This window comes from Pseudoalteromonas aquimarina (genome assembly GCF_049257255.1).
Lineage (GTDB): Bacteria > Pseudomonadota > Gammaproteobacteria > Enterobacterales > Alteromonadaceae > Pseudoalteromonas.
Window position 1 is genome coordinate 288,358 of record NZ_JBMMUG010000006.1, and the last position, 57,671, is coordinate 346,028.

The following is a 57,671-nucleotide window of genomic DNA, read 5'->3' on the forward strand; positions in this document are numbered from 1 at the left end:
GCATTTTGCTGGTATCTTACAATTAGAAGTTGCAGAAGAACATTTATCAGCGCTTGAAAGCGCGATTCACGCTATTCCAGATTTAGAAGTTAAAATTGAAGCTGGTAAAGAGCAAGTCACCAACTCAAACCAACTTCTTAATTTTGTTATTACCAGCAACGACAGGCCGGGCATAGTTCAAGAGCTTTCAAGTGTACTTCGCCATAAAGGTGCGTCAATTGTACATTTCACCTCTAAACAACAAAGCGCTCCAAATTGGGGTGTGCCTCTGTTTAATGCTGAAGCTCGTGTTGAGCTGCCTTCTGGGCTTAGTAAAGATGATGTGATAGAAGCACTTGAATCTATTACCTCAGATCTAATCGTCGATATAGAAACTGAAGCTTAAATCAATGCGCTGAGTATCAGCACAAATATTTAAAACAACATAAAAAAGGGAGCTACAGCTCCCTTTTCTTTTGATTTTTTTATTAAATATTTACAAATACTTCGCCAAGTATTTTTTAAAAATAGGATCTTTTTCAGCTAATACACGCTGCTCAGCCAAAATGTCATGCAAAATTTGATTTGAAGTCAACGGATTCGCAAGCACAACGCGAAAAACTACTGTTGGTAAATTATCGTATTGATATGGCGTTAAACGGGTACGAGAAACAAACGAACGACCTGCTTCTCGCTGGCGCTTTTGCATACTTGCTATAAAGCGGTTCAATGCGGCGAAAATATCTAGTTTCGTTTGTTCATCAGCTGTTTTTAGTACCTCTTTAATCTTTTCAGGCACATAACGGTAAGTTAATAAGCAAAGCTCTGGTTCTGTAACCAGCTCAAAATCATCTGTTTGCTTAATAAGTTCTGCAAAGTAGCGTGCTTTTTCCAAGCTTTTATCAATTAACATTTCGTAGCCTTTACGACCAATAATTGATAAACAAGCGTGCACTAGCATCGCCATACCAGGGCGGCTGCCTTCAAGCGTATGCGAACCTAGATCTTTTGAACCTTTACGTAAGATATATTCGGCGTGATGTTCAACTACATTAACAGTGTCAGGTTCTTTGAAAAGCACAATGCCTGCGCCCATTGGCACATACATTTGCTTATGCGCATCAATGGTAATTGAATCTGCTCGCTCACAGCCAGCAAGTAAAGTACGGGCATTATTTGATAATAACGTCGCACCACCCCAAGCGGCATCGATATGGAAATGACAATTAATTTCTTCAGCTAAATCAGCCATTTCATGCAGCGGGTCAATATTGCCTGTTTCAGTTGTGCCAGCAACACCAACAATTGCCATGACCTTAATGCCCTTTTCAGCTAATTCTTTAGCTTTTTCACGCATTTTAGCAACATCAACACGATTATTATGGTCAGTTTCTATCGAGACTATATTGCTGCGGCCAATGCCGAGCACATCAGCTGCTTTACCTAATGAGTAATGCCCACGCTCTGACACTAAAATAGCTAAGCCTTTGTAGCCATAATGCATCATAGCAGCAACTAAACCGTCGCTGTTTATGCCATTAAAGTCACCATCAGGTTTAAGCAGTTTATTACGTGCAACCCAAAGTGCAGAAATATTGGCTACGGTACCACCTGAACAAAATGCACCTAGTGCATTTTTCGCATTGTGCATCCATTTACGGTAGAAAGCATCATCTTTGCCATAAACCATGTGGTGCATCATACCCAATACTTGACGTTCAAGCGGTGTAAAAGCTTTTGATGTTTCAATCTTTACCAGATTTTGGTTTAACCCCACCATCAACTTAGACAGAGGTAAAACAAAATGCGGTAACGCTGAGGTCATATGACCAATAAAGCTCGGAGCAGACGTGTGAACTGAATGGGCAACCAACTTTTCCATCAATTCTTGAGCATGTTCAGAAACGAACCTTGGCTCTTCAGGAATAATGGCTGATTGGAAGTCTTTTTCGATTTCGTGCAATGGTTTTTCTACCGCTGCAATATTTTCGTTAAGAAAACCTGCTAGATTACTCGAGATCTCTTGCTCAATTTTAGCCAAAGTCGAGCCCGGCGCCTCTGGCACCGTAAAAATTCGCATTAAGCTTTCTTCAGACGCTATTGCTGGGCGCACTGCTTGACGTGTTTCATCAACCATACTACTCACTTTACCCAAAAAGTGTTCAAACATATTCATAAAAAAAGGTTGTCAACTCTACTTCAATTACAAGAAAAAGTCTCGTAATTTGCACAATATCTACAACTTCTACTGTAAAAAATCAGCTATATTTACTAATATTGGGTACTAAAAATAACATAACCCTTTGCTCGCTATACAGTAAAGCAGTATTTTTCAGTTGCGGCAAAAATTAGTTAAGGCAAGGATTTGCATGTATTACTCGAATAAAGGAATCCGCTGGATAATATTTGCCAGTTTTCTTTTTTTAGCCAGCCTTTGTGGCTATGTCTATTACATTTACTCCCACACCTACAATGACATTATGAAAGATGTCGATGCGAGGCTTTTAAACGCTGCGCAAAGCGTTAAATTTATCCTTGGCGAAGATTATCATAACAACATCACTGGCCCAGAGCATATCGACCAGAAAAGCTATTTACTCAAAAGTAAGCAGTTATCTGAGTTTGCAATGCAGTTAAAGCTAGAATACGTTTACGCCATGATACTCGAAGGAGATCAAGTTTATTTTTCGGCATCGAGTTATACCAACAACGATATAAAAAACAATAAACTGACCTATTTTTACGATTTATACCCTGAGGCGACTGAGTCAAATAGAAAAGCGTTTTACTCAACAGGCCCCGTTTTTGAGCATAGTGAAGATCAATGGGGACACTTTCGCACCATTTTCTTACCATTCCAATCGGCTGATGGCCGCACCTATTTAACAGGTGCAGATATCACCATCACTGATTTAAATGAGCAGCTTGCTGCCAGTGTGACGCAAGCGATTATCACAGCCTGCTTTTTCTTTTTTATCGCAACCTTAGTGGGTGCGTTTTACATTTACCTTTTAAAACAAAATTTAACACGAGACCCTGCAACTGGCTTTGCAAACCATATCGCGTTGGAGCGAAAAATTCACCAAACGCCACAACTGCATATGCAACTAGCAATTATATTGGTTAGTGATTTAGAAGAAATTATCAGTTTTTATGGCTCGCACATTGGCGATACAGTAATGCATAAATTACTTACGCGATTAGATAAACTTAAAAGTAGTGAATGTTCATTGTATCGTTTATCAAGTAATAAAATTGCCCTCTTAACAACTCATATCAACAACACCGAATGCGTTAAACAAATTGAAAACTTAAATAAAAACACACCGCTTTTATGTGATCCATTTATTTACGTGACACTGTGTGCAGGCATTGCATCAGGCAATAAAACACTCTTAATTGAAAATGCACGCATCGCCGTAGAGCAAGCCAAGCGTTCTCGAGAGCTGGTTGTGTTTTATTCCGATGCGATGAATACCATCAAACATCAATATCAACACAATATAAAAATCGCTAAAGATGTACGTGAAGCCTTCAATACTTCACAGGTGCACGCCTACTTTCAACCTATCGTATCAACAGATGGCAATGAAATACTTATGTATGAAGGGCTTGCCCGCATAAAAATGAATAACACTCTCTATGAGCCAGACTATTTTCTTTCTGTAGTAAATCGAAGCCGCATGGATGGACAACTAACTCGTATTATTTTCCTCGACTGTGTCATGCGTTTTCGCAAGACCGATTTATGTTGGAGTATGAACCTTACCGCCCAAGATATGCTAGACCCAAGCCTTGCAGCCTTTTTTGATGATGAGTTAAAACGCTACCCTACGCCGCAAAACATCACATTTGAGCTAGTAGAAACCGAAGCTGTAGCTAACTTTAATGAAGTTAAAAGCTTTATCACTATGGTTAAACGCCATGGCGCTAAAGTATTTATCGACGACTTTGGAACAGGCTACTCAAATATTTCGAATATTCTTAAACTGGAAGTTGATGGCATTAAAATCGATAGTTCATTGGTATCACAAATAGTGAAAGATGAAGAGGTATTTTTGTTTATACAACACATTGCTAGCTTTGCTAAAAAAGTAGGTTTAACACTGATTGCTGAAGGCGTCGAAAACAAATTAGTCGTAGATAAGTTAGCCCAAGCCGGCATAAATTATGTGCAGGGCTATTATTTTGCTGAGCCAGCTCAAACGCTGGCTCAAGTAGAACAAGGGTTATCAGCTAAAGCGAGTTAAGATCGATTTGCAGCCGGTGGCTTTGTTGGCCACTGGCCCAATATTTACGCTCAAATGGCGTAATTGCAGTGTCGGCACTGTAAGGTGCAACAGAGACATCCACGCCAGCTAAACCTAGTGCAAAGGCAAACTCATCAACATAGGTTTGCCAATTACTTCTCACTTCAAGTTGCCCACCAATTTTCACAATATAAGGAAAGACAGGTGCTCCATGCCAGCGACGCCCTAAATGCTTAGCTTTAGGCCACGGATTTGGGTACAGCAAATAGTGGTGAGTCACTTGCCATTGATGTTCCACCACTAAACGCCAAAAGTCATTTAAATCAGCGCGCACTAACAAGTATTGGCCATTTTCCGTTTGTTTGTACTCAACATCATGTTTTTCTAAGCGATGTGCTGATTTATCAATACCAATTACTAATGCTTCTGGGTGCTTACGCGCTAAGTTAGCGGTACTTTCGCCCACGCCACAACATGAATCGAGAATAATTGGGCCGTTAAAGCTTTTTACCTTTTCGTTAACTTCATCAAAAGCAGCTTGCGTATGTGCAGCAATCGGCTTTTTAAATTCAGTACTTAGATGCTTGCGCACCACTTCTTCTAACTTTTCATTTAGTCCTTGTTGATTCGAACTAATACTTCTTGAATTTGCGTCAGACATATTTCTATCAGTGGCGAATGCCAACCCCTTTATCAATTAAACGGTATGCCATAGCAAATAAAGCGCTAATAAACCCAATAATCACTGCAAATGCCGTTGTGATATCCACATCCGAAACACCTAAAAAGCCGTATCTAAATGCATTTACCATGTAGATAATCGGATTAAATTGTGAAACTCCTTGCCAAAAATCAGGTAACAAGGTGATTGAATAAAACACGCCACCTAAATAAGTTAGCGGCGTTAAAACAAAGGTGGGGATAATACTGATATCATCAAAACTATTAGCGTATACCGCATTAATTAATCCACCTAAAGCGAATACCGCAGCGGTAAGTAAAACAGTAGCAAAAATAACCGCCACATTATGAATTTGAATATCAACAAAAAACAGCGACAAAATAGTCACTATAATGCCAACACATAAGCCGCGCGCCATACCGCCGCCCATGTAACCAAGTACAATAATGTAAGTTGGCACAGGCGAAACGAGTAACTCTTCGATGCTTTTTTGGAATTTTGTTGAGTAAAAACTCGATGCTACATTGGAATAAGAGTTAGTAATCACCGACATCATTATAAGACCCGGTACAATAAACTCCATATAGTTAAAGCCACCCATATCGCCAATGCGCGAGCCTATTAAATTACCAAAAATAACAAAGTATAGTGACATGGTAATTGCTGGCGGCACTAACGTTTGCACCCAAATACGAGTAAAACGAATACACTCTTTAATCCAAATGGTTTTTAATGCGGTAAATTGATTACTCATTATTGCTCGCGCCCCTTTTCCACAATCGCAACAAACAGCTCTTCTAATCGATTCGCCTTATTACGCATACTTAGCACCGTATTGCCTGACGCACTTAATGCGTCAAATACACCATTTAACCCTTGTGATTTTTCCACATCTACTTCGATTGTATGGTCGTCAATCTCACGAGTTGTGTAACCATCAAGAGAAAATGCCGATGTTGGCTGTTTTAAATCAAGAATAAAGGTTTCTTTATCAAGCTTTGCCAACAGTGACTTCATATTGGTGTTTTCAATAATTTGACCTTTATCGATAATCGCAATGTTTTTACACAACATTTCCGCTTCTTCAAGGTAATGAGTAGTGAGGATAATCGTAACGCCTTGCTGGTTTATTTCTTTTAAGAATTCCCACATCGATCGGCGCAGCTCAATATCTACACCGGCGGTGGGTTCATCTAAAATCAGCAGCTGCGGTTTATGCATTAACGCACGTGCTATCATTAAACGACGTTTCATACCACCTGATAAGGTGCGTGCTTGCTTATCTTTTTTATCGGCAAGACCAAGTTGTGCAAGCAATTCATCAGCACGCTTGTGCGCCTCTGCGCGAGGCACGCCATAGTAACCGGCTTGGTTCACTAAGATTTGATTAAGTGTTTCAAACTGACTAAAGTTAAATTCCTGCGGTACTAACCCTAAATTAGTTTTAGCCTTGCCAAGGTCAGTATCAATATCATGACCAAATACTTTTACCGTACCTTTGGTTTTATTTACAAGCGAAGAAATCACGCCAATTGTGGTCGATTTGCCTGCACCATTAGCACCTAACAGCGCAAAAAAGTCACCTTTTTCGACCGTTAAATCAATTCCTTTAACAGCTTGAACACCGTTACTGTAGGTTTTTTCTAAACCAACAATTTCGAGAGCTTTTGTCATTGTGTTTTGCGTTCCAATTTTGGATGGATTAATTAGCAGCCGTAGCCCCAACGTTTAGCCAGCGTATGCTCAATAGAGAGATGATCTAAAATACGCGCCACCATAAAGTTAACCAAATCTTCAATTGAGCTAGGGTTATGATAAAACCCTGGTGCTGCGGGCATAATGGTTACACCTAGTTGCGCCAGCTTATGCATATTTTCAAGATGAATCGCACTCAGCGGTGTTTCGCGCACCACCAGCATTAATTGGCCTTTTTCTTTAATCACTACATCTGCTGCACGCTCTAATAAGTTGTCAGATGCGCCATGACTAATCGCCGATACCGTGCCTGCACTACACGGGCACACAATCATCTTTTTAGGTGCTGCACTACCCGATGCCACAGGGCTAAACCAGTTATCTTTGCCAAATACTTTAAGCTGGTTTGGCTTGGCATTGAATAAGCTAGATAGTTGCTCAGTTGCCTTTTCTTCGTTGCCAGACAGCTTCACATCCGATTCCGTATCAAGCACCACGCGGGCTGCGCTTGATACCAAAACAAATACTTGGTGATTTAACGAAATTAGCGTTTCAATTAGTTTTAAACCATACGGCATGCCTGAAGCACCGCTAAGTGCAACGGTAATGGTTTCATTAAATTCATGGTTTTGCGTCATAAAAAGCCTATTTGTTGGCAAGCGCATCTAAAATACGATTATGAATATTTTCAAAGCCACCGTTACTCATTACCAATATATGGTCGCCTGCAGTTGCTTTTTCAAGTAGCGTTTTAATGATCTCGTCGGTGCTGTTAAAACATAGAGCGCCAACCTTATTGGCAGCGTCTTTGAGTGACCAGCTTAGGTTCTCTGGCTCAAATAAAATCACATCGTCGGCATTTTCGAGTGACGCTAATAATGTATTTTGATGCACGCCCATTTTCATTGTATTGGAACGTGGTTCTAATACGGCAAAAATACGCGCTTGGCCCACTTTTGCTCTAAGCCCAGCTAAAGTCGTTTTAATAGCAGTTGGGTGATGGGCGAAATCATCGTAGAGCTTAATGCCCGCAACATCGCCTTTTAATTCCATACGGCGTTTTGGCGAAATAAACTCAGCCAGCGCCGCAATTGATGTTTCAACAGGAATACCCACATGACGCGCTGCTGCAATCGTCATTAAAGCGTTTTTAACGTTGTGCTCGCCAATTGCTTGCCAGTTCACACGCCCAACGATATCGCCACTAAGCAGTACATCAAACTCACTGCCATCTGCGTTTACAAGTTGGTAATCCCAGTCATTGCCAAGTTGCTCTTGCTCACTCCAGCAGCCTTTTTCTATCACTTGCTGAATATTCACATCATCGCTTGGCCAAATCACTTTACCTTGCCCTGGTACAATGCGTAATAAGTGATGAAACTGTTTTTGAATAGCCGCTAAATTTTCAAAAATGTCAGCGTGATCAAATTCAAGGTTATTGAGAATTAAGGTGCGCGGCAGATAGTGCACAAACTTGCTGCGCTTATCAAAAAATGCGGTGTCATATTCATCTGCTTCTATAACAAAAAACGGTGTTTTACCTATGCGCGCCGACAAGCCAAAGTTTTGTACTACGCCACCAATTAAAAAACTTGGATCAAGACCTGCGTATTCTAATACCCATGCAAGCATACTTGCAGTGGTAGTTTTACCATGGGTGCCCGACACCGCTAGTACCCACGCATCTTGCAGTACATTGTGCTTTAACCATTCTGGGCCCGACGTATAAGGAATACGATTTTCAAGCACATATTCAACGCATGGATTACCACGGCTCATAGCATTGCCAATCACCACAATATCTGGTTGTGGTTTTAACTGAGCAACATCGTAACCTTGAATTAGCTCAATGCCTAGAGACTCAAGTTGAGTACTCATTGGTGGGTAAACGTTTTGATCTGAGCCTGTAACTTTATGGCCCAAGGATTTTGCAATGGCTGCGATGCCCCCCATAAAGGTGCCGCAAATACCTAAAATATGAATATGCATTGTTGTTGATTCTTGTCGTATAAATTCGATATGAGCTTTAAATAGATTAACAGTTCAATAAAAAAGCCCATTAGATTTCGCTAATGGGCTTAGTATGCCATAACTTACTATTTAGGTGTTAAATAGGTGAGCCCGGCGGCATCGGCAGTGGCTTAAAGTGACCTTGCCATTGACCCTCTTCTAACGATTTAAATAAGATATTCGCAAGATATTTCTTAAAGTTATCATTAGAACGCGCAAATTTACGGGCTATAAATTCAATTTGACCAACTAACTCAGCTTGTACCTCTGGGTCGGTTTTATCACTAAGCGCTGCATTTACTAAATGATATGCCGCCACCATTTGAATACGTTGAGATACTTGGTGTGCCATACCTTGTTTTTGGCTATCAAAAAATACCTGCTCACTAAGTTGAAATAACACATTACGCGCACTTAGCTGTTTGCTATCTCGCATCGCTTGGAAATGAAGACGATTTAGACGCTGTGAATTTAGCAATAATGAGAGTGAATGATTTGCAGAAACTTCCGGTAATGCTAACGGATCAAGTGTCAAACCAGTACGGCCGATTAAGCTTTCACGCGTTTTGTATTCTCCGTAAGCTTTTGGTGTAATCACATCAAGCACGTGTTCAGGCACTACTAACTGGTTCGCATCAAGCGTTGTTAATAACGCACTTAGTGCTTCTTTTTGCTTAGCAACATCAACAAGCTTGTTACCTTTAAAAGTATCACCACTACGTAATTCATACTCGTAATCAATGCCTGCAATCAATTTAACCACAGCTTCCGTTTGGTAACGATGAAATAAATAAAGTGGAATAAACACTTCTTCTAGCTGTGATAGCGCCGTACCGTTTTTAATATTGTGAAGGCCAAACTTCGCCATCGCTTTTTCGCGAATAGAAAGCACTCGGTGTAGCTCTTGGCTAGGATTTTCGCCGTTATCCCACAAATGTGCAGTTGGGTGTGCGCCGCCTTTAGCGCGTGCATCGCTATCGGAAATAAACTCAAGACCAAGGCGTTTGTTTTCCGCTAAGATTTTTTCAAGTTCTTTTGCTTCAGTCAAAATCGGAAAATCAGAGTAACCATATTTCACAACTTGAATATCCCACACACCTAAGCCTTTGCCATAGCCATTTTCAGTGTTAAAGCTACCATCCTCTTTAAAACTCACTAAAGGATGGGGGTAATCCATTACCGATGCGCGGTCTTTTACTGACGCAGAAAAGTTATGCGCAATACCTAAGGTATGACCTACTTCATGCGCACTTAATTGACGAATACGGTCAAGCGCCATCGCATGTAATTTTTCTACCGTTTCATCGCCTTTTAGATAAGGTGCAGCAAGTGCTTCTGCAATCAGAATATCTTGACGCACACGCAGCGAACCAAGAGTTACATGACCTTTAATAATTTCGCCTGTGCGTGGGTCGATTACACTTGAACCGTATGACCAACCACGAGTTGCACGGTGCACCCATTGGATCACGTTATAGCGAATATCCATTGGGTCGGCTTTTTCAGGTAGAATTTTTACTTGGTATGCATTTTTATAACCCGCTGCTTCAAAGGCTGCTTGCCACCATTTTGCACCATCGAGTAAAGCTGTTTTTACAGGGTCTGGTACACCTGGGTCGAGGTAGTAAATAATTGGTTTAACGGCTTCTGAGATTTCAGCTGTTGGATCTTTTTTCGCTAAGCGATGTTTTGGAATATAACGCACATACATCGACTCTGATAAAGGCGCCGCATAGTCTTTATATTCTTCGCTCCAAAAGCCCGATTGCGGATGGAATTTACGCGGTTTAAAACCATCATCAGGTAGTTCAATTAACGAATGATGTAAATGTACTGAAATAGCGTATGGATCTGGCGCTACTTGTTTTATGTATTTACCCGGCTTTGTGCCATTAAAACTAACAATCGCTTCTAACTCGGTATTTTTAGCAAACGACTTAGAACGCGGCATATAAACAGCACTTTTACTTTTATCAAGGCTAAAACTACCTTGTTGCTGGCTTGCAAGTGTGCGACTAACACCATGCACATCGGATAGTAAATAAGGCGTGTAATCAATTAACACACTATCGTTATTTGCTGCTTTAATTTCAAAACCGTGCAATACGCTAGAAGCAAATGCTTCACGAATACTTTGCTGCTCAGCTGCGTTTGAGCTGTTAGCACGGTAGTAAGTATTATTTTGCTTTAATAAAAGTTTATTACCGTGTTTTTCAAACTGCACAATTTTGGTGTCGCCCAGCTGACCTCGGTCAAGACCAATATCATTCGACCCTAAGCCGTAAGGCATGCTTAATTGCAGAAGAAATTCTTGATTAAATTTATCTACTGCTAAATAAACTTTGCCCGAAGTATTGTCATAATAAAAGGTAAAATAACCCGGATAACGATTCATTTCGTTAGTAAATGCATCAATGGGTTTCAGGGTTGCCTGCGCTTTTGGTATACTTAACAGTAACAAAGCACAGATCAGCAGAAATGGTTGTACTAATCTTTGCATCTTCTTTGTTATTTCATTATCAATGGTGCATGGTGCTTAAATGATACACAAGCTAATGTACAATTGTATACAAATTTAACTGAGCGCTACCGAAAGGTTGCCTGTTGCCACCCTCTCACTTTATGTGGCAATAAGCTAATAGTCAGGATTATATAATGCGTAGACTTCCACCAGTATTGATCGAAGACGGCTGTCCTCGTGATCTTTTATCATTGATCAGAACGATTCTTGCTGCTTGTAAGGAAATTTCATTCCGTGTAAGCCAAGGTGAATTATCAGGTGTTTTAGGTTCAACCTTAGATGAGAATATTCAAGGTGAAACTCAAAAGAAGCTTGATGTTTTATCGAACCAGTTACTTAAAGATATTCTACTTGAGTCTGGCTACGTAAAAGCCATCGCGTCTGAAGAAGAAGATTATACTGTTGCTGGCAACCCTGATGCTGAGTACATTGTTGCATTCGACCCACTTGATGGTTCATCAAATACCGATATTAATTCGTTAGTTGGTACTATCTTCTCAATTATGAGAGCGCCAAAAGACAAAGCCGCTGATGATCAAAGCATTTTCATGCAGGCAGGCAAGCACCAAGTCGCAGCAGGTTATGTACTGTATGGCCCATCCACTATGTTAGCGCTAACTATTGGTAAAGGTACGCGTTTATTCACATTAGACAGAACACACGGCAGTTTCTTACTTACTGAAGATAAAGTAGCTATTCCTGAAGACACTAAAGAGTTCGCAATTAATGCATCAAATCAGCGCCATTGGATAGCACCAATGCAAAACTATATTGCTGATTGCCTTGCTGGCGAAGAAGGCCCGCGTAAGAAAAACTTCAATATGCGTTGGATTGCCTGCATGGTAGGTGATGTTCACCGTTTATTATGTCGCGGCGGTTTATTTACTTACCCTGAAGACACGAAAAACCCAGAAAAACCATTCAAACTGCGTTTACTTTATGAAGCAAACCCAATGGCAATGCTAGTAGAGCAAGCTGGCGGTGTTGCATATGCAGGACTTGACCGTATTTTAGATATTGAACCACAGGAAATTCACCAGCGTGTTGCTGTTACCATGGGTTCAAAAAATGAAGTAGAGATTTGCTTGGATTATCACAAGTAAGCACTCTTTATTTTGAGTATTAAAAAACCGCGATTTACGCGGTTTTTTAATTTAGAAATCTCATATTTTGAATCAAGCTACTTTTTGGCAGCTGGTGTAATCAACACTTACTTTAATAGCTAATTCTTGCTGTGATTGCGTGATTACATCTTTTGCATGACATACACATTTACCACATTGACTACCTACACCTAAACAACCACGCACATCACGAATAGAATCCATACCATCGGTTACGGCCTGTTTAATCTGTTTTTCAGTAACTGCATGACAAATACAAACGTACATAATAAGTGAGTGCTTTCAAAATTAATTACACTACAAATTTTAATGCTATTGAGAATAATTTTCAATAATATTAATAACTGTAAAAACAGCTATTTACAAAAAAGCATTAATAACCCCACGTTTGTCCCTTCAAATTTGCCCATGCTCTGCAAACGAATGAGTATTACCTGCAGCGATTATAATGTGATCTAAAATACTCACATCAATCAAATCAAGCGCGTCTGAAAGTCGCTTTGTAATTAATTTATCTGCCTCTGAAGGCTCAGCAATACCACTTGGGTGGTTATGTGCCAAAATCACATTAGCCGCATTGTATTTAAGCACTGTGGTAACAACCTCTCTTGGGTAAACCGATGCCGCATTAATAGTGCCTTGAAATAAATTAATCGATTTAATGAGTCGGTTTTGACTATCGAGCAGCAGCAAGTAAAAACACTCTTTGTGCTCTTTTTGTAGTTCGCACTTTAAGTAATTGATTACCGAATAAGGTGAATCAAATACGGCTTCTCGCTTAAGTTGCTCAGCAAAAAAACGTTTACTCAATTCAAGCACAGCTTGCAACTGTACATATTTTGCAGGCCCCAGTCCCAATTGCTGGCAGAATGAATCACACTCTAGTGAAAACAGTTGACCAAGCGAGCCTTGTTGTTTGAGTAATGTATCGGCTAACTCAATGGCGTTAAGCCCTTTAATACCGGTACGTAAAAAAATCGCCAGTAGCTCGGCATCGGTTAAACTTGATGCACCTTTATTTAATAACTTTTCTCTTGGTCTTGCCTCGATGGGCATTTGATTTATTTGCATTTAACAATCCTTGTTAAGCTATTTGTCTTCATTTAATAGTATAGCTAGCCTCGCCAAAAATTATGGAAAATGGTATGGTTTAGCTAATTTAAAAAATGTCATTAATTATTATGTCGAAGAAAATAGTATTGGGAATTACGGGCGGTATTGCTGCTTATAAATGTGCTGAATTAACAAGGCGTTTAACCGAAAATGGCGCGCAAGTTAAGGTGGTAATGACCGACTCTGCGCAACAGTTTATAACCCCGCTTACCATGCAAGCCGTATCAGGAAACCCAGTTTCGACATCCTTACTTGACCCAGCTGCAGAAGCGGCAATGGGCCATATTGAATTTGCTAAATGGGCTGACCTTATTTTAATTGCACCAGCCAGCGCTAACACCATCGCCAAAATGGCGCATGGTATGGCCGACGATCTATTAACCACCTTGGTACTCGCTACACCGGCTAAAGTAGCGATTGCACCGGCGATGAATCAGCAAATGTACGCTCACCCTGCAACCCAGCAAAACTTGCAAAAATTAAGTGAATATGGCGTTTCTATTTGGGGACCTGCTAGTGGCGAGCAAGCCTGTGGCGATGTAGGTAAAGGCCGCATGTTAGAGCCAAACGAGCTAGTTGAGTTGTGTTTAATGCGCGAAGATACCCCACTGCTAGCAGGTAAAACCGTTACTATCACTGCCGGACCAACCCGTGAAGCGCTTGACCCTGTGCGTTTTATCTCTAACCACAGTTCAGGAAAAATGGGATTTTCATTAGCCCGTGCTGCAAAAGCGCTAGGAGCTAATGTAAACCTAATTAGTGGCCCAGTGAATTTAACCACACCGAGCGAAGTAAATCGTTTTGATGTAGAAAGCGCACAGCAAATGCATGATGCTGCGATGGAACTGGCAGTTAATTCAGATGTATTTATTGGCTGCGCTGCTGTAGCCGATTACAAGGCAACGACAACTGCAAATAATAAAATTAAAAAGCAGGGCGATACCATGACTATTGAGCTCAGCAAAAACCCTGACATTATTGCCTCAGTTGCAGCACTTGAAGAAAATCGTCCGTTTACAGTGGGTTTTGCAGCCGAAACTAATGATGTTGCAAACTATGCCAAAGGCAAACTAAAAAATAAAAATCTCGATATGATTTGTGCTAATGACGTGTCCGATTCTAGCATTGGTTTTAATAGTGAAAACAATGCGATGACACTCTTTTGGCCGGAAGGTGAACGCCATTTATCACTGCAATCAAAACAACAAATTAGTCATTTAATATTGAAAGAAATCGCGTCAAAACTCACAGCTAAAAAGTAAAAAAACTGGCATCTAAAATCAGAAGTAATTAAGATAAGCGCCTCTTGAGGTTGATAATAATGATAAGAAGTAAGGGATAAAAATGCCTGCCACAAAACGTAGTAATCGCAAGGAAGAAATCTTACAAGCACTTGCGCAAATGCTTGAAACCAGTCCAGGACAGCGTATCACCACGGCAAAACTAGCATCTGAGGTAGGTGTTTCAGAAGCGGCGCTTTACCGCCACTTTCCTAGCAAAGCACGTATGTTTGAAGGCTTAATCGAGTTTATTGAAAATGCCCTGCTTTCTAATATCAATATTATCTTAGAAAAAGAAAAAGACACCCACAGCCGTATTCATAATATTTTATTGCTACTTCTTAGCTTTGCTGAGAAAAACCCTGGTATTACACGTATTCTTACTGGTGATGCATTACAAGGTGAGCAAGAGCGTTTACGTGAGCGCATTCAAAGCTTATTTGAAAAGTTAGAAACTCAACTAAAGCAAGTATTACGCGAGCGTAAATTACGCGAAGGTAAAACCTTTACCCTTGCTGAAGAGCAACTAGCTAACCTTTTACTTGCTTACGTAGAAGGTAAAATGAATCAATTTGTGCGTTCTGATTTTAAAGCAAAACCAACCGCGCAATTTGATGCTCAGTGGTCACTTTTCACCTTAGCTTGGCACTAAACTCCTCGCGTTGAAGTAAACCTTTTACTTCAACGCACTATTTTGCGGCTTATCGCATTCTCTTTCTTCTTTTTGGTTTCTGTTTACACTAGAGCTAATAATTAGCACTAGGTAATCATTAATGAAACTCGCGTTTACACTTTCAAGCTTAGCGTTAGCAACCAGTTTTGCATTAAGCGCCAGCGAATCTCTTCAATTTAAAGACGTGTTTGATTTTAAATACGCAAAATCTACCCAACTTTCAGAGCAGGGAAATTTACTCGCATTTAGCGCAAGCCCTTATCGCGGTAACAGCGAAGGACAGGTTTACACGCTAAATAACAAGGCGCTACTTGCAAGCGTTGAGCGAGGTACATCACCGGTTATTAATAAAAACGAGAAATGGGTCGCGTTTACCATTAAGCCTGACTTACTAGCCAGTGAAAGTGCATCAAAAGATAAAAAGAAAAAGCTAAAAAATGATTTATCGTTAGTAAACACCAGTTCAGGTGAGATCATCACTTTTGAACGTGTTGAAGACTTTGCCATTTCAAATGATGGTAATTGGCTTGCTTACCGCACTGAAGTTAAGAAAAAAGACGAAGAAGAAAGTGATAAAAAAGCAGATAAGAAATCAAAAGACAAAGACGATAAAGACGCAAAATTAAAGGCGGATAAAAAAGATAAAGTTTACACCCTTAACATTGTAAACTTAACAAACGAGCAAAAACATTCGATTGAAAACGTACTTTCTTACGCCATTGCACCAAGTAGCGCGCAGCTTGTTGTGAGCCAAGTAAGCAAAGAAGGCGATAAAAACGCCATTAGCCAAATTGCCCTACCAAATTTTGAATCGAGCAGCTTATTTACTGAGCCTGGCGTTGTGGCAAACAAACTTGTATGGCACCCAGTTAATGATGTTCTAGCGCTTTCGGTCGGTAATTACGTTAATGATGATTCACGCCGCCGTGAGCATTCACTTTACTTATGGCAAAGTGAAAGTAATCAGTTAAAGCAAATCGACACACCTATCGAAAATTGGTTTATTGGTAAAACAGCTCAACTGAAATGGTCTGAAACTGGTGAGCGCCTTTATTTTGAGACACGCCCATTACTCTCAGCAAAAATTGAACAAAAAAAATATAAAGAGCAAAACGACCTTTATGATTACGATGTGATTCGTGACCAAAAAGGTTTAAAAGTATGGCATCACAAAGATCCTGAAATTAAGCCGCGCGAAATTCAACAATGGAATGAAAAGAATAAAAATCGCCATTACCAAGCGGTATTTCATTTAAACAGCGGTAAAGCCGTACAGCTCGAAACTGAACTGGTAACGGATATAAGCCTACACACTGAAAAACAATTCTTACTTGGTTATAGCAATAAGCCACATCTTCACAAAATTATGTATGATGGTTTCTTTGCTGATTACTATGCGGTAGATACTAAAACAGGTAACAGCGTTAAAATTAGCGAAAACACCCGCGAGCGTCCTACCCTTTCACCTAATGGTCAATTTGCCGCATACTTTGATAAAGGCCAAGTTCAACTTAAATCGCTTAAAGACGCCAAGCTTAATGCTATCACCAAAGGCATTCGAGCCACTTTTGCCGACGACCAACACGATTATCCAAGTGAACAACCTGGCTATGGATTTGCAGGCTGGAGCAGCGATAGTAATACCCTTTATGTATATGACAAATATGACATTTGGGCATTTGATGTAAACACGCAGCAAGGCGCGCGTTTAACTCATGGTTATAAGAACGAAACACGTTATCGCGTTAAAAACTTAGATAAAAACAAACTATCTTTTGATTTAAACGATACCTTATTACTTTCAAGCTTTAACCTAGAGAACAAACAAACCGGCGTTGCAAAACTTAATTTAGCAAACAATCAGCTAGAACAGGTTTTAGCTGGCGAAGCGCGTTTTGACCTAGTAAAGAAAGCCAAAAATGCTGATACACTAATTTATACACGCCAAAGCTACCATGAATTTCCTGATTTTTGGTTAAGCGACACGTCGCTTTCTTCATCAACAAAATTAACTAACCTGAACTCGCAAAAAGAGAATTTTGCATGGGCTAGTAAACCAGAGCTGGTAAAATATAAAGGCTATAACGGTGAAGATTTGCAAGGCGTGTTAATTAAACCTGCTGGTTATAAAAAAGGCGATAAAGTACCTGTGGTAATTTATTTCTACCGCTATATGAGCCAACGTATGTATGACTTCCCGAAAATGGAGTTAAACCACAGACCAAATTTCCCAATGTTTACCTCAAATGGTTACGCTATCTTCTTACCTGATATTCGTTTTGAAATTGGACACCCAGGTAAATCATCTACTCAGACTATGATTAACGCAGCACAAAAACTGATTGATATGGGTGTTGCAGACAAAGACAAAATTGGTTTACAAGGTCACTCGTGGGCAGGTTACCAAAGCGCCTTTATGGTAACGCAAACAGATATGTTTAAAGCAGTTGTATCGGGTGCACCAGTGTCAAATATGACCAGTGCTTACAGCGGTATTCGTTTAAAATCAGGTCTTGCACGTCAATTCCAGTACGAAACTGGACAAAGCCGCATTGGCAAAGACTTGTTTGAAGGTTTGGATCTTTACATTGAAAACTCACCGGTATTCTTCGCAGATAAAGTGAATACACCAATTATGATTATGTTTGGTGATGAAGATGGCGCTGTGCCTTGGCAAGAAGGCATTCAATATTACTTAGCGCTTCGCCGTGCAGGTAAAGATGTGATTTTCTTACAATACGAAGGTGAACCACATCACCTGAAGAAATTTCCTAACCAAGTGGATTTCTCAATTCGTATGATGGAATACTTTGATCACCACCTTAAAGGTAAGCCCGCACCAAACTGGATGCAAAATGGCGTGCCGTTTGAGAAAGAGTAATCTAATTTAAATACTAAAATGGCGAGCTATTAGCTCGCCATTTTTTGTTTAAGCTGAACTTGAGTTATTTAACCTAAGCTTAAGTTATTCAGTTTAGCTTAAGCTAAAAACCGTATAGTTGTTTTCAGGAAGGGAATTCCGATTGAGTAAAGTAACATTCAAAAGCCAACTCTTATGAGCTGGCTTTTTTTCTACCTTTACTAAAGTCAGCTGATTTACCACCACGCGACTTATTACCACCCACCTTAGGTTTTGTATTTGCTTTATTAAACTGACCAAAACCCGTATGGCGAGAAAGTGCAGGCCTGCCACCTTTACTCTGACTAGACTTACGCTGCTCATCTCTTGATTCTGCAGGCACTAAACAGTTAGGACCATTACCAATAAGGTTCGCCTTGCCCATTTTCTTTAATGCCTCACGGATCATTGGCCAACCGGCAGGGTCGTGATAGCGTAAAATCGCTTTATGCAAGCGACGTTGACGCGCCCCTTTTGGCACACTAACAACTTCCGTGTTGTTCTTAATGTTCTTGAGCGAGTTCATCTCGGTATGGTAAATGGTAGTGGCATTTGCCATCGGCGACGGATAAAAATTTTGAACTTGATCTAATTTGAAATCATGGCGTTTCAGCCATAATGCCATATTGACCATATCCAAATCTGTTGTACCTGGGTGAGCAGAAATAAAATACGGGATTAAATACTGTTTTTTGCCCGCTTCTTTTGAGTACTTTTCAAAAAGTTCTTTAAAGCGATCATACGTGCCCATACCCGGCTTCATCATTTTAGATAATGGGCCATTTTCGGTATGTTCTGGGGCAATTTTTAAGTAGCCGCCAACGTGATGTGTCACTAACTCTTTAACATAGTTAGGGTCTTCAATGGCCAAGTCATAGCGCACACCTGACGCAATAAGTACTTTTTTAATGCCTTTCACTTCACGTGCTTTGCGATACAAATTAACCGTTGGCGTTTGGTCAGTATCCATATGCTTACAAATATCAGGATAAACACACGATAAACGACGGCAAGTGCTCTCAGCTTTTTTGCTTTTACAGCGCAGTTTATACATATTAGCTGTTGGGCCGCCAAGATCAGAAATTACGCCAGTAAAACCCGGTACCTTGTCACGAATCTGTTCAATTTCATCAATAATTGATTGCTCAGAGCGACTTTGAATAATTCGCCCTTCATGCTCAGTGATTGAACAAAACGAACAACCACCAAAACACCCACGCATAATATTGACCGAGGTTTTGATCATATCGTAGGCAGGAATTTTCTCGTTACCATAACTAGGGTGAGGCACACGTTGGTAAGGTAAACCAAACACGTCATCCATCTCTTGTGTTTCAAGAGGAAATGCCGGTGGATTGACCCAAACTGAACGATCACCATGACGCTGGAAAAGCGCGCGGGCACAACCAGGGTTGGTCTCTTGGTGTAAAATGCGTGATGCATGGGCATACAAAGGCTTATTTACACTTACCTGCTCATAAGCTGGCAGCTTTACATACACTTTTTCCCACGGTTTTAAACGCGGCGGCTGAATAGTAATTGGCTGAGCTTCAACGCCCAGTTCAATACCGGCTTGCTTAAATTCTGATTTGCTACAACCTACGTCATCTGCACCATAAGGGTTTGGAATTGGGTCTATTTTACCAATTTTATCAATCGCGGTAGAATCTGAACCGCGCCAGCCTGGTAATGGCTCTTTACGAATAACCGCTGTACCACGGATATCATGCATTTCGTCCATGGTTTTACCAGCGGCAAGACCATGTGCAACTTCAACTAGCGGCCTTTCAGCATTACCATAAATTAGAATATCGGCTTTGGCGTCAAAAATAACACTGCGACGTACTTTTTCAGACCAATAATCAAAATGAGCAATACGGCGTAAGCTTGCTTCAATGCCGCCAATAACCACTGGCACATCTTTGTAGGCTTCTTTACAACGCTGGCTATATACAATCACAGCGCGATCAGGGCGTTTACCACCGACATTACCAGCCGTATAAGCATCGTCATGACGTAAACGCTTTTCAGCAGTATAGCGGTTAATCATCGAGTCCATATTACCCGCAGTTACACCGTAAAATAAATTCGGCTTGCCTAGCGACATAAATGCTTCTTTTGATGACCAATCTGGTTGCGCAATAATACCTACACGAAAGCCTTGCGCTTCAAGTACTCGGCCTATCACCGCCATACCAAAACTTGGGTGATCAACATAGGCATCACCCGTAACAATAATTATGTCGCAAGAATCCCAACCAAGGGCATCCATTTCTTCTCTGCAGGTTGGTAAGAAAGGTGCTGGGCCAAAACACTCAGCCCAATATTTTGGATATGAAAAAAGACTACGCTCTGCTGATAAAGCAGCCATAAAATGCCCCTAGAATAAAATGGCCGCAAATTATAGCTGAGTTTAGCGCCCGCCTCTAGTGTTTATTTTTTAGACAGCAAGAATTGTTTTAGCTCTTCAAATGGCATTGGCTTAGCAAACATAAAACCCTGGGCCTCTTCACAGCCCATAAGCTGCAAGCAACTGGCTTGTTCCTCGCTTTCTATTCCTTCAGCTATTGTGTTTAAACCAAGCTTTTTACCTAGTGATACAATCAGCTCAGCAATGGCACCACTATCTTCAGGAATATCTTTTACAAAGGCACGGTCTATTTTAATACGATTGAGCGGCAGTTTTTTCAGATACGACAATGACGAAAACCCTGTGCCAAAATCATCAATTGCAATCTCTAACCCGTGTTCTTTTAGCTCGGTGAGCGCCTCAACCACAATTTCAGGCTCATCCATCACAATACTTTCAGTTACTTCAAGCTCTATTCGATTGGGCGAAATATGATAGTTTGCTAATGTCTCTTTAACTTTTGATACAAATAGAGGATCACGAAATTGTGGCACAGATACATTGACTGCCACACGCATATCAAATCCCAAAGTTTGCAACTCTTTTTGAGTTTTACAGGCTTGTTCTAACACCCACTGACCTATCGGTAAAATCAGCCCGGATTGTTCTGCTAAAGGCACAAAAATCGCTGGAGAAATAAAGCTCCCCTGCTCATTTGGCCAGCGAAGCAAGGCTTCACAGCCAATCACTTTTCGTGTATTTAAACAAAGTTGAGGCTGGTACCACACTTCTAGCTTATGCTCACTAAAATCGTGACGAAGTTCTTTTAAAACGCCAAGTTGCCATGCCATTTTTTCTTCCATTTCAGGAAGATAATATTCGTAATTAAATCTAGAATGTTTTTTGCCTAAATTTAGGGCGATATAGCATGACTTAAGTGTATCTTTGCCGACCTTATAGAAGTATTGCTGTTCACATACCCCCAAATGAAAATTCACAGGGAGCAAATGCTCTCCAGCAAGGAAAGGCAGCGATAAAATATGATTTAATGAATCTGGTGTTACTTTTTCAGACTCCACCAATGCAGCAAACACATCTGCGCCAATGCGCGCAAAATAACGAATGCCAATCACATCTTCTTGAATACGCGTAGCAACGGCTTGTAATAGCAGGTCACCAACATCTTGGCCTAGACCGTTATTTATCGATGAAAAATCAGCAATATCAATAAAGTAAAGTGTAAACTGGTTTGCATTCTCTGAGTAAAAACGCTCTATTTGATTAATAAAATCATTACGGTTTGGTAGTTTTGTAAGTTTATCTTTATAAGCTGCATCACGTAACTCACTGAGCATACGCACATTTTTAAACGCAACTGAAACGTTTTGTAAAAAGATTTCAATTAGCTTAATTTGCTGGTCGTGAACCATTTCTTTGGTCTCAAGATAAATGGCAAATTGTGATTTATCATCTTCAACAAAAAAGCAGCTGTCATGATCTGAAATTTGATGTGTTTTACTCGATAAGGCTTGCTGTAAAACGCCAAGTGCACGACTATTGTCAATTTGTTCAATACCTTGCCAAACCGTGCTTTTATATTCTTCACTGCCACCCAGTACAGCGGAACGCCCACCTTCAGCAGTAACAATCACACCATCGCCAGTGCCATCTAGCAGTTTAGCTATTTGCTCTATAACTTGCGAAGCAAAGGCACTTAAATCCTCCAAACCATTAATCGATTTTGCAGCATCAAGTACTTTTTCAAGACCCGTGTTGTGTTCTGATAATTCACATAATTGCTGATAAGAACGTAATGCTGTAACAAGTGAGGTAACTAATTTTGCCCGAGTAAGCTCCGTTTTAGTTTTATAATCATTGATATCGTATTCACGAATAATGTTTTCTTCAGGGGCGTAACCCGGTTGCCCTGTACGTAAAATAATTCGTAATTGTGAATTGTTAAGCTCTTCACGAATGCGTTTAACAGCCACCAGCCCCGCATCATCCGTTTCCATTACAACATCAAGTAACACCACAGAAATATTGGGGATTTCAGCTAGCTTATTAACAGCTTCTTCACCACTGTAAGCATGATGAAATCTCAGCTGTTTATTCCAAAAAGAAAGGCCTGATAGAGCAAGCTGAGTAACAGAATGTACTTCAGGCTCATCATCTACAATCAAAACATCCCAAAATCCAGAGTACTGTTCAGGGGTTTCGTCATCATCTTCATTCAAGAATAAAAACTGTTCTTCGGCAGGTTGTGTCATGAAACCTCTACGTCGTCACAAGACCTTTGAACTTTTTCTCTGGTCACAATTATTTTTTCTTATTGGTTAAATACTCGCCATACGGTAGACCGTAAATCTCGGTACTAAAGCAACGTTAGCATCAGTCACTTACCTAGTATAGACTATTAATTATAATCTTTAAAAATACTATGGTTAGATTAGTATTTTATAAAATAACGGAGTGAAATGCGGTACTTAATTCGCACATTGTTTAGTTTAGTGTTGTTTATAGCCATTGCCAGCGCACTATTGCCAAACCGTTATACCATTGCAAAGACAGTAACAAGTCATTGCACACAAGCGCAGTTTGAGAACTGGGTATTGGACTTAGCTAATTGGCACTTTTGGACCCCCTTTGCAACCTATGAAAAGACATGGAAAGAATTAGAGCTCGCCAACAGTAATAAAATTGGTGCGTATCTTAAGTGGCAAAGCGGCGATAATATTGGCGAAATGACGGTAACCGCTATGACCCAACAACGGATGTCTTATACCAGCGTAATTGAGCAACACACCAATATAGGACATATTGAGGCCTTACCGTTTGCTGAGCAGTTACAAGTCACTTGGTCAATTGAAGGAGGAATTAACGCCCCAATCATTGGCAGCATTTTGACGCAATATTATAAATATAAAACGCAGGATGCGATTGATTTGGGATTACGAAATTTAAATTCCCTGTGTAAAAGTCAAAGGCTGGATAAATAGCATGGCGATTAAACCCGTAACTGCACAACAACATTTAGCGCAAATAATTAAAAATAAAGTGGGTGTTGAACACACTAAATCAGACTCTGAAGCGACTACCAAACGCTTAGCACAAGACACTGTTTCAAAAACAGTAAATCCTATTCCACATTACAACAGCACTGAAAGTACACTACAGCGCGCTCAAAAACGCCGTAAACTCGCTTTGGTAAGAAAACAAAACAATATCGAATCAATTCTGGGCTTAGCACAGCATTATTGCCCTCCGGTAACCTCTCAAGGTGAACCTGATCCTGACTGGATTGAGCGTTTTTTAGAATTAGCCGAAGATACCAGCAACAGTAATATTCAAAAATTGTGGGCTAAAGTACTGGCTGGTGAAGTGATTAATCCTGGTTCCTTTTCTTATAAAAGCTTAATTACGCTAAAGCACATTACCCCAAAAGAAGCAGATGTTTTACAAATCGCAACAGGCTGTGCAGGTAAATCAGCAAATGATGGATTTCACCAAATAATTACTGGTAGCTACCTTACGCCAAGCTTGCTTAATTTTTTAAGCCCAAACAAAAAAAGCTACGTTAATCTCAGCAGTGCAGGCCTTAATTACCCTGACATTCTGACGTTAATCGATATTGAATTAATTTATCAGCAAGAAATTGAATCAAAAGCGTTTGAAAGAGGGGAAAGCCAAAGCTTAAGTTTTGCCAATGGCACCTTAACACTAACTGCTAAACGTAAAGGGTGTATTTTAACTTACTACAAATTTACGCAAACAGGTTTTTCGTTAGCGCGCTTAACAAGCAACAAGCTAAGTAATCAGTATTTGGAATGTTTAAAAAAGGCGTTAGAGAAGAGTTTTGAAGTCAATTTTGCCAACAAATAAGGTTGGCAAAATTGTCACTATTTTGAATTAGAAGTGAACTTGCAAACCAGCAAATAAACCATCAACTTCAATATCAGTGTAGATATCATCAACATCATCAAGCTCTAACAACATTGAACGATAACCTGCTTTAATCGCTACATCCACCGCCATATTATCAATGAATTCCCAAGCAACACCGATTTGGTAATCCTGAATTTTACTATCGCCAATTGATAATAGCTGACCTTCAGCAAATGCACTTAAGCCCGTAAATGGTAAGCCAAATTGCACAGCGCCATAAGCCATCGGAATAAAGCCGTTAAAATCGACAGATTCTTCGCTCATACCAAGGCTTTGATCATCACCTTTTACAGCTACGTAACCGTCAAACTGCTTTGCAGATAAACCTAAGTCAATCGATACTAAATCATTGTCAAAAATTTCATAATAAAGCACGTAATCAACATGGCTTAAGTCACTATCACCAGTGACTGTTGAGTTCACTTTAAATACTTTGTCGCCGAAGCCAAATGAGGTATTTAAATTCGCATCAGCATTTAACTCAAGCTGGGTGTACTTTAGCTTTACATTTGGCACTAACGGGATTGGATGCTCAAATGCAGCGTAATAGCTACCGTATTCTTTGTCTTCAAAATTGAAGTTTTGCAGGTCACTTGATGTACCTAAACCACCAGATGATTGAGCAGCCCAATAATCACCACCCACATATAAACCCAGTAGCGTATCGGCCTTTACTTGTGGTGTCATCGTTGCAGCCATTAGCGCTGCACCCAACATTATTTTTTTCATTATGTTATCCCTGAGAGAGTAATTCTGATAATTCGATTATTGCCGCATTAGCACGCGATAAATAATTCGCCATTACTAATGAGTGATTTGCAACAAAACCAAAGCCACTACCGTTTAACACCATTGGGCTCCAAACGCTTTCTTGTGTCGCTTCAAGTTCGCGCATAATTTGTTGCACACTCACTCGTGCATTTTTCTTTTCTAGCACATCAGCAAAGTCTTTTTCAATGGCAGCAAAGAAATGCAATAACGCCCAACTTGCGCCACGCGCTTCATAAAATACGTTATCAATTTCAAGCCAAGGGGTTTTTACAAGTTGATGTGCTGGTGCATAACTCGCTCTTTGCGCAGCTGAATCACCAGCAAGATCAGTATTAACTTTATTTTGACCTACACTGCTACTTAACCGCATGCTTAAGCTACCTAAGCGTTTTTCCACTTCTTTTAAATAAGCACGTAAGTTATCAGCGCGTGCATAAAATTGCGCGCTCGAATCTACAGGGTTTGCAATATCTTTGCGGTAGCGAATAAGTGCGTCGATGCCTTTTTGGTATTCATCTTCTGCACTTGGTAATAACCATGCGGTTGAATTGATATTAAACTGAGGCTGGGCCGTTTTGAGCTCTGGGTGTTCAGTTGATTGAGACTGTGAGCGGCTAAAATCTTTGCGCATTGCCAGAGTAATGTCACGGGTCATTTCAAGTACACCAAACTCCCATGAAGGCATATTATCCATAAGCACAGAAGGAGGCATAACATCATTCGTTAAGTAACCACCAGGCTTATCGAGTAATGCACTGGCAACTTCAATTACAGCCGTTGTTGTAACAAAGCCTGTGACAACTTGTTGCTGTTGCTCTTGTGCAACTTGTTCAGCTCGCTGTTGAACATTAAATACTTCTGGTTCAATGCTCCAATAAACCGAAATTAAGTAAAAAAATAAAAAAATAAACGCAACCGCAGCTGCTATTTTACCTTTGTGTTGCATATCCCCTCCTAATGGTGGTGATGCTGATGTTCATTCTCAATACTTTCATTAATGCCAACAATAGTTGCTTTAGCATTAATAGTAAGGCCAGAAACAAAATTAAATTGTGCGTTTAGCGTTTCACCTTTGATTAATTTCGCTTCAGGTGAAAAAAGCATTAAATGCAAGCCACCTGACTGAAACACCTTAGTCGAGTGCGCATCAATTGCCAATTTATCTAGTTTCACCATACTCATCATGCCATTTTTTTGAATATGATTATGAATTTCAACGCGGCCAAGCTGTTCAATTGACACTGAACTTAGCGCTAAATTTTTATCCGAATGATTTGCAAGTTGAAAATACCCTACGCTTGAAGGTGCACCAGGAATAAATTCGCGCACAGTAAAATCAGATACCACAACCTGATTGGCTGCTAATGAAAAAGAAAAAAGTGAAATAACTAAAAATAGGTAGCGTTTTAACATGTTAATCCCTCTATGTTTTAACTCAGTATACTACAGAGGAAGATGCAAAAAGTACCTGAAAATTATTAATTATTGTAAATTGTTAGGGGCTAATTGACTTTGCCCCCACAATCAAAAAAATTAATAATATCTTGCTGGAAGTACCATTGCGGCAACAAAGTAAGCAAGTAGTGTTGCAACCGGAAAAACGAATAATGCAGCCAGCGCTCCGAGTCTCACGCTCCATATTGGCAAATTATTACCAAGCGCTAAACCGGCGCACACACCTGATACCTTTTTGTTTAATCGGTCTTTATAAAAACTACCCTTATTAACTTGATAACTCATCATCGCCTCCTAAGCCGCTTTTTTAGCAACTTGTTCTTTTAAGCTCGCCAATTCAGCATCTAACGCATCATTTTTGTCTAGATCATCAAATTGCTGCTTTAAACTTGAGCTTTGTGTTACCTCATACGATTCAATTTGTGCTTCAATGCGGTCAACTTTATGTTCAATTTCAGCAAAGCGCTCTAATGCTCTGTCAATCTGTTCACTGTGTAGTTGTGATTTTGCTTTTACGCGTACTTCAGCTGATTGAGAGCGAATTTGATATTCTTTTAATTTGCCTTTTGCCTGCGATAACTTTTCATGCAGTGAATGACTGTCTGCTGAGACTTTGCCAAGCACTTCATCAATGCGCGTAATTTCTGGTGCGATAGCATCAATCTCTTTATTCGCTTTTTGCTTTTCAATTAATGCTGCTTTTGCTAAATCCTCACGCTCTTTTTGCAACGCTTTTTCAGCTTGAGCATGCCAGTAATCTGCTGACGTTTGTTGTTTAGCTAATTTACGTTGCAAAGTTTTCTTCTCAGCAATAAGACTTGCAGAAGTTGAACGAAGCTCTACTAACGCTTCTTCCATTTCTTGCACCATAAGACGTACTAATTTTTCAGGGTCTTCTGCGCGATCTAATGCTGCTGATACATTTGCTTGGATAATATCTGTTAAACGAGTAAAAATGCCCATAACTCTCTCCTGTTGATGACTGATATTTTTCTCTGACAATTATCTATTCCAATCATTGTGCCAAAAACAATTAAACATTAAATATCAAACACTTAACATAAGACAAATTCTTCAACTCATTTCATACTGGTCAATTTAACCAACTAGTTAGCGTTTTTAACTAAAATTTTAATCCAAGAGTTAAAAGCGATAGCTTTACCATTTTTTGAATGAATCAAATAACATCGCGAAGGAAATAAAAGCAAATTTAATAAAGGTGTGAAGCGAGTTTAAATCCCAGTACGAGTTTTAAACAAATAGTTAAAATAGGTCACAAAAAAGAATGGGAGTTTTTAATAGAGGTGTACTAATTAAACTTAGTTTTTGTATGGCACTAAGCCAAAAGGCAGGAAGAAATCAAAGCGCATTCGTTACTATTTTGATAGTAACAAGCTGCGCTGTCCCATTAAGCCATGCCATACACCTACAGTGATAAGTAAGCTAATAACAGGTAATAAAAATAAGCTAAATAAATCAAATAGGTCCAACATTTTAAGCTCCTTGTTCACACGTTAAATGCAAAATACTCGCTACACTTGGTACTTGCTCACATATTTGTTCAATATGCGTTTGTTTTTCCGCTTGCGTCGCAATAAAGCTTTGCAGCAGTAAATTAATAAGTAACAACGCTGTAGTAACTATTTTGGCTAACATAACGTCTGCTTCGAAAATTCATATCTTGCCTAATACATAACAAAGAGCGTGCCAAATAGTTAACAAATTGATTTATATAGAAATAACTTTCAAACCTATTATTCAAACATAAAAAAAGGCTAAACAATGGTTAAATTCACCACTATTTAGCCTTCTCTTTTCCCGAAAGCGGAATTTGCTTTTCCCTATTTCGGGATAGTGTTATTCAGGAACAAATGCCAACGCTTCTTCTAATAGCGAAATTTGCGCATCTTTTTTGTGACCATTTTCAGATAAATGCCTACGATATGAACGAGCGCCTGGCTGACCTTGGAAAATACCTAGCATATGCCTTACAACATGCCAAAAGTTAGCGCCCTGTGTCATTTCTGATTCGATATAATCAAACATATTACGCACTACCTGATGACGAGAAAGTATGACACTTTGCTCATCACCATAAATAGCACGATCTACTTCTGCCAACATATAAGGGTTTGCATATGCCTCACGGCCCACCATCACCCCATCAATATGCTGTAAGTGTGTTAAGCATTCTTCGATGGTTTTCACCCCGCCATTGAGTGAAATATGACAGTCCGAAAAATCTCGTTTAAGTTGATAAACGCGATCATAGTCAAGCAGCGGGATTTCTCTATTTTCTTTCGGGCTTAATCCTTGTAACCACGCTTTACGCGCATGAATAATAAAATCACGACACCCCACGTTATAGTTTGCTTCAATCAAAGCGGTAAGAAATTCGTAAGAGTCTTGTTCATCAATACCAATACGTGTTTTTACTGTGACAGGAACGTCTGTTTCAGCTTTCATTGCTGCAATACATTCAGCCACTAACTGAGGCTCAGCCATTAGGCAAGCACCAAAGCGGCCATTTTGAACGCGATCTGATGGGCAACCTACATTCAAGTTAATTTCTTGATAACCATATTGGTCTGCACGTTTTGCACATTCAGCTAACGCTTTAGGATCTGAGCCACCTAACTGTAACGCTACCGGTTGTTCATGTTGGCCAAAGTGTAAGTAATCACCTTTACCAAAAATAATGGCACCAGTTGTTATCATTTCAGTGTATAACACTGAATGTTTAGTTAATTGTCGATGAAAAGTACGACAATGCCGATCAGTCCAATCCAGCATTGGGGCTACAGAAAAACGTCTATTCACGCTACACCTCAGTAAATATGGGGTCGCGATTCTACTCGATTTTTTGCTTTTGCTCAATTTATATTCATAAACAAGCTTGCAAATAAAGACTTAACTACAAATAGTTAATTTTATTGTGGTAAGATGACTTTGATATCGAGGAACAATTTTATGACCGTTGAAGCATTAACAGAAAAAGCGAAAGTCGTTTGTAACGATAAAGGGGTTCGCTTTACCACAATTCGCGAAAAAGTTTTTCGCTTATTAGCTGAAACTCAAGCTGGAGTTGGCGCATATGACTTATTGGAGCAGTTAAAACAAACTGAACCAAATGCAAAGCCAGCCACAATCTACAGAGCGCTCGATTTTTTAGCGGAAATGGGGTTCATTCACAAAATTGAAAGCACCAATGCATTTATGCTGTGCCATCATTTTGAACACACTCACCCTGTGCAGCTGCTAATTTGCGAAAAGTGCGGTCATGTGGAAGAGCTTCACTCACATGCAATCGCTCATGAATTAAATAATCAAGCAAGCGAATTAGGATTTAAAGTCGTTTCACAAACAATCGAAGCGCGTGGAATTTGCACAAAGTGCCAATAAATATCAGAATTAGTTTGCAAAAACTGCAAGTTCATTCTTGAATTAAAGATGATAAACGCCTGAATACGGAACCGGACTAAAATATGAATGTAGAATTCATCAACCCTTTTATTTCTTCATTACTCAATGTGTTATCTACGATGGCGCAAACTGACTTAACGCCTGGCAAACCCAAAATTAAGAAAACAGAAGTGGCTGTTGGTGATGTGTCAGGTCTTATTGGTATGGTTGGCCCGCAAACCAAAGGGTCTCTTTCAATTACCTTTGATGGCGAATTGGCCATGACGATTATGGAGCGCATGCTTGGTGAGCGTCCAGAAAAAATAAATGAAGAAGTAACCGATATGGTAGGTGAAATTACGAATATGGTTGCCGGTGGCGCAAAAAACCTACTGGGTGATAAAGGGTATGAGTTTGATATGGCAACACCTGTTGTGGTTTCAGGCAAAGAACACACGATTACTCACAAATGTGAAGGGCCTAAGCTCATCATGCCATTTACCTCTGATTTTGGTGCTGCTCATATTGAGGTATGTTTCGATAAGCTTTAATTATTATGTGGCAACAAAAACGTATTCAGTTAAAACCTCGCTCGCGAGGTTTTCATTTAATTGACAATGAGTTAATTAAACAACTTCCCGAAATAAGCCAATACCGCATTGGTATTCTTCACTTATTCATTCAACACACTTCTGCTAGCTTAACGATTAATGAGAATGCTGATCCCACAGTGCGTATCGATATGGAAAGTCACTTCAATAAGTTTGTACCTGAAAGGCAAAGTTATTATCAGCATGATTATGAAGGCGATGATGATATGCCTGCACATATCAAAGCAAGCACTTTAGGCTCGAGTATTAGCATCCCAATTACCGATGGTAGATTAAATGTTGGAACCTGGCAGGGAGTTTACCTTGGCGAACACAGAGACTACGGTGGTGCTCGCACTTTAGTGGCAACGCTCCAAGGAGAGCTGTTATAACTCTCTCCTTTATTTGTAAAGAGCGTTTATTCTTGAATATACTTATATTCTACGCGCGGAGTAATATTACAAAGTAGTTCGTAGGGGATCGTAGTCGCAAATTGTGCAATTTCTTCAACGGGTAAATTTGGTCCCCAAAGCTCAACTTCATCACCAAGTACAACCGAATCGTCATCACCTAACTCAACCGTGATCATATCCATAGAAACGCGCCCAACAATTGAAAAGCGCTTTCCATTAATAATTACTGGCGTGCCATTGGGTGCATGTCTTGGATAACCATCACCATAACCCATTGCTATCACACCAATGCGGGTATCACTGGCTGCTCGCCAAGCGCTACCATAACCCACAGTTTCACCCGCTTTAACATTGCGGATTGCAATAATGCTCGATGTTAAGCGCATCACGGCATTAAGTTGGTGATCTTTACCGATTGCCCCTAGCATAGGGGATACACCATAAAGCATAAGCCCTGGTCTTACCCAATCACAGTGACTATTTGGCCAACCTACTATGCCTGCAGAATTAGCTAAACAAAGTTCATTATCTGAACTAGTGATACTTTGGAAAAATTGCGCCATTTGCTCGTTGGTTTTACTGTTTTCAGTATCATCGGCACAGGCAAAGTGTGTCATTAACTTAATATTTGGCGCAACATTTTCGCAAGCATCTAATCGCGAATAAAAGTCACTACATAAACTTGGTTCAATACCTAGTCGGTGCATTCCCGTATCAAGTTTTAGCCACACGGTGATTGGACTAATAAGCGCCGTGTTTTCAAGCATAGAAAGCTGCGCTTCATCATGTACAACAATATGAAAATTGCTGGTTGCAGCAATGGCCAAATCTTCTGAACGAAACACACCTTCGAGTAACACTATAGGCTTTATTACACCGCCCGCGCGTAATGCCAATGCTTCATCAATGCGTGCTACCGCAAATGCATCGGCATCTGCAAGATGCTGCGCTATTGTTACTAAGCCATGGCCATACGCATTAGCTTTTAAAACCGCCATAATGCGAGCATTTGGTGCAAGCTGTTTTACACGCGTAAGGTTACGATTAAGCGCTGTTAGATTAATTTCGGCACATGCTAATCGCATTAATAGTCATCGTCCACAGCAGGTCCCGCATAATTATCAAAGCGCGAGAATTGACCTTGGAAAGTTAAGCGTACTTTACCAATTGGACCATTACGTTGTTTACCGATAATGATTTCTGCCACACCTTTATCTGTCGAATCTTCGTTGTACACTTCGTCACGGTAGATAAACATAATTAAGTCGGCATCCTGCTCGATAGAGCCTGATTCACGTAAGTCAGAGTTAATTGGGCGTTTATCGGCTCGTTGCTCTAGCGTACGGTTAAGCTGAGAAAGCGCGATTACAGGGCATTCGAGCTCTTTTGCTAACGCTTTAAGTGAGCGAGAAATTTCTGCAATTTCCAAAGTACGATTATCTTGTAAACTCGGAACACGCATAAGCTGCAGGTAATCCACCATAATCATGCTGATACCGCCGTTATCTCGCGCAATACGGCGTGCACGTGAACGCAATTCAGTAGGCGTTAGGCCAGATGAATCATCCACATACATTTTACCTTTTTCGATAAGCAAGCCCATGGTCGATGAAAGACGCGCCCAGTCATCGTCGTCAAGTTGACCAGTACGTACTTTTGTTTGGTTAATTCGACCGAGGGATGCCAACATCCTCATCATAATTTGTTCTGAAGGCATCTCTAACGAGAAGATAAGCACTGGCTTATCTTGGGTCATTGCCGCATGCTCAGCAAGGTTCATTGCAAAGGTGGTTTTACCCATTGACGGACGTGCAGCAACAATAATGAGGTCAGACGGCTGCATACCTGCTGTCATTTTATCTAAGTCGGTATAACCTGTACTTACCCCAGTTACACCATCTTGTGGTGATTGGTATAACTCTTCAATCTTATCAATGGTTTTTTCTAGAATGTTATGAATATTCTGCGGACCATCTGAGCTTTTAGTACGTTGCTCAGCAATTTTAAAAACTTTGGTTTCAGCTAAATCAAGTAAATCGTGGCTATCGCGCCCTTCAGGGTTATAACCTGCATCTGCGATTTCGTTGGCAACATGGATCATTTCACGTACAACTGCGCGCTCGCGCACAATTTCAGCATACGCGTTAATGTTGGCAGCACTTGGAGTGTTTTTGGCTATTTCACCTAAATACGCAAAACCACCAATCGAATCAAGTTCGTTGGTTTTTTCTAATGTTTCAGAAATCGTAATTAAATCGATAGGCTGACCGCTTTCAACCAGCTTTTCCATTGCTTGGAAAATCAACTTGTGGGTGCGGGTATAAAAATCTTGTGCAACAACACGTTCTGCTACACGGTCCCATGCTTCATTATCCAGCATCAGTCCGCCTAAAACGGATTGTTCCGCTTCAATGGAGTGCGGAGGAACTTTTAAGGTATCTAACTGTTTATCTGCTTTAGCCATGATTAGATTTAACTCGAAGTGAATCTAGCTATTCTAACCAGAACCAATAAAAAAACCCAGCGTTGGGCTGGGCTTTATTGTCGATAAGCGGTGTTTAGTTATATTTCAGCTCAATGCGACCATTAACGGTATCAATTTCAATATCAACATCGCCGCCTTTAAGTTGAAACTCTAATGCACTTGATGGACCATACTTTGCTTTTTTAGGTTTATCCTTCGATAAGCCATTGCGAATTTTACCACCCGCATGCGCATTAATTTCGATTGCAGCTGAGAGATCTTGCGGTAGCTTTAACACAATGTCGCCATTTACGCTTTCCGCTTGAATATTGGCACCACTGGTGAGTGCTTCCATTGACACTTCAACTTCACCACCTACGGTTGTGATATCAAGATTTTTGATGGTCTCAGCATTGATTTCAACATCACCATTAACGGTTTCAATGCGCACATCTTGGCTCTTAGTAGTGCTTTTTAAATCACCGTTAACAGCTTCAAAGCGAATTTCACCTTGTGAGTTTGTGTCATTCACATCACCATTAACGGTTTCAATATGAATACGCCCATTTAAATTAGCGGATTTAATATCACCATTTACTGTATCTAAACTGATGCGGCCTTCAACATCTTGAATATCAATATCCCCGTTTACGGTATCAAGTACAATACCTGAACTTAGCGCAGCAATATCCATGTCGGCATTTACACTTTCAATGTTAACCAAATTATTTTTTGGTACATAAATAGTCAGGTTTGACCCTTTGCTATTTTTATTCTCATAACGGTGTGGCATTTCAACAACAAACTCTGTGCGACCACCGCTTTTATTACGGAAGATATACCCCTCAGCACGCTCATCTATGGTGCCAGACACTTGCATTTGCTGTTTATCCCAGCCTTTCAAGGTAATTTTGCCTTGATCATTTTCGATAAAAATTTTGTTGTTTTCAGGCACATCAATTGTTTTATCAACAAGTTCGCCCGCCAGTAATGAAAATGAAAGTAAGCTTGTACATGCAATGGCTAATAATTTCATAACGATTCCTCTTAAATTTGTTGCCAGCTAGGCTTGTGAACTTTATTAATTAAATCAAGTTGCTGCTGGTAAACTTGCGATAACATTCTAAGTAATGTGGCGTTTTCTGGTTCATTTTCTAATGCTAACTTAATCGCTTTTTCAGCATCTTCTAATTCCGCCAATTGCGCTTGCCAGTTGTCTGCAAGGGCTTTCTGATCACTGTATTTAACTAGTAACGCCTGTTTTTCTTGCTTAAAGGTCTGGGTCATCGCCTGTAAACCGGCTTCATACTGATTACTCTGCTGGTTAAAGAACACTTGATAACTTAGTAACCCCAAACACATACACGCTGCAAGTGCGGTTACCTGTTGCCAAACATGTGATTTTTTTTCAGTCTGTGTTGGCTGCTTAGCAATGGCGTTTTCAACACCTTGCCATAAGTCTTTCTTAGGGCTGATTTCAGTTGGCAATTGAGCAACTGCGTCATCTAACACTTGATCTAAATTAGTCTGTTTCATTACTCATCCACTCTTTTAATAAACTGCGTGCTCTATGGTATTGAGCTTTTGATGACCCCACCGCCATATTTAATTGCTCTGCAATTTCTTCATGGCGATACCCTTCAACCGCAAACAACACAAAAACCAGACGTGCTTTTTCAGGTAAGCGCACTATGTATTTATCTAACCCATTAAGGTCGTTACACATTTCGACTTCTTGCTCAGGCATACCTGCTTGCTCAAAACTCACCACTTTTTGCAACCAATTAGTTTGCTTTCGCAAATAGCTGATTGTGATATTGGCAGCAACACTGTGCAGCCAAGTCGTAAACTTTGCTTTGCCATCAAAACTCGATAGCTTTTGCCATAACTGAACAAACACTTCTTGTAGTGCTTCTTCAGCAAGGCTTTCATTTGCTGTTAAACGTAAAGTAAGAGCAAAAATGCGTTTATAGTGACGGTTGTACAAGTCATGAAATGCCTGCCTATCACCCATATTTACTTTTTCGATTAACTGCAGATCAAAGTTTGCTTCTTGTTCTTTGACAAAACGCTGCTCTGCATCAATTAACACGTCAACTTCCTTTGTGTTGTTATCTTGTTGATTACTTTATTAGACGTAAGAAGGGTTTGGAAAGGTTTAAATGAAAATTAATTTTTTTGAGAAAAAATAAAACGCCCTTTTAAAAGAGCGTTTTACATTTAATGATAAGTTATAAATAACGCCAGCCTTTGAAGACGAGCTTTGTTGCACCACAACAGGTAGAAACATTACCAATTTCACCTAACTTAGTATCGTAGTGAAAACCTCCCGCACCATCAATAGATACCGTTTTGGCACGAATTGAACCCATTGTTGAACCGCTTGCTTTTATCAACGCATCTGTTTTAGGAGCATAAATTGCAGCATAAAAATCACCTGTAGCATTTACTTTTACACCATCTTCACCTTGGTAAGATGAGTAGATTGAAAATACAGGGTTACCTGATTCAGTTATACCTTCAGTCTGAACCACACCTTTTTGAATATGAACTTTGCCTGTTACGAATAAAGTAAGGCTAGCGCCATCCTCAATTTCTAATTTTGAAGACCCACTTGTAGTCAAGGTAAAGTCACCATCTACAAATAAATAAACATCATTATTTGCAGCAATTTTTAATGCTCCACCATTAAGTAGTAGATCCTTAACTTTGAACATTGGCACGCTTTCACCAGTAGGTAATTGCTCATTTCTTGCTGATAAACTAGGAAATGATTCGCCCCAAACTGGCGCTTGTGATGGAGCTGTATATGACCTTTCATACAGCGTATAAATTGAATTTTCACTTCTCAAAGCAAGCGATTCTAAGCCAAGCTCTTTGTATTCACTCATATTGTTATCAATACCAATTGGATCACAGTTTTTTGCTGGATCTGTAGTGTCAAAGTTTTCATCAATTTCACTATCAGGCGGACGTGATGGCACTGTTGGCACATTTGGAAGTACGTTAAATGTAGAGTCGGTATATAACAAACCATCTTGATTGTACTGCGAAGGCAAAGAATTAGGAGTCGTAAGTGTTCCTCCGTACATAATATCTTTACCGTTATTCTCTCGGTTTAGCACCTCATTTAAGCGACCGCTGCCTAGCGTTAGATTTTTTTCAGCCCGAATAACACCACCTATTTGAGTTTGTGCAAGAGTAACGTCCCCGTTTGACAAAACATCTCCAGATACAGAAATATAGATAGTCTCTCCTTCAGGCATTTCATCACTTTTTCGGCCATTTTGCGGGCCTACATCAATGGTTATATTGCCATTTGCATGTACATCACCATAAACTGTTGCACCGCCAGACAATTTAATATTACCAGTTGCACTCACATCGCCCCAAACACTGGCGCCACCACTCAACGTCACATGACTATCTTGATGAATAGTAGTAGTTGCTGATGCAGGGATCGATGTTTCACGAGAATATGCCCCTAAACTGGAGTTATAGGCATCTATTCGACCACCCGCGGTAGATGTAACGCCTTCACAACCAATTAAACCAGAAGAAAAAGCAGACGCAGCACCTTTATTTACCAGTTCAAAAAGTGCAACTGTATTGTTTGCACCTTCAAAGCGCTTACCGTCACTGCTTAACTCCAACAAGCCGTCACTGTTAACACCTAACTGAGCAGCATAAGACATATTATCGGTTTCTGCACTGCCAGTAATATAAGGATTTTCACCTAAGGTATCGTTTATTAATTCCGCAATGGTTGCATCTGGATTTTTACTCAATTCTTCAATTACACGTTTATGTGTCTCAAAAATCCCTTTCTCAGACACTAAACGGGCATTCATTTTCTTTTGATAGTTACCCGTTAAACGTTCTTGAATAAAGTTATCACGCAATGAACTCAATACGATAATGCTCGTCATTGTGGTTAATATCATTACAGAAAGTAAGGTAAAACCATTTTGCTTATTCATTAATTCAATGCCTCTTCTAGTATTTTGCCGCTAAGAGCAATATCTATTCGAAATCCATTTGCCAGCATATCCACATTTAAATTCTCTGGTATTAATGTGATCTCTACCAAATTACCATTTATGCGATAACTAATATCTTGTAGGCCAGTTAATAAAACTTGTTCATCGGCAGCATTTACCTGGCAGCGTAATTGACTATCAATCAAAGTAAAGGTCTCGATAAAAGGCACTGCTGGCTTAGTACTATTGCATGCGGTCGCACCTGAAGTTGCTTGCTCAACTACAATGGTATTTGCATTAGGAATTGTGGGTATCGTTTTAGTTTGCTTTAAACTTCGGGTAAATACTTCCGAGCTATACCTTAAAACTTCTTGCGCGTTTTCAAGCTCTTTCGAAGTGTCGACTGATTGGCTAATAGCGATATACACATAGGAAATACCAGCCATCAAAAAACTACTTACCGCTAAAGCTACCATCAACTCAACAAGCGTAAACCCATTTTTTACATATTTAATCATTGCTAGCAACTCCCAGAAATATCAGGAAAACTAGCTTCAATTTCGACGCGATTTGCTAAATTATTATCATTGATTCGCTTGTCAGACCAACTCACGCCAACGCGAAAAAAATCGCTGTTGAAGTTATTCTCAAAATCAATTGTATATTTGTTAAATTGAGCATCAGGAGTTACATCAGCAAATGCAACATTGCCCTTTTGTAAATCGCATAAGTTCGCCCACGTTTGCTCAACGGCATTATTTGCTTGTAGAAGTGACAACGTATAGTCAAATGAGTTAGAGGCATATTTTAGTGATTGCAATTGTCCAGCTGCCATACCTAATAAAGCAAAACTAGAAACAACCAGTGCTACCATTACCTCAACAAGCGAAAATCCGGCTTGGTTTGTATGTTTTTGTATTTTGCTCATTAACAATTCCCTTTTTCAATCTTACTTTGTCCACTGGCATATACACGGAAACAGCGATCTGTCGTATCACCATCGCGATCACTAATATCAATACTAGTGACTGGAAACTCACCCAACGGTGTGATTGTTTGCGTGGTAACACCAGATACCACGACTCCCGTTAGATCATTATCAAAAACAACAAATGTTTGATTATCAATACTTGCTAACCACTTAGAGCCTTGCGCTGTTAAGGTGACGATTTTTTCACGCTTAATCGCTTCACTTCGCGCCATTTTGAAGGTACTCATAAGCTCATTAGCCGTGCTTACTAAGCGGTCTTGTTTGATATATTGAATAAAACTTGGTGTAGCAACAGCAGATAAAATACCCACAATTCCAACCACAGTCATAACCTCAATAAGTGTAAAACCTGACTGACGTTTCATAATTATTGCCAACATGATGCTAAAGCAGCAGATGTAACACCTTGCTGATTAATAGAGAGTGAACCGCATTTATCACCAACTTGCGCCCCTTTTGGTGCAGCTGTTAATGAAAACTCGGTATCATTTTCAGGCTTATAAGTGTAGGCATAATAATCTGATGCTTTAAATGTGATATTTTGTTCATTAGGGTATCGACCTAAGCGCGTATAGTTTCGTTCCAATATGCCAGCTTGTTGCATAAGGTATTGCTGCGCTTCGGCACGACGACCATCTTTCACATAATCACCATAAGCTGGCAGTGCTACAGCTAATAAAATTCCGATAATGGTCACGGTGATCATTACTTCAATCAGAGTGAACCCTTTTATTTTTATTATATTGATAACTCGCAATTTCCAGTCCCTAATAGAAATCAAATTTGACAACGCTGTCATTATCGCGCAATGTTTATACAAATCAATACTTTTCGGTTATATGTTAATTTGTTTTTGTAAATCTGAGTAAACACCTCATGTAAAACAAGGTAATTAACTGATTAAAAAGTACGAATTTTAGGCATAAAAAAACCGAGCCTTAGCTCGGTTTTTACTAATCAAGAAACTTGATTAAGCTTCAGCGATAACAATTACTTTAATAGTAGTTGTTACTTCTGAATGAAGCTGGATAGCTACATCGAATTCACCTGTTTCACGGATAGTACCGTTAGGTAGACGAACTTCTGATTTAGCAACTTCTAGGCCTACAGCTGTGATAGCGTCAGCGATATCGCGAGTACCGATAGAGCCGAATAGCTTACCTTCGTCACCAGCTTTAGATACAAGAGTAACTTCAGCTAACGCTTCTAGTTTCTCTGCACGGGCTTGTGATGCTGCTAGTTCTTCAGCTACTTTAGCTTCTAAATCAGCACGACGTGCTTCAAAAGATTCAATGTTAGCTTTAGTTGCTGGAACTGCTTTACCTTTAGGGAAAAGGAAGTTACGTGCGTAACCTGCTTTAACAGAAACTTGGTCGCCAAGCGCACCAAGGTTACCGATTTTATCTAGTAGAATAACTTGCATGTCTCTACACCTTTTAAAAACTAGTTAAACCGCTGCTTACTTATGTAAGTCAGTGTATGGAAGAAGGGCTAAGTAGCGTGCACGCTTGATAGCTGCAGCTAGTTGACGCTGATATTTAGCGCTAGTACCTGTGATACGGCTAGGTACGATTTTGCCACTTTCTGTGATGTAGTTTTTAAGAGTAGCTAGATCTTTATAATCGATTTGTTGTACGCCTTCCGCTTTAAAGCGGCAGAACTTACGACGTCTGAAGTAACGTGCCATGAGATAAATCTCCAATAGTAATTCTTTCAATATGATGAGCATGTAACACTAACTGACTCACGCCATTTCGGCCTTCGTGACGGTTAATAAAACCGCGAACAGTAAGTTGCGTGCCCATATCAATATCTTGAGTTTGTTGTTTTAAGCTTTCGCCACTGGCAACCACTTGAATGCGAACATAACTACTACGATTAAGTCCTGCTTCCATTTGCGTAGATTTGTGTTCTAACACAAAAATACAGTGTGGTATTCCGGCTGGGCTTTGACTGAATTTAGGTTTTTTACAAACCGTGCCAGACAAAACGAACTGGTTATCAGTCATACAAGTCTCAAAAACGATTAAGCTTCTGCAGCTTCTTTCTTCTCATCTTTAGCAAGAGGAGAAGCTTCAGTTACAGCATTTTTAGTACGCATAACTAGGTTACGTAGTACTGCATCGTTGTAGCGGAAAGAAGTTTCAAGCTCGTTGATTACTTCAGTTGGTGCTTCAACGTTCATTAGAACATAGTGTGCTTTGTGAAGCTTTTCGATTGGGTAAGCCAGTTGACGACGACCCCAGTCTTCTAAACGGTGAATTTGACCACCAGCTTCAGTGATAGAACCAGTATAACGCTCGATCATACCAGGAACTTGCTCACTTTGGTCTGGGTGAACCATGAATACGATTTCGTAATGACGCATGGGTATTCCTTACGGTTAATTTAGCCTTTTGCCGTTTCGACCAGTCGGTTTAAGGCAAGGAAAACAAAGTTTAAATGGTCGAAAGAGCGCACATTTTACGCACATTAATAGCAGAGTGCAAATGGAATTTTTAAAAGAATTTAGAGAGGGTTCAGGGTTCAGGGTTCAGCAAAGTGACTGAAACCTGAACTCATAGTGCAACCTGCTAATTAGGCGCCTGGCTCCATAATCGACGAAGTGCCTTTTTTAGCAAGTTCAGCTAAGTCTTTATCAATCCAGAATAACGCTTTACCGTCTTCCCCTACTAACTCAATTTTATCTAGAATACCTTTAAACAACTTTTCTTCTTCGTGTTGCTCAGCAACATACCATTGTAAAAAGTTAAAAGTTGAATAGTCATGAGTAGTAAACGCAACATGCGTTAGTTCGTTAATTGCTTTAGTGATTTGACACTCATGCTCAAGCGTTTCACGAATTACATCACCTAATGATGCAAACTCGTGCGGTGGCGCTTCAATGGTACCTAAAATTGGCATAGCACCGGTTTCACTCACATAAGTGAACAAACGATTCATATGATCCATTTCTTCAAGTGCGTGCTTGCGTAACAACTCTGCTGCACCTTCAAATCCTTTGTCTTCGCACCATGCGCTCATTTGTAAGTAAAGGTTTGATGAATAAAACTCTAAATTGATTTGCTCGTTTAATTTTTCAACCATTGCAGGTGCTAACATAGGAACTCCACGACTTTACAGAATGTTAAAAGTCCGCATTGTAAGCGTTAAGCAGCTAATTGCAAGGCAATTAACTACTTAATTTAATTAAAGAAAAAAGTGAATATAAGGGTAATAAAAACAAGTCTTATTTGTTTCAAAGATTCGCAAGTACAGATTCAGCACTAGATACAGTAAAGGCTTTTGGTTCTTCCAACCACAATTGAGTAACGATTTGGTTTTCAACAAGCATGGCATAACGCTGTGAGCGGTAGCCACCAAAGACACCTGTTTCCATACCTAGCCCAAGAGCTTTAGTGAATGCACCATCACCATCCGCCAACATGATAATATTTTCCGCATTTGCACTGTCGCCCCAAGACTTCATTACAAATGCATCATTTACTGAAAGACAAATTACACTATCAACCCCTTTTTCTTTGAATGCATCGAAATGCACCACAAAACCTGGTAGGTGGCTTGCTGAGCAGGTCGGTGTAAATGCGCCTGGCACCGCAAATAAAACGACTTTTTTATCTGCAAATAATTCTGCTGTTGTCGGCGTGGTCATACCGTCATTAGTTAATAAGTTAAAAGTATGGTTTGGTAAACTTTGATTAACAGTAATCATATTGGCTTCTTATTTTTGAAAATGTATATCTTATTGTAGACCTAAAGAATGGCGAATTTGAACCATCTTCTGTTCTAGGTCAGTTTGAATACCCTGAACTTGATTATTTGAATCCTTTACTCGCGATTTAAGTTGCTGCATCGCATTGGAAAACGCATTCAAATAATTGCTTTGTTCTAAGGCAAAGTTACTTGCTTGGTTTGCCACTTCTGATGCTGATAACGCATTTTCAGCTACATTACTTGCGTTCTCTTTCATTTGCGTTGCTGATTCAGTTTGTTGACGCGCATTTTCTGCTAATTCAAGCATCTGCTGAGATACTTGCTGTGAACTAACACCAAGCCCATCTAATTGTTGTTTAATGCTTTGCAGTGAGTTTTGCGTTTGCTTTGCGAGTTGCCTTACTTCGTCAGCAACAACCGCAAAACCACGACCATGCTCACCTGCTCGCGCTGATTCAATCGCTGCATTTAGTGCTAATAAATTTGTTTGCTCTGCAATGGTATTAATCACCTCTAAAACAGATGCAACATCATTTACACCTTTGAGTAACTGTTCCATCGACACCATACCTAATTGAACTTGTTGTTGAGTTTCATTACTTGCAACAAGCATAGATTCAGACTGCCCCACACTGTTTTCCATAGCAGCAAACGTGAGCTCAGCATTATTCTTAACGGTGCCATTTATTTCACTCACTTGTTCACCGATTTCAGTTAATTGGCTAAGCAAGCCTTCGCTTTGTTCTACTTCCGAAATAGATTGCTCAGAAGCAGTTAACATCAGCTGTAATTGGTCACTCATACTTGCTAAGAAATCACTAACTAATTGTAAGGTTTCTGCACGCTCTTGGGCTTCTTGTTTTTGCTTTTCAATAAGTTGGTTAAAGTAGAGCGCGATTTCCCCCATTTCAGTTTTTGGGTTGTCAGTATAAATGTGCTCTAGGTTGTCATTTTCAATGAGTTTAGAAAACGCGTTACGAAGCGCTCTTACCGGTGTAAGTACCTGCTTTCGTTGTGTGAAATAAACAATTGCAGCAATCAAAAAGAGCGCAATTACTGCAACAAACAAGGTGTAAAATACTTTTTGTTCAATTTCAGCTTGCTCATCGCGTAGTTGCTTTTCTGCAGCTAAAATACTGTTTGTTAGATTTTTAATTTCACCACGCAGTGACGAAATCCCCTCTTCTCGCTCATCATTTAAGCGCTTCGTATTCTCTAGCTCTTTTGGCAAACGATTCGGTAAACTTACTAGTTCTGCTAGAATTTCTTCCCCTAAATCTTCAGCTTCTTCCCCTGTTAACATTAATTCGTCTTGGTCTACATCTGGGTCAAATACCCCAAGTAAAGGCAAACGTTCAATGTTATTTGCAATGCGCGCAAGATCTTCAAGTACTAAGCTAGTGCTTTCTAAATTATTTTCTTTTAACGCGATAGAAAGCTTCACTACCTGCGTTTGGTATGCATTAGCCAATACATAAAAGCGTTGCTGAGACGTGCTTGCTTCAGCTTTTTCTGCATACTGACTTAGCGCACTGGCGTAATCCGACATTTCATTTAATGCATGGTCAATTAACGCGTTTTTGTTACCACTTAATTTGCCTAGTGCACGGTACTTACCATCAATGCCTTGCTGTAACTGATTGAGCTGTGCTTGAAGTGTGTCTGAAATAGAGCTTGGTAAAATCGATAGTTTCTGTTCAACCGCAGAAATATTGTTTTTTGCCTGCGTTAAAAACTGATTGTCACCATAGGAAAGGTAGTCTTGCAAACTATTAGCTAAATCAACCACTATGGTGTTTTTCAATTGATTATAGGCAATGGTTTGTTGATTAAGGGTATTAATTGTCTGGCTTGCCCAATACAGTACAACTGCCAACGCAATACTAATTGAACTTAGAACAACTAATAATAATCGGGTAAAACTTGAAACGCGCATAGGGCACTCTTAATCCATAAAATTGCCCTTGAATTATATGACTTTATTATGACACTTTTGTTTCAGTCATCGCTGCGTTTACATAGACATCAAATCGATTTTTCTTGGTTTTAATTTGCATCGATGGTGTTTTATCTGCCAAAAATGGGGCGTAATCAGGGCGTTTTACAACAACTCGCTTACTTGCAAGAGCTATAGCTGGAGCAAGCAATTCATCAGCATCTAAATCTGAACCTACAAGAGATTGAAACACTCGCATTTCTTTTTTAACCGCCGCAGATTTTTCACGATGAGGAAACATCGGATCTAAATAAACAACGTCAATCTCGTTTTGTGTCTCAGGCAACAATAAATGACTAGAGCCAAACGCCATCGTCATACGTTCGCTCATCCATGTACCAATTTCACTGTCTAAATAAGCGCGTTGTAAACCATCATATAAAAGCGCTGCAACGATTGGGTGACGTTCATGTAATGTAACACGGCAGCCAAGTGAGGCTAAAACAAAACCATCCCGCCCTAACCCTGCAGTGCCATCTAGTACGTGAGGTGTAATGCCTTTTCCTTTATTTAGTCCCACAGCTTTTGCAATGGCTTGACCTTTACCACCACCAAACTTGCGCCTGTGTGCTGCTGCTCCGGTGACAAAATCGACTCGAATAGCCCCTAATTTTGGCTCATCAGTTTTAGAAAGTGCTAAGCCATCTTGGTCATATTGCAAGGAAAATAAGGGATTATTTGATAACCACGTTGATAAATCAAAGCGTTTATCAAGTTGTTCAAGATACTCTTTTTGTTCGGGAATACTGTTAGCAATTAACACTCTAAATCCATTGCTAAAAATTAAGATGAAATCATTATAGTGATTAGCAAGGTGTTTTTATACGTGAATAATACAAACTCACTAAAATAACTCGATATCATCTTGCGAGGTAATAACATTCACTTCGTCTTGCTGTTCTTGCTCTAACATTTTTAATATTTTTTGGCGCTCTTTCATGATGTGATCCATATAAGTCATCACTTCATTAAACGAGCTTTGGATCTCATCACCTACCGTTAAATGATGACGCAAACTTTCAACCGTTTGCTCAACCGAACCCAAAATATAATCTTCTTGGTCTGGCTCTAGTGCCAATCGTGGAACGGTATCACTAAAACGCTGATACAAGGTTTCTATCAATTCAACAGAGACTTTACTATTGCCATACAAGCTTTCAATTTGTGTACGCAAGGTGCTATCAATTAGTTCAAAGGTGTTTGTGATTTGCTGCGCTTGCTCTGACAACTGATTATGTAATTCGAGGGTGCCTAACTTAGCATTAGTAGCTTCTAGAATATGAGGGAACAAATCTTTGTATCGACCATAAAGCGGCGCATCATCCACAGGCATGTTTTTTACTAACAGCGATACATTGGGGTAATTAATTATGGTTCTTGCACCAAAATCGATAAACCTATTTCCCTCTTTAGCATTGAGCATAAGCTCTTTTTCAAGCGGGCATACAGCACTGTTATTCGAGAAAAATTCATTACCGCTGTCTAGCCAAAATGCGGTCACAACATTCAATTGAAGTGGTGAGAAAAATTCAAAAAAGCATTCAGATAATCGCGTCAGCGACTTTAATCCATAGGTTTGGCTAACATAGCGCATCGCTCGCCCCATATCGCTGTAGTCAGTCATTGCAACTGCTGCAGTATTTTGCGCATGCTCTATATCTTGTTTTAATGTTTGCGACTGCTTCTTGTATTGATAAAGTACATTAATACGCGCCAGCAGCTCTTCGGTTTCAAACGGCTTAACGATGTAGTCATCCGCACCTGAGTTATAGCCTTTAATGCGCTCTTCAAGAGAGCTTCTTGATGATAAAAACATAATCGGAATATCTTTAGTTTCAGTTTGCTGCTTTAACTTGCAACAAACTTCAAAACCGTTAATTCCAGGCATTTCAACATCAAGTAAAATAATATCTGGCTGCGAGTCACGGGCCATTTCAATGCCCTCTTCCCCATTGTATGCATGACTAACTTGATTATGATCCGTCAGCGTTTTTTCAATTATCTGGTGGATTAACTTATCATCGTCAATTGCAAGTACACTGGTGAGCATGCCTAAACCTATCTTATTAATTAGCTAAAATTAAGCATAGACTTAACAAAATGAAATGCATAAAAAAGCCGCTAATTTTTAGCGGCTTATTAGGGTCTGTTGACCTTTCAGTTCGTTTTTGCAGCAGTTTGATTGGGTTTTATACAAGGCAGAGGCTGCGTGGCATAGTTATTCTATGTGAGTCAGCCGATAACACAGTAGAAAGCCCAATCAAGCGCTGCCGAACGGTTCTTTTGAGCGCACTTTTCTCATTGTTGCTCGATATTCGCTTAGATTACTAGGCCACACATCGAGCGCCGCGATAAAAGCACGCTCAAAGAGAACAAAAATAGAACAGCAAAGATCAACAGACCCTAGATTCTGGTTAAATTTTATTGAATGCCACTGTGGCGTAGCAAGGCATCGACATTTGGTTCTCGCCCTCTAAATGCCACAAATAGCTCCATAGGCTCTTTAGAACCGCCCATTTCTAATACATTATTTAAGAATGATTGGCCTGTTGCTCTATTGAAAATACCTTCTTCTTCAAAACGTGAAAACGCATCAGCAGAAAGCACTTCAGCCCATTTATATGAGTAATAGCCAGCTGAATAACCACCAGCAAAAATATGACTAAAACTGTGTTGGAAACGATTAAACTCCGGCGCTTTAACAACCGACACTTGTTCACGCACTTTATTTAAAATTGCTTGAATTTCATCGCCATTTGATGGGTTGTAGTCCGCATGAATATGGAAATCAAATAATGAAAATTCTAACTGGCGAATCATCATCATTGCTGATTGATAGTTTTTAGCTGCTAGTAATTTATCGAGCAAATCTTTCGGCAGTGGTTCACCTGTTTCATAGTGACCTGAAATAAACGCCAGCGCTTCTTCTTCATAACACCAGTTTTCTAAAAATTGACTTGGTAATTCAACCGCATCCCACGCCACACCATTAATGCCCGAAACCGCGCCCACATCTACTTGCGTTAGCATATGGTGAATACCATGGCCAAACTCATGGAATAATGTGGTTACTTCGTAGTGCGTAAATAATGCAGGTTTATCACCAACCGGCTTATTGAAGTTACATACTAAATAAGCAACAGGCAATTGCACATCACCATTAGCACGCACTTTGCGGCCAATACAGTCGTCCATCCACGCACCACCGCGTTTATGATCACGCGCATATAAGTCTAAATAGAATGATCCGCGCTTTTCGCCGCTGCTATCAAAAATTTCAAAAAAGCGAACATCTTTATGCCAAGTATCAACACCTTGTACTTCTTTAAAATTAATACCAAATAGACGGTTTACAGTTTCGAACAAGCCACTTAACACTTTGTTTTCAGGGAAGTATGGGCGCAGAATTTCATCTGAAATGGCGTACTTTTCCTGTTTAAGCTTTTCACTGTAATAGGTGTAATCCCACGCTTCTAACTTGCTAATACCGTGCTTTTCGTTTGCGTAAGCTGTTAGTTCAGCAAGTTCTGCTTGCGCTTGAGGCTTTGATTTTGTTGCAAGGTCATTTAAAAAGTCGAACACTTGCTGTGGCGATTCTGCCATTTTGGTTGCCAGTGATTTATCAGCAAAGTTTTCAAAATCGAGCAATTGCGCCAGCTCATGTCTAAGCGCAAGCTCTTCGGCCATAATGGCGCTGTTATCAAACTCCCCGGCATTAGGTCCTTGATCAGACGCTCTGGTGCTAAATGCAATATAAGTTTCTTTACGCAGCTCTCGGTTATCTGCATGGGTCATCACAGGTAAATACGATGGGAAGTCGAGGGTAAATAACCAACCTTCTAATTCTTTACTTTCCGCTGTGTGTTTTGCTAGTGCAATCGCTGACTCTGGTAAACCCGCTAAATCCGCTTCGTCCGTAATGTGTTTTTGCCAAGCAAGTGTGGCATCCATCACATTATTACCAAACTTAGCAGCAAGCTCCGATAGGCGCGCAACAATCTCGCCGTATCGTTTTTGTTTTTCCTCAGGCAATGCAATGCCTGAAAGTTTGAAGTCACGCAGGCTATTGTTAATCGCTTTTTGCTGCGCCTCTGAAAGGTTTGCAAACTCATCGCTTTCGGCAATCGCTTTTGTTGCTAAAAATAACCCTTGATGTTGACCAACAAAAGTAGAGTATTCTGAGATAAGCGGTAAACACTCATCATAGGCTGCGCGCAGTTCTTCGCTATTTACTACAGAATGTATATGCGACACTGGCGACCAAAGACGCGTTAATTTATCGTCAACTTCATCCAGTGGCACAATAAAGTTATCCCAAGTATACGACTCTTGCGCTAATACTTGTTCTATCGTTTGCTTACAATCCGCAATACCCTGTTTTAATGCAGGCACAATGTGCTCAGGTTTAATTTGTGAAAATGGTGGTAACCCTTCAAGGCCAATTAATGGATTAGTCATAAAACGCTTCTTATTAATTTGTCATTGTTAATTTAGATTGGGGCAATCGATAAAAATTGCAAGTTAGGCTATTGTGTTATCGGTTAGAATACCTATATCAGATAAAACAAAGATTTAAAAAAATTAAGGAACTTCAAATGGCAAAGCATTTTGATTATATCGCTATCGGCGGTGGCAGTGGTGGTATTGCATCAGCAAACCGAGCGGCAATGCGCGGTGCAAAAGTCGCCCTAGTAGAAGCAGGCCCGCTAGGTGGTACATGTGTAAATGTTGGCTGTGTTCCTAAAAAAGTAATGTGGCATGGTGCGCAAGTTGCTGAGGCAATTAAACTTTATGCACCTGACTATGGCTTTGATGTTGAAATTAAAGAGTTTAACTGGTCTAAATTGCTTGAAAGCCGTGAAGCTTACATTGGCCGTATTCATAAAGGTTATGACAATTACTTAGCTAGCAATGGCGTAACGGTAATTCAAGGTTTTGCTAAATTTGTAGATAACAAAACCATTGAAGTAAACGGTGAGCACTACACTGCCGACCATATTCTTGTTGCTGTTGGTGGTCGCCCTAGCATTCCTAATATTCCAGGTGCTGAATACGGTATCGATTCAAACGGCTTTTTTGAATTAAAAGAGCAGCCTAAGCGCGTAGCGGTTGTAGGTGCTGGTTATATTGCAGTTGAACTTGCAGGCGTAATGCACGGTTTAGGCACTGAAACGCATTTATGCGTTCGTCGTGACACACCGCTTCGCACATTTGACCCACTCATCGTTGATACTCTTATGGAAGTGATTGAGTCAGAAGGTCCAACACTTCACACAAACGCTACGCCTAAAGAAGTTACAAAAGAATCTGACGGCTCGTTAACACTGCACTTTGAAAATGGTAACAGCGTTAATGTTGACCAAGTTATTTGGGCGATTGGCCGCCAGCCAACCACAGATAAAATCAATATCGCAGCAGCTGGTGTTGAATTAACAGAATCGGGCCATGTAAAAGTAGATGAGTTCCAAAATACCACAGCTGAAGGCGTTTACGCTGTTGGTGATATTATTGAAAATGGTATTGAGCTTACCCCTGTGGCTGTTAAAGCTGGCCGTTTATTGTCTGAGCGCTTGTTCAACCCTGAAATGCCAAATGCGAAAATGGACTACAACTTAGTACCAACCGTTGTATTTAGCCACCCTCCAATTGGCACTATTGGTTTAACTGAAACCGAGGCGCGCGAACAGTTTGGTGATGATGACATTAAAGTATATACATCAAGCTTTACTGCTATGTACACCGCAGTCACGCAGCACCGCCAACCGTGTAAAATGAAACTGGTATGCCAAGGCCCTAACGAGAAAATTGTTGGCTTGCACGGCATTGGCTTTGCTGTTGATGAAATGATCCAAGGTTTTGGTGTTGCCATGAAGATGGGTGCAACCAAAGCTGATTTTGATTCAGTTGTGGCGATTCACCCAACTGGTTCAGAAGAATTTGTGACGATGCGTTAAAAACTAAGTGGGAAGTATTCCTGACGTGATATTCCGGGTTTTCATCCCTGAAAAGCGTTCGAGAGACTGCGAAACTTTGTTTCGGTTCTCTCTCACCCAACCGGTTCAGAAGAATTTGTGACAATACGTTAGGAACTGAGTAAAAAGTCGTCCTGACGCTACTCGAAAAACAAAAAGGGTATCATTAGATACCCTTTTTACTTTCACATCAGATGAAGTTATCCAGTAAATAAATACCCTTTTGAACGCACTGTTTTTATTAAACTTGGCTGATTAGGGTCGCTTTCCAACTTACTGCGAATCGATGAAATATAAATATCCACTTGACGATTTTGGCCATCGTAATCCATTCCCCAAAGGGATTTAAAAATAAAGTCTCTGCTGATCACTTCGCCACGATGTGCAATAAGTAACAATAATAAATCATATTCAGGCGCCGCAAATTCTAACGGCTGCCCCGCTTTTTGCACTTCTCGTTTGTGTTTATTAATTGTGATATCACAAATAGAAAGGCTGTTTTCTTTACTAACTTCCACATTTACTTCCCGGCGTAATAATGCACGGCATTTTGCTAGCAATAAACGCGGCTCAATCGGCTTAGAAATATAATCGTCAGCGCCAAACTCCAAACCAAGCACTTGATCTATGGTGTCACCACGGGCAGTTAGCATCGCCACTTTACCAGTAAAAGCAGGTTTAATTTGCTGGAAGACTTGCATGCCGTCGATATCTGGCAGCATTAGATCTAATAATACCAAGTCTGGCTGCTCAGCAATAATTTGTGTAACAGCTTGCTGGCCTTCACTAATAACCTTGCAATTAAATTCAAATTGCTGGAAAAAATCCTGCGTTAAACTGGCTAACTCATGATCATCTTCAACAATTATCAGATTAAATTTTTCCATTTACTGCCACTTTAGAATTCAAAATTAACACCTAGCTTTACCCGCACAGTACTGCTGTGAACTCCCCAATAAATATCCGACGAACGCTCCCCCCAATCAGCTGAGAGAAATGCTGATAAATGCTCATTTAGCTGATAATCAAGTTTAGAACCGATGCGTAAACTTTTATCGATAGAGGCAATATCACTGTTTGCGTCAAGCCCATACATTTTCTCTATATCGCTTTGGTTATAGTCCTGCTGGAAAAAATGCACATAACCCACTGCACTTAAATCATCGGTAATTTGGTACACCAACGCTGTTTTTAAAATACCACCTTGGTAATTTAATCCATCACTGGCATCGTTGTTCTTAAACTCAAATTGTACCTTGGCTAGTAAACGATTGTTGTAAAAAAGTTTATTCCACTCCACACCAAGCGCCCACGATTTATTATCAAAGCCATAGTTAGTATATGAAAAATCACCAAACTGCACTTCTATCGTTTCAAAACTTCTATCCATATACTGACCATAAAAATGCCATTCACCACTATCAAAAAAGAAGCGATAGCCAAGCGTTATTGCACTTGATTTTATTTGCGGCTGACCACCTCGATACTGATTGCGCTGCTCAAATTGCACTGCAATTTCTTTATCGCTAGCGAGCGGCCAAACAAGCTCAGAGTCTAGTTTATAGAGCAGTTTGTCATAATCACTAAAATCAGCATTATCAATATTGCGGACCAAAAAGTTATTTTTCCAATTAACACTCTGGCCAAAGTAGTTGTACTTAATAAGTGCCGCTGATTCTATAAAGGTCGTATTTGGCTTTTCAAGAAACGGGGATAAATCGATGCCCAACTCATCTGGCATAACGATTTCACCATCGAGGCTATAAAGGTAACCTTTATCTGAAATAAAGTATTCTTTGCCATCGGGTAATACAAAATAAAAGCTATCCAGATACGGGTCATCATCTAAAAAGTAATCACCAAAACTAAAACGTACATTATCGTCATAGCCTGAAGCGATAGAGCCAACAAGCCCCCATTCATGCACAGGCTTTACTTGTTCTTTTGACTGCTGTTGATTAATTTCATTAAGTAAGAAGTCAATATTAAAACGCACATTATCTGGTAAGTTTGACACTTGTTGCAGCGCTAATAAATGTGTTTTGGCTTCTGTGAGTTTTGCCAATTGCATTTGAGTTAAGGCTAACTCAAGGCGCACGCGATGCTGCGTAGGCGTTTGCGATAATTGATAGCTTAGTAATGTTTCAGCTGCTGCCCACTCACCACGTTCGATATGATACATGGCTTGTTCAAAGACACTTTTGGCTTCACTTTGCGCGTTGACAAAACAAGGTAACAACAATTGTGAGCTTACTAAAAAACCTATAACTAACGGAATAATTCTAATAGTCTTCATTGTTTTCAATCTCTTGTTTTACTTTTTCTTCAAGTGCTCTGAGTTCCTGTTTCATTTTTTTTATGTCTTTTCGTTTTATATTTTTATTGTCAGAAACTTGCGAAGTATTCGAAACACCGCTGCTATCTTTTAATAAATTACTTTTATCAAGTTCACTGATAGCATTTTGCAACTGCCCTTTTATGCCAACACCATAGCGCTCTTGAGGTTGCAGCTTTTTATCCCAATCCCCCCAATCAATTGCTTGTTTATTTTCATCTTTAAGCGCTTTATTTTTTGGTGGTGGAGGCGTTGTTTTTTGTGTATCCGTTTGCTGGGCGAACACATTTGTAACTGCTAACAAACAGATGATGTAAAAGAGCTTCTTCATGACTCAGCACCCGCTTGATTTATTAAGGTGATACGAAAATGAGCACCTTGTGATGTTGTTATCAAGTCTATTTCACCACCATGTTGCGAGACAATTTGTTTAACAATAGCTAAGCCTAAACCATAACCAGAGGTGTTATTGCTCCGGCTTTGATCTTGCTGATAGAAGGGCTCGAAAATATAAGGTTGACTGTTTTCATCAACGCCAGGGCCGTCATCTAGTATGTCCAAAATGATTTCAGTTTCGTTGTGATTTAACAACACAATCACTTCAGACTCTGCATAGCGCGCGGCATTATTTAATAAGTTTTCAAGCATACGCGTAAACAACTGCTTGTTAACAGCAGCAATACATAAACTTTCAGCCTTGAAGTTAAACCTTATTTTTGGGAAGACAATCTTCATGCCATCCACGATTGTCATAATAAAGCTGCTGAGCTCTAACTCTTCTTTTGCGATTGTTTCACTCTCTGAGATTTTCTCATAACTCAGCAGATCACCAATCAATAAATTGAGCTGATTCATATCTGCTTTGGTTTGCTCTATTAACGTATTATCCACGCCAATTTGAATACTTAGCGCTTCTAACCTGAACTGCGCCTTGGATAAAGGGGTTCTTAAATCATGAGAAACGGCGCGAAACATTTGATGTTTTTGTTCAATCAAACGGGTAATACGCAGTGCCATTTGATCGATTTTCCAAGTTAATTGATTTATCACATCAAGGTTTTCTGGCATTTTCTGCGCTTGGATTAATTCAGGCTCAATTGCATCTACTTTGTGCTGAATAAAAGTCAGACGATTAACAATTAAGCGAATTATTAGCAAGATAAGCACTGCCAATGTAATTAAAACAGCAGCAAAACCCGACACCAATAAGCCTGTAGGGTACTGCTCAAAAACATTAATAGTGCCAAGTTTGAGTAAATCTTGCGAGTTGCCCCACGGGGCATAAACATCAAACGACAAACTGCTATCAAATTCAGTTTGCCACACGATGACCATCTCACCTCGCGCTAAACGTTCTAACTGTTCACTATCAAGCCGTTGACTGGTGTTACTAACTCGATGAACAGGGTAGTAAAATTCTTGGCTAATTGACTGAAAAATTGTCTGGCGCTGCGCTATTGGGTGTAGACCCAATTCATTCAATAATAAAAACGCGGTGCCAGTTACAAGTTGCTCACTAACACCGTTCAAGGTCATATTGAGCTGTTGATTGGCGTTAATGGGGTAGCTTATTCGATAACTACTTTGATTATCGTCACTTAATGAAATTTCAAGTTTATTTAACGCTTTTTGCTTTGCAGAAACAGACAGTGTGACATCCATTAAAGAGGCAACTAATTCAAGCCAGCGCTCTCGGTCAGCGCTATTTTTCTGTCGACTGATACCTTGTTTAATTAAGTATAAGGTGCCTGAAAGTTGCTCAGCTAAATGTTGCTGATAACGGTGCTGATTTATCTCGGAAAATACAAAATATGTTAGCAATAGCACTAGGCTAATTGCCAAAATAACCGCTCCGTATATTCGTAAGAATAAGGTTTGCAAATGTACTCCTCGTATTATCAGCAGCGTTATCTTTAAAGCTTAAGATTAGCCTCGTTTGCGTTTGGTTGGTTGATTTTCATCAATAGGGTTAAGAACCTTAATATTATCAAGTGACACGCCCATTGCAGGTAATTTAAAACTCACAGGGTACGCTCGCGGCATTGCACGGCACATATCGGTTTTAGTGCGTTTTAAAGCAAACTCATGTTTACCTTGGTGCCCTTGATAAAGTAATTCAAAATCTTCCTTGCTTGTACATCCTGTCGATTTAACAACAAACAATAACTTTTCTGAGGTCACATCAAAGCTGTAAATTTTTTCAAGATTATTGCGTTCAGTTTCCGTCATCTTGTTAGATAAAGTGGTACTGCTGCACGCTGTTGCAACTAGTGTGAATAGCAATACAAAAAAAACACTATAAATTTGTTTCATAATCATAAAGCCAGCAATAATTGCTGGCTACTCCAATCGTAATGAAATTAAACTAACTTTCTGCGAACAGCAAAAACAAGACCTGCTAATAAAGCAATAATACCTGTACTACCACTGCTGCGCTTTGGTTTTTTGTTAATCGTCACGTTAACCGTTTTACTACTTTGCGCACCATACACATCGGTAACGGTTACTTTAAACGCTAAACTTTTTGCCGTTTTATACGCTGGTGCCGTTAGATTTACTACCGCTTTAGTTGCATCGGCAATCGTGATATCTCCCGCGGTCACTTCCCATTTATAACTTAAGCTATCACCTTCAGCATCGCTGCTTTCACTCGCATCTAAAACAAACGCTTTTTCTTCTTCAACAGTAATTGCTGCTTGTTTGACTTTGCTTTCTGGCGCAGTATTTTTAAGTACTGTACTTACTTCATCAATATAAGCTTTATCATCACCATTTGGATCGATATCCGTTTCGTCTTTGCTGTAAATCATCGTGATGCGATCTACACCTTCGGTTAAGGTAATTTCTTGCGCAGTAAATTCTGTTTCTTCAATACCTGACGTTCTGATAACCACTTCATTGTTATGACGAATTGTTAAGAAGTCCCAGTCTGTTTCAGAAGATACTAAATGCTTAAAATTAAATTTTTCAATACGGTCGTTATCAATAGTCGCTAATAACACACTGTCTTGATAGTCAGTAATATCACCACTTGCAATTGCTGAGTCGCCTTGCGATGCTTTGCTTGTTTGCACTTGCCAAGCAATATCACCACCACTCCACCATTTCACATGATCATTATTGCTGCCCACAATCTCATTCATATTGCTCGATACTTGTGGCAATACTTTCGCACCATAAAAAAGCACAGCTTCTTTATTCACTGCATCATTAGTATCTAATTTTAAAATAAACCCAGCATTACCTGCTTCAGCAGTTTTTACATGTACGCTAATATCACAGCTTTGTTCAAATGCGAGCGTTTTGCCATCACATTGGTTTTGTGAAACTTCAACTAACTCAAGCCCTTGGCTGTCTTCAATAACGGCATTGGTTACCATAAAGCTGTCATTGCCAACATTTTTAATTGTAAACACAGCTTGTTCGTCAAATGTTTGCTCAACATAACCTTGGCGACTAATTTGCTTATAAGATACACCTGATTTTTTAGCTTCAACCCAATCATTGTATTTTGATACGCGCGCATATACACCTGGCGCGTTTGGCGCTGCACATCCATCACCAAAACTTACAACACCTGCCTGATACCATTCATTTTGATGTTTAAAGATTAGAGGACCACCGCTGTCACCTTGACAAGAGTCCTTACCGCCTTCAACAAAACCTGCACAAATCATATTATCTGTAATGCCTGTTTCGCCATCTTGTGTATAGTCAGTAATACATTGCTCACGGTTGTATAGCGGCACTGTGACTTCTTGTAAGATTTCAGGGTATTCTGGTGCTTCATTTCCGTTAGGATTCATATTGCCCCAGCCCATCACAATCAGCTCTGAACCATCTTTTAGATTTGCTTCCAATTCAGGAGTAATCAATTTTATTGGCGTAACACCAGTTACTTCTTCTGTTAATTCAACTATCGCAATATCATTATTAAGACCTACATCACCATAGCTTTCATGTTCATAAATTTGCGCAACAGTAAAACGCTTGCCTGATTCAGGTTTAGTCGTATCGTAGCCGCCAATCCATACATGCATATTCTCAGCTGATGAACCTTCAATACAATGCGATGCGGTTAACACATATCGACCACCAATAAATGAAGCGCCACAAAATGGTGAAATACCCTCAGCCTCAGCTGAAATAAGCGAAGTCATAAATGGGTAATTTCCTTCAACAGCAGGCTTTCCATCAATAATTCGAGGGGTATATTGTTCAAACGTTCTTAATTTCATCGCTGTGGCTTTTTGTGCAAATGCAAAAGGTGCACTCAGGACTGCAACACCAGCCATTGCTAAAGGTAAAGCAACTTTCTTCATAACATTTCCTATACTTTTCATCATATCTTGAAACGCATTAGAAACCTTTTTGCAACATGACAATATTTGAGAAATGTAGCTTTATGTAGAAATAAGTAGCCTTTTGTAGAGCGTGCTGTTTTAAAAGGCTTTTATGTGGAATTAGAGCGTTTTTTACAGTAAGTCATAACAAAGACAAAATCACTTTTCGCGCTTTTTGCGTTTGCTTGAAATGATTAAATTTATCGTGAATTTGCTGTACTTTTCGCTTAAAAAAATACTTACGAATAACTTGGTTTTGGCATGCAGCAGTAATTTCGCTGCCCACTTTACCATCTTGCTCAATCAGAAAAGGCATTAGCGAATAAACAGATACGCCCGTTTGCCATGTGCGTTGAATTTGCGTATCAACAGGGCAAGCAAATTGCTCGGTAATAGCTAAAAGCTGTTTAGCAGCATTATAAGTTATAGCTTGCGCACAACAGCCTGTGAGCGGCTTTTTATGAAGTACTAAATCAAACTCTTCATTAACTTGTTTTGTTGCTTTGATAGGTCGGGTGCGATTTTGATAAGCGGCAAGCTTCAATAGTTGCCATTCAAATGTTAGCGATCCAATCGTATTAAACAAAGGAGCAAGCTCACCCACTAACTGAAAGTCATCTTCTAATACAATTGCGTAAGGCAGCTTTTGTTCAACTATTTTTTGCCACGCTAGGCGATGACTTAAGAAACAGCCAATTTCACCATAGCCAAGATTGCGGTAATA

General features: G+C 39.9%; 57 protein-coding genes (2 of these 57 only partly in view). 12 read left to right on the forward strand and 45 right to left on the reverse strand.

Annotation, left to right across the window (positions count from 1 at the left end; all coding sequences use genetic code 11):
* Positions 1 to 385 carry the 3' portion of a glycine cleavage system transcriptional repressor gene (locus AAEU29_RS16470; RefSeq protein ID WP_421974323.1) on the forward strand. 122 nt of this gene lie to the left of the window's left edge, so the window shows 385 of its 507 coding nt (coding positions 123-507); its start codon lies off the left edge, out of view; its stop codon occupies positions 383 to 385.
* Between the two features lie 90 nt (positions 386 to 475).
* Here AAEU29_RS16470 and panP read toward each other — a convergent pair whose 3' ends face one another.
* Positions 476 to 2,149 carry a pyridoxal-dependent aspartate 1-decarboxylase PanP gene (gene panP / locus AAEU29_RS16475; protein WP_421974378.1) on the reverse strand — a complete coding sequence of 558 codons (1,674 nt, stop codon included), beginning with the start codon at positions 2,147 to 2,149 and terminating at the stop codon, positions 476 to 478.
* Between the two features lie 199 nt (positions 2,150 to 2,348).
* On the opposite strand from panP, the gene AAEU29_RS16480 reads away from it, so the two are divergent.
* The gene (locus tag AAEU29_RS16480) at positions 2,349 to 4,229 is read left to right on the forward strand and encodes an EAL domain-containing protein (protein ID WP_421974324.1); all 1,881 of its coding nucleotides are present in this window, start codon (positions 2,349 to 2,351) and stop codon (positions 4,227 to 4,229) included.
* Here the strand turns inward: AAEU29_RS16480 and trmB are convergent.
* From trmB to AAEU29_RS16510, 6 genes are all read right to left on the reverse strand, one after another.
* A complete protein-coding gene (trmB, locus tag AAEU29_RS16485; RefSeq protein WP_421974325.1) occupies positions 4,216 to 4,890 on the reverse strand; it encodes a tRNA (guanine(46)-N(7))-methyltransferase TrmB in 675 nt (224 codons plus the stop codon). The genes AAEU29_RS16480 and trmB overlap by 14 nt on opposite strands.
* A gap of 7 nt (positions 4,891 to 4,897) precedes the next feature.
* The gene (locus AAEU29_RS16490) at positions 4,898 to 5,665 is read right to left on the reverse strand and encodes an ABC transporter permease (protein WP_421974326.1); all 768 of its coding nucleotides are present in this window, start codon (positions 5,663 to 5,665) and stop codon (positions 4,898 to 4,900) included.
* Complete coding sequence (locus tag AAEU29_RS16495) at positions 5,665 to 6,585, reverse strand: ABC transporter ATP-binding protein (protein WP_138630236.1); 921 nt, start codon at positions 6,583 to 6,585, stop codon at positions 5,665 to 5,667. Before AAEU29_RS16495 ends, AAEU29_RS16490 begins: the two co-directional genes overlap by 1 nt.
* Before the next feature lie 32 nt (positions 6,586 to 6,617).
* A complete protein-coding gene (locus AAEU29_RS16500; protein WP_421974327.1) occupies positions 6,618 to 7,244 on the reverse strand; it encodes a flavin prenyltransferase UbiX in 627 nt (208 codons plus the stop codon).
* 7 nt (positions 7,245 to 7,251) lie between these two features.
* Entirely contained in the window at positions 7,252 to 8,595 is a 1,344-nt protein-coding gene (gene mpl, locus AAEU29_RS16505; protein WP_421974328.1) for a UDP-N-acetylmuramate:L-alanyl-gamma-D-glutamyl-meso-diaminopimelate ligase, read from the reverse strand.
* Positions 8,596 to 8,713: 118 nt separating this feature from the next.
* Positions 8,714 to 11,116 (reverse strand): zinc-dependent metalloprotease, encoded by a 2,403-nt coding sequence (locus tag AAEU29_RS16510; protein ID WP_421974329.1) that lies wholly within the window; start codon positions 11,114 to 11,116, stop codon positions 8,714 to 8,716.
* A 155-nt stretch (positions 11,117 to 11,271) separates the two neighbouring features.
* Between AAEU29_RS16510 and AAEU29_RS16515 the strand changes: the two genes are divergently transcribed.
* Positions 11,272 to 12,240: a class 1 fructose-bisphosphatase gene (locus AAEU29_RS16515; protein ID WP_105170435.1), complete on the forward strand. Its 969-nt coding sequence runs from the start codon at positions 11,272 to 11,274 to the stop codon at positions 12,238 to 12,240.
* 72 nt (positions 12,241 to 12,312) lie between these two features.
* On the opposite strand, the gene AAEU29_RS16520 is transcribed toward AAEU29_RS16515, so the two are convergent.
* Positions 12,313 to 12,528: a bacterioferritin-associated ferredoxin gene (locus tag AAEU29_RS16520; RefSeq protein ID WP_054979552.1), complete on the reverse strand. Its 216-nt coding sequence runs from the start codon at positions 12,526 to 12,528 to the stop codon at positions 12,313 to 12,315.
* A 129-nt stretch (positions 12,529 to 12,657) separates the two neighbouring features.
* Positions 12,658 to 13,332, reverse strand: coding sequence for a RadC family protein (radC, locus tag AAEU29_RS16525; RefSeq protein WP_421974330.1), 675 nt, complete (start codon positions 13,330 to 13,332; stop codon positions 12,658 to 12,660).
* Between the two features lie 110 nt (positions 13,333 to 13,442).
* Between radC and coaBC the strand changes: the two genes are divergently transcribed.
* The 3 genes from coaBC to AAEU29_RS16540 all read left to right on the forward strand — a co-directional run bounded on the left by coaBC (position 13,443) and on the right by AAEU29_RS16540 (position 18,208).
* Positions 13,443 to 14,636, forward strand: a complete 1,194-nt coding sequence (coaBC, locus tag AAEU29_RS16530) for a bifunctional phosphopantothenoylcysteine decarboxylase/phosphopantothenate--cysteine ligase CoaBC (RefSeq protein WP_421974331.1) — start codon at positions 13,443 to 13,445, stop codon at positions 14,634 to 14,636.
* Positions 14,637 to 14,718: 82 nt separating this feature from the next.
* A complete protein-coding gene (gene slmA, locus AAEU29_RS16535; protein ID WP_372767564.1) occupies positions 14,719 to 15,306 on the forward strand; it encodes a nucleoid occlusion factor SlmA in 588 nt (195 codons plus the stop codon).
* A gap of 121 nt (positions 15,307 to 15,427) precedes the next feature.
* Positions 15,428 to 18,208: a S9 family peptidase gene (locus tag AAEU29_RS16540; RefSeq protein ID WP_421974332.1), complete on the forward strand. Its 2,781-nt coding sequence runs from the start codon at positions 15,428 to 15,430 to the stop codon at positions 18,206 to 18,208.
* Positions 18,209 to 18,380: 172 nt separating this feature from the next.
* On the opposite strand, the gene AAEU29_RS16545 is transcribed toward AAEU29_RS16540, so the two are convergent.
* Together AAEU29_RS16545 and AAEU29_RS16550 are read right to left on the reverse strand one after the other, a co-directional pair.
* On the reverse strand, positions 18,381 to 20,597 hold the full coding sequence (locus AAEU29_RS16545) for a YgiQ family radical SAM protein (RefSeq protein ID WP_421974333.1): 2,217 nt from the start codon (positions 20,595 to 20,597) through the stop codon (positions 18,381 to 18,383).
* Between the two features lie 62 nt (positions 20,598 to 20,659).
* Entirely contained in the window at positions 20,660 to 22,846 is a 2,187-nt protein-coding gene (locus AAEU29_RS16550) for a bifunctional diguanylate cyclase/phosphodiesterase (RefSeq protein ID WP_421974334.1), read from the reverse strand.
* A gap of 207 nt (positions 22,847 to 23,053) precedes the next feature.
* Between AAEU29_RS16550 and AAEU29_RS16555 the strand changes: the two genes are divergently transcribed.
* A complete protein-coding gene (locus AAEU29_RS16555; protein ID WP_421974335.1) occupies positions 23,054 to 23,575 on the forward strand; it encodes an SRPBCC family protein in 522 nt (173 codons plus the stop codon).
* A 1-nt stretch (position 23,576) separates the two neighbouring features.
* Positions 23,577 to 24,458 carry a TIGR03899 family protein gene (locus AAEU29_RS16560; RefSeq protein WP_421974336.1) on the forward strand — a complete coding sequence of 294 codons (882 nt, stop codon included), beginning with the start codon at positions 23,577 to 23,579 and terminating at the stop codon, positions 24,456 to 24,458.
* A 27-nt stretch (positions 24,459 to 24,485) separates the two neighbouring features.
* Here AAEU29_RS16560 and AAEU29_RS16565 read toward each other — a convergent pair whose 3' ends face one another.
* From AAEU29_RS16565 to dusA, 7 genes are all read right to left on the reverse strand, one after another.
* Positions 24,486 to 25,250, reverse strand: a complete 765-nt coding sequence (locus AAEU29_RS16565; protein WP_421974337.1) for a TIGR04219 family outer membrane beta-barrel protein — start codon at positions 25,248 to 25,250, stop codon at positions 24,486 to 24,488.
* Positions 25,251 to 25,254: 4 nt separating this feature from the next.
* Positions 25,255 to 26,238 carry a DUF2333 family protein gene (locus AAEU29_RS16570; RefSeq protein ID WP_421974338.1) on the reverse strand — a complete coding sequence of 328 codons (984 nt, stop codon included), beginning with the start codon at positions 26,236 to 26,238 and terminating at the stop codon, positions 25,255 to 25,257.
* A gap of 8 nt (positions 26,239 to 26,246) precedes the next feature.
* Positions 26,247 to 26,705 (reverse strand): copper chaperone PCu(A)C, encoded by a 459-nt coding sequence (locus AAEU29_RS16575; protein WP_421974339.1) that lies wholly within the window; start codon positions 26,703 to 26,705, stop codon positions 26,247 to 26,249.
* Positions 26,706 to 26,825: 120 nt separating this feature from the next.
* Positions 26,826 to 27,032, reverse strand: a complete 207-nt coding sequence (locus AAEU29_RS16580) for a PspC domain-containing protein (RefSeq protein ID WP_421974340.1) — start codon at positions 27,030 to 27,032, stop codon at positions 26,826 to 26,828.
* 9 nt (positions 27,033 to 27,041) lie between these two features.
* Positions 27,042 to 27,710 carry a phage shock protein PspA gene (pspA, locus tag AAEU29_RS16585; protein ID WP_421974341.1) on the reverse strand — a complete coding sequence of 223 codons (669 nt, stop codon included), beginning with the start codon at positions 27,708 to 27,710 and terminating at the stop codon, positions 27,042 to 27,044.
* Positions 27,711 to 28,241: 531 nt separating this feature from the next.
* Entirely contained in the window at positions 28,242 to 28,403 is a 162-nt protein-coding gene (locus AAEU29_RS16590; protein ID WP_421974342.1) for a hypothetical protein, read from the reverse strand.
* Between the two features lie 201 nt (positions 28,404 to 28,604).
* On the reverse strand, positions 28,605 to 29,567 hold the full coding sequence (gene dusA / locus AAEU29_RS16595) for a tRNA dihydrouridine(20/20a) synthase DusA (RefSeq protein ID WP_421974343.1): 963 nt from the start codon (positions 29,565 to 29,567) through the stop codon (positions 28,605 to 28,607).
* Between the two features lie 150 nt (positions 29,568 to 29,717).
* Between dusA and AAEU29_RS16600 the strand changes: the two genes are divergently transcribed.
* From AAEU29_RS16600 to AAEU29_RS16610, 3 genes are all read left to right on the forward strand, one after another.
* On the forward strand, positions 29,718 to 30,149 hold the full coding sequence (locus tag AAEU29_RS16600) for a transcriptional repressor (protein WP_372770089.1): 432 nt from the start codon (positions 29,718 to 29,720) through the stop codon (positions 30,147 to 30,149).
* An 83-nt stretch (positions 30,150 to 30,232) separates the two neighbouring features.
* On the forward strand, positions 30,233 to 30,700 hold the full coding sequence (locus tag AAEU29_RS16605; protein ID WP_421974344.1) for a chemotaxis protein CheX: 468 nt from the start codon (positions 30,233 to 30,235) through the stop codon (positions 30,698 to 30,700).
* 2 nt (positions 30,701 to 30,702) lie between these two features.
* A complete protein-coding gene (locus tag AAEU29_RS16610) occupies positions 30,703 to 31,131 on the forward strand; it encodes a secondary thiamine-phosphate synthase enzyme YjbQ (RefSeq protein WP_274762048.1) in 429 nt (142 codons plus the stop codon).
* Between the two features lie 26 nt (positions 31,132 to 31,157).
* Here the strand turns inward: AAEU29_RS16610 and alr are convergent, their stop codons facing one another.
* The 20 genes from alr to prlC all read right to left on the reverse strand — a co-directional run bounded on the left by alr (position 31,158) and on the right by prlC (position 48,755).
* A complete protein-coding gene (gene alr / locus AAEU29_RS16615) occupies positions 31,158 to 32,237 on the reverse strand; it encodes an alanine racemase (protein ID WP_421974345.1) in 1,080 nt (359 codons plus the stop codon).
* Complete coding sequence (gene dnaB, locus AAEU29_RS16620; RefSeq protein ID WP_421974346.1) at positions 32,237 to 33,616, reverse strand: replicative DNA helicase; 1,380 nt, start codon at positions 33,614 to 33,616, stop codon at positions 32,237 to 32,239. The genes alr and dnaB overlap by 1 nt, the downstream gene beginning before the upstream one ends.
* 94 nt (positions 33,617 to 33,710) lie before the next feature.
* Entirely contained in the window at positions 33,711 to 34,652 is a 942-nt protein-coding gene (locus tag AAEU29_RS16625; RefSeq protein WP_421974347.1) for a DUF4097 family beta strand repeat-containing protein, read from the reverse strand.
* 11 nt (positions 34,653 to 34,663) lie between these two features.
* A complete protein-coding gene (locus AAEU29_RS16630; RefSeq protein WP_421974348.1) occupies positions 34,664 to 35,152 on the reverse strand; it encodes a hypothetical protein in 489 nt (162 codons plus the stop codon).
* A complete protein-coding gene (locus tag AAEU29_RS16635; protein ID WP_421974349.1) occupies positions 35,139 to 35,708 on the reverse strand; it encodes an RNA polymerase sigma factor in 570 nt (189 codons plus the stop codon). Before AAEU29_RS16635 ends, AAEU29_RS16630 begins: the two co-directional genes overlap by 14 nt.
* A gap of 139 nt (positions 35,709 to 35,847) precedes the next feature.
* The gene (locus AAEU29_RS16640) at positions 35,848 to 37,596 is read right to left on the reverse strand and encodes a DUF7305 domain-containing protein (RefSeq protein WP_421974350.1); all 1,749 of its coding nucleotides are present in this window, start codon (positions 37,594 to 37,596) and stop codon (positions 35,848 to 35,850) included.
* Entirely contained in the window at positions 37,596 to 38,114 is a 519-nt protein-coding gene (locus tag AAEU29_RS16645; protein WP_421974351.1) for a prepilin-type N-terminal cleavage/methylation domain-containing protein, read from the reverse strand. The genes AAEU29_RS16640 and AAEU29_RS16645 overlap by 1 nt, the downstream gene beginning before the upstream one ends.
* Before the next feature lie 2 nt (positions 38,115 to 38,116).
* Entirely contained in the window at positions 38,117 to 38,524 is a 408-nt protein-coding gene (locus AAEU29_RS16650) for a type IV pilus modification PilV family protein (RefSeq protein ID WP_105170419.1), read from the reverse strand.
* On the reverse strand, positions 38,524 to 38,952 hold the full coding sequence (locus AAEU29_RS16655) for a GspH/FimT family pseudopilin (RefSeq protein WP_421974352.1): 429 nt from the start codon (positions 38,950 to 38,952) through the stop codon (positions 38,524 to 38,526). The genes AAEU29_RS16650 and AAEU29_RS16655 overlap by 1 nt, the downstream gene beginning before the upstream one ends.
* 2 nt (positions 38,953 to 38,954) lie before the next feature.
* Positions 38,955 to 39,344, reverse strand: coding sequence for a type IV pilin protein (locus AAEU29_RS16660; RefSeq protein ID WP_421974353.1), 390 nt, complete (start codon positions 39,342 to 39,344; stop codon positions 38,955 to 38,957).
* Positions 39,345 to 39,557: 213 nt separating this feature from the next.
* Positions 39,558 to 40,010 (reverse strand): 50S ribosomal protein L9, encoded by a 453-nt coding sequence (gene rplI, locus AAEU29_RS16665; RefSeq protein ID WP_372770114.1) that lies wholly within the window; start codon positions 40,008 to 40,010, stop codon positions 39,558 to 39,560.
* 36 nt (positions 40,011 to 40,046) lie between these two features.
* Complete coding sequence (rpsR, locus tag AAEU29_RS16670) at positions 40,047 to 40,274, reverse strand: 30S ribosomal protein S18 (RefSeq protein WP_010561953.1); 228 nt, start codon at positions 40,272 to 40,274, stop codon at positions 40,047 to 40,049.
* Positions 40,249 to 40,596: a primosomal replication protein N gene (priB, locus tag AAEU29_RS16675; RefSeq protein WP_421974354.1), complete on the reverse strand. Its 348-nt coding sequence runs from the start codon at positions 40,594 to 40,596 to the stop codon at positions 40,249 to 40,251. Before priB ends, rpsR begins: the two co-directional genes overlap by 26 nt.
* Before the next feature lie 17 nt (positions 40,597 to 40,613).
* Entirely contained in the window at positions 40,614 to 40,955 is a 342-nt protein-coding gene (gene rpsF / locus AAEU29_RS16680) for a 30S ribosomal protein S6 (RefSeq protein WP_421974355.1), read from the reverse strand.
* A 209-nt stretch (positions 40,956 to 41,164) separates the two neighbouring features.
* Entirely contained in the window at positions 41,165 to 41,689 is a 525-nt protein-coding gene (gene ftnA / locus AAEU29_RS16685) for a non-heme ferritin (protein WP_372769492.1), read from the reverse strand.
* A 136-nt stretch (positions 41,690 to 41,825) separates the two neighbouring features.
* Positions 41,826 to 42,299 carry a peroxiredoxin gene (locus tag AAEU29_RS16690; protein ID WP_421974356.1) on the reverse strand — a complete coding sequence of 158 codons (474 nt, stop codon included), beginning with the start codon at positions 42,297 to 42,299 and terminating at the stop codon, positions 41,826 to 41,828.
* Between the two features lie 30 nt (positions 42,300 to 42,329).
* On the reverse strand, positions 42,330 to 44,237 hold the full coding sequence (locus AAEU29_RS16695; protein WP_421974357.1) for a methyl-accepting chemotaxis protein: 1,908 nt from the start codon (positions 44,235 to 44,237) through the stop codon (positions 42,330 to 42,332).
* A gap of 46 nt (positions 44,238 to 44,283) precedes the next feature.
* Positions 44,284 to 45,060, reverse strand: a complete 777-nt coding sequence (locus AAEU29_RS16700; protein ID WP_421974358.1) for a class I SAM-dependent methyltransferase — start codon at positions 45,058 to 45,060, stop codon at positions 44,284 to 44,286.
* 81 nt (positions 45,061 to 45,141) lie between these two features.
* On the reverse strand, positions 45,142 to 46,347 hold the full coding sequence (locus AAEU29_RS16705) for a response regulator (protein WP_421974359.1): 1,206 nt from the start codon (positions 46,345 to 46,347) through the stop codon (positions 45,142 to 45,144).
* Positions 46,348 to 46,718: 371 nt separating this feature from the next.
* On the reverse strand, positions 46,719 to 48,755 hold the full coding sequence (gene prlC / locus AAEU29_RS16710) for an oligopeptidase A (protein ID WP_421974360.1): 2,037 nt from the start codon (positions 48,753 to 48,755) through the stop codon (positions 46,719 to 46,721).
* Positions 48,756 to 48,892: 137 nt separating this feature from the next.
* Between prlC and gorA the strand changes: the two genes are divergently transcribed.
* Positions 48,893 to 50,251: a glutathione-disulfide reductase gene (gene gorA / locus AAEU29_RS16715; protein ID WP_421974361.1), complete on the forward strand. Its 1,359-nt coding sequence runs from the start codon at positions 48,893 to 48,895 to the stop codon at positions 50,249 to 50,251.
* Between the two features lie 218 nt (positions 50,252 to 50,469).
* Here gorA and AAEU29_RS16720 read toward each other — a convergent pair whose 3' ends face one another.
* The 7 genes from AAEU29_RS16720 to AAEU29_RS16750 form a co-directional block, all read right to left on the reverse strand.
* Positions 50,470 to 51,156 (reverse strand): response regulator transcription factor, encoded by a 687-nt coding sequence (locus tag AAEU29_RS16720; RefSeq protein ID WP_421974362.1) that lies wholly within the window; start codon positions 51,154 to 51,156, stop codon positions 50,470 to 50,472.
* An 11-nt stretch (positions 51,157 to 51,167) separates the two neighbouring features.
* Positions 51,168 to 52,565, reverse strand: a complete 1,398-nt coding sequence (locus AAEU29_RS16725; protein ID WP_421974363.1) for a hypothetical protein — start codon at positions 52,563 to 52,565, stop codon at positions 51,168 to 51,170.
* A complete protein-coding gene (locus tag AAEU29_RS16730) occupies positions 52,552 to 52,935 on the reverse strand; it encodes a hypothetical protein (protein WP_421974364.1) in 384 nt (127 codons plus the stop codon). Before AAEU29_RS16730 ends, AAEU29_RS16725 begins: the two co-directional genes overlap by 14 nt.
* Complete coding sequence (locus AAEU29_RS16735) at positions 52,932 to 54,485, reverse strand: sensor histidine kinase (RefSeq protein WP_421974365.1); 1,554 nt, start codon at positions 54,483 to 54,485, stop codon at positions 52,932 to 52,934. Before AAEU29_RS16735 ends, AAEU29_RS16730 begins: the two co-directional genes overlap by 4 nt.
* A 45-nt stretch (positions 54,486 to 54,530) precedes the next feature.
* Entirely contained in the window at positions 54,531 to 54,917 is a 387-nt protein-coding gene (locus tag AAEU29_RS16740) for a hypothetical protein (protein ID WP_421974366.1), read from the reverse strand.
* Positions 54,918 to 54,964: 47 nt separating this feature from the next.
* The gene (locus tag AAEU29_RS16745) at positions 54,965 to 56,926 is read right to left on the reverse strand and encodes a serine protease (RefSeq protein ID WP_421974367.1); all 1,962 of its coding nucleotides are present in this window, start codon (positions 56,924 to 56,926) and stop codon (positions 54,965 to 54,967) included.
* 163 nt (positions 56,927 to 57,089) lie between these two features.
* Positions 57,090 to 57,671 carry the 3' portion of a glycosyltransferase family 25 protein gene (locus AAEU29_RS16750; protein ID WP_421974368.1) on the reverse strand. It continues 183 nt past the right edge of the window, so 582 of the gene's 765 nt are visible here — the last part of the coding sequence; its start codon lies beyond the right edge, outside the window; its stop codon occupies positions 57,090 to 57,092.

What these genes read in the sequence shown, in the direction of transcription:
- panP (WP_421974378.1), bottom strand. Translation starts at nt 2,149, where the DNA reads ATGTTTGAACACTTTTTGGGTAAAGTGAGTAGTATGGTTGATGAAACA.
- AAEU29_RS16480 (WP_421974324.1), top strand. Translation starts at nt 2,349, where the DNA reads ATGTATTACTCGAATAAAGGAATCCGCTGGATAATATTTGCCAGTTTT.
- trmB (WP_421974325.1), bottom strand. Translation starts at nt 4,890, where the DNA reads ATGTCTGACGCAAATTCAAGAAGTATTAGTTCGAATCAACAAGGACTA.
- AAEU29_RS16490 (WP_421974326.1), bottom strand. Translation starts at nt 5,665, where the DNA reads ATGAGTAATCAATTTACCGCATTAAAAACCATTTGGATTAAAGAGTGT.
- AAEU29_RS16495 (WP_138630236.1), bottom strand. Translation starts at nt 6,585, where the DNA reads ATGACAAAAGCTCTCGAAATTGTTGGTTTAGAAAAAACCTACAGTAAC.
- AAEU29_RS16500 (WP_421974327.1), bottom strand. Translation starts at nt 7,244, where the DNA reads ATGACGCAAAACCATGAATTTAATGAAACCATTACCGTTGCACTTAGC.
- mpl (WP_421974328.1), bottom strand. Translation starts at nt 8,595, where the DNA reads ATGCATATTCATATTTTAGGTATTTGCGGCACCTTTATGGGGGGCATC.
- AAEU29_RS16510 (WP_421974329.1), bottom strand. Translation starts at nt 11,116, where the DNA reads ATGCAAAGATTAGTACAACCATTTCTGCTGATCTGTGCTTTGTTACTG.
- AAEU29_RS16515 (WP_105170435.1), top strand. Translation starts at nt 11,272, where the DNA reads ATGCGTAGACTTCCACCAGTATTGATCGAAGACGGCTGTCCTCGTGAT.
- AAEU29_RS16520 (WP_054979552.1), bottom strand. Translation starts at nt 12,528, where the DNA reads ATGTACGTTTGTATTTGTCATGCAGTTACTGAAAAACAGATTAAACAG.
- radC (WP_421974330.1), bottom strand. Translation starts at nt 13,332, where the DNA reads ATGCAAATAAATCAAATGCCCATCGAGGCAAGACCAAGAGAAAAGTTA.
- coaBC (WP_421974331.1), top strand. Translation starts at nt 13,443, where the DNA reads ATGTCGAAGAAAATAGTATTGGGAATTACGGGCGGTATTGCTGCTTAT.
- slmA (WP_372767564.1), top strand. Translation starts at nt 14,719, where the DNA reads ATGCCTGCCACAAAACGTAGTAATCGCAAGGAAGAAATCTTACAAGCA.
- AAEU29_RS16540 (WP_421974332.1), top strand. Translation starts at nt 15,428, where the DNA reads ATGAAACTCGCGTTTACACTTTCAAGCTTAGCGTTAGCAACCAGTTTT.
- AAEU29_RS16545 (WP_421974333.1), bottom strand. Translation starts at nt 20,597, where the DNA reads ATGGCTGCTTTATCAGCAGAGCGTAGTCTTTTTTCATATCCAAAATAT.
- AAEU29_RS16550 (WP_421974334.1), bottom strand. Translation starts at nt 22,846, where the DNA reads ATGACACAACCTGCCGAAGAACAGTTTTTATTCTTGAATGAAGATGAT.
- AAEU29_RS16555 (WP_421974335.1), top strand. Translation starts at nt 23,054, where the DNA reads ATGCGGTACTTAATTCGCACATTGTTTAGTTTAGTGTTGTTTATAGCC.
- AAEU29_RS16560 (WP_421974336.1), top strand. Translation starts at nt 23,577, where the DNA reads ATGGCGATTAAACCCGTAACTGCACAACAACATTTAGCGCAAATAATT.
- AAEU29_RS16565 (WP_421974337.1), bottom strand. Translation starts at nt 25,250, where the DNA reads ATGAAAAAAATAATGTTGGGTGCAGCGCTAATGGCTGCAACGATGACA.
- AAEU29_RS16570 (WP_421974338.1), bottom strand. Translation starts at nt 26,238, where the DNA reads ATGCAACACAAAGGTAAAATAGCAGCTGCGGTTGCGTTTATTTTTTTA.
- AAEU29_RS16575 (WP_421974339.1), bottom strand. Translation starts at nt 26,705, where the DNA reads ATGTTAAAACGCTACCTATTTTTAGTTATTTCACTTTTTTCTTTTTCA.
- AAEU29_RS16580 (WP_421974340.1), bottom strand. Translation starts at nt 27,032, where the DNA reads ATGAGTTATCAAGTTAATAAGGGTAGTTTTTATAAAGACCGATTAAAC.
- pspA (WP_421974341.1), bottom strand. Translation starts at nt 27,710, where the DNA reads ATGGGCATTTTTACTCGTTTAACAGATATTATCCAAGCAAATGTATCA.
- AAEU29_RS16590 (WP_421974342.1), bottom strand. Translation starts at nt 28,403, where the DNA reads ATGTTAGCCAAAATAGTTACTACAGCGTTGTTACTTATTAATTTACTG.
- AAEU29_RS16600 (WP_372770089.1), top strand. Translation starts at nt 29,718, where the DNA reads ATGACCGTTGAAGCATTAACAGAAAAAGCGAAAGTCGTTTGTAACGAT.
- AAEU29_RS16605 (WP_421974344.1), top strand. Translation starts at nt 30,233, where the DNA reads ATGAATGTAGAATTCATCAACCCTTTTATTTCTTCATTACTCAATGTG.
- alr (WP_421974345.1), bottom strand. Translation starts at nt 32,237, where the DNA reads ATGCGATTAGCATGTGCCGAAATTAATCTAACAGCGCTTAATCGTAAC.
- dnaB (WP_421974346.1), bottom strand. Translation starts at nt 33,616, where the DNA reads ATGGCTAAAGCAGATAAACAGTTAGATACCTTAAAAGTTCCTCCGCAC.
- AAEU29_RS16625 (WP_421974347.1), bottom strand. Translation starts at nt 34,652, where the DNA reads ATGAAATTATTAGCCATTGCATGTACAAGCTTACTTTCATTTTCATTA.
- AAEU29_RS16630 (WP_421974348.1), bottom strand. Translation starts at nt 35,152, where the DNA reads ATGAAACAGACTAATTTAGATCAAGTGTTAGATGACGCAGTTGCTCAA.
- AAEU29_RS16640 (WP_421974350.1), bottom strand. Translation starts at nt 37,596, where the DNA reads ATGAATAAGCAAAATGGTTTTACCTTACTTTCTGTAATGATATTAACC.
- AAEU29_RS16645 (WP_421974351.1), bottom strand. Translation starts at nt 38,114, where the DNA reads ATGATTAAATATGTAAAAAATGGGTTTACGCTTGTTGAGTTGATGGTA.
- AAEU29_RS16650 (WP_105170419.1), bottom strand. Translation starts at nt 38,524, where the DNA reads ATGAGCAAAATACAAAAACATACAAACCAAGCCGGATTTTCGCTTGTT.
- AAEU29_RS16655 (WP_421974352.1), bottom strand. Translation starts at nt 38,952, where the DNA reads ATGAAACGTCAGTCAGGTTTTACACTTATTGAGGTTATGACTGTGGTT.
- rplI (WP_372770114.1), bottom strand. Translation starts at nt 40,010, where the DNA reads ATGCAAGTTATTCTACTAGATAAAATCGGTAACCTTGGTGCGCTTGGC.
- rpsR (WP_010561953.1), bottom strand. Translation starts at nt 40,274, where the DNA reads ATGGCACGTTACTTCAGACGTCGTAAGTTCTGCCGCTTTAAAGCGGAA.
- priB (WP_421974354.1), bottom strand. Translation starts at nt 40,596, where the DNA reads ATGACTGATAACCAGTTCGTTTTGTCTGGCACGGTTTGTAAAAAACCT.
- rpsF (WP_421974355.1), bottom strand. Translation starts at nt 40,955, where the DNA reads ATGCGTCATTACGAAATCGTATTCATGGTTCACCCAGACCAAAGTGAG.
- ftnA (WP_372769492.1), bottom strand. Translation starts at nt 41,689, where the DNA reads ATGTTAGCACCTGCAATGGTTGAAAAATTAAACGAGCAAATCAATTTA.
- AAEU29_RS16690 (WP_421974356.1), bottom strand. Translation starts at nt 42,299, where the DNA reads ATGATTACTGTTAATCAAAGTTTACCAAACCATACTTTTAACTTATTA.
- AAEU29_RS16695 (WP_421974357.1), bottom strand. Translation starts at nt 44,237, where the DNA reads ATGCGCGTTTCAAGTTTTACCCGATTATTATTAGTTGTTCTAAGTTCA.
- AAEU29_RS16705 (WP_421974359.1), bottom strand. Translation starts at nt 46,347, where the DNA reads ATGCTCACCAGTGTACTTGCAATTGACGATGATAAGTTAATCCACCAG.
- prlC (WP_421974360.1), bottom strand. Translation starts at nt 48,755, where the DNA reads ATGACTAATCCATTAATTGGCCTTGAAGGGTTACCACCATTTTCACAA.
- gorA (WP_421974361.1), top strand. Translation starts at nt 48,893, where the DNA reads ATGGCAAAGCATTTTGATTATATCGCTATCGGCGGTGGCAGTGGTGGT.
- AAEU29_RS16720 (WP_421974362.1), bottom strand. Translation starts at nt 51,156, where the DNA reads ATGGAAAAATTTAATCTGATAATTGTTGAAGATGATCATGAGTTAGCC.
- AAEU29_RS16725 (WP_421974363.1), bottom strand. Translation starts at nt 52,565, where the DNA reads ATGAAGACTATTAGAATTATTCCGTTAGTTATAGGTTTTTTAGTAAGC.
- AAEU29_RS16730 (WP_421974364.1), bottom strand. Translation starts at nt 52,935, where the DNA reads ATGAAGAAGCTCTTTTACATCATCTGTTTGTTAGCAGTTACAAATGTG.
- AAEU29_RS16740 (WP_421974366.1), bottom strand. Translation starts at nt 54,917, where the DNA reads ATGAAACAAATTTATAGTGTTTTTTTTGTATTGCTATTCACACTAGTT.
- AAEU29_RS16745 (WP_421974367.1), bottom strand. Translation starts at nt 56,926, where the DNA reads ATGAAGAAAGTTGCTTTACCTTTAGCAATGGCTGGTGTTGCAGTCCTG.